Genomic DNA, 57,448 nt, shown 5'->3' on the forward strand with positions numbered 1-57,448 from the left:
TCTTTACTCCCTCCAAGCGGTGGACAGCACGCAAAAGTGCCCTTTGCTCGGGCATCCCCCCGCGCATACCGCAGGGTTCTGGGGGCACGCGTGCGCCCACATTGGGTTGAATCTCGCCAGGGCAGTGTCCCGCCGTGCTGGCACGCTACGCCGCGTTTCCGCTCGCCGCCGTCGCAAGGCCGTTCAGCCTGCGCCGGCTGGGCCGTGACTCCACGGCGTACCGAAGAGTTAGGGTACATGATTTGGCCTGGCCTGGCAAGGGGCGACCTGGCTAGGTGGTCAGACCGCCCCACAGCGAACCTGGCGTTACCGACTGGTGTACGCCACGACTTCGCGGTCAAAGGCGCCCACCAGCATCACCAGGCCTAGCAGGGTGCCCAGCGGAAAAATCAGCAGACTGACCACGCCGATTAGGAGGCTGGACACGCGGCCCCAGGCCCGGCCTTCAAGGACGGCGCGCCGGGTGAAATACAGCAGCAGAATCTCCAGACTGGTCAGGGCAAACGACAGCCACAGCACCGTGGGGATCAGGGCAGGAGGCAGCACTTCAGTGGGCAGGCCCAGTTGCGCCTGAATCTGGGGCAGCATCTCCTGAATCCGAGGGCCTAGAAAGGGCAGAGTGAGCAGAGAAAAGGCGGCGTACAACAGCGAAATCAACAGCGGCACCGTCAGGAAGCTCAGGCGCTTAGGCACCGGACCAGGCGTGGGAGCAGAAGCAGGGGCAGTCATGTGAGCAGAGTAGCGCGAGCTCAACAGGAGCCGCCCGCCACTCCAGACACCGCAACTGTCTGACACAGGCTTGAGCGCCCCCTTGCCTGCACAGCTACTGGAACAGCCATCAAAAAGAGCGCCCCCGAGGAGGCGCTCCTTTCTAGCCTAAGCGGCGTTTACTTCTTCATCAGTTGCTGGGCGATGTTGTTCGGCACCTGGCTGTAGTGGTCGAAGAACATGGAGTAGCTGGCGCGGCCCTGGGTCATGGAGCGCATGTCGGTGGCGTAGCCGAACATCTCGCTCAGGGGCACGAAGGCCTTGACGATCTGCGCGTTGCCACGGGCTTCCATGCCCTGAATCTGGCCACGGCGGCTGTTCAGGTCACCGATGATGTCGCCCATGAAGTCGTCGGGCACCGTGACTTCAACGCGCATCACGGGCTCCAGCAGAGCGGGGGCGCCCTTCTGCACGGCTTCTTTCAGCGCCATGCTGCCGGCGATCTTGAACGCCATTTCCGAGGAGTCCACTTCGTGGTAGCTGCCGTCGTAAATGGTGACCTTCATGTCCACCACGGGGAAGCCGAGCATGGGGCCCGACTGCATGGCTTCTTCGATGCCCTTCTGGGCAGGGCCGACGTATTCACGGGGTACGGTGCCGCCCACGATGGCGTTTTCGAACACGAAGCCGGCGCCGGGTTCCAGGGGCTCGGCCTTGATCTTCACGTGACCGAACTGGCCACGGCCGCCGGACTGACGCACGAACTTGCCTTCAACATCCACCGCGCGGGTGATGGTTTCACGGAAGGCCACCTGGGGGGCGCCCACGTTCGCTTCCACCTTGTACTCGCGCTTCAGTCGGTCCACCAGGATTTCCAGGTGGAGTTCGCCCATGCCGGCGATCGTGGTCTGACCGCTTTCCTGGTCGGTTTCGACCTTGAAGGTGGGGTCTTCTTCGGCCAGCTTCTGCAAGCCCACGCCCATCTTTTCCTGGTCGGCCTTGGTCTTGGGCTCAATGGCCAGCTTGATGACGGGCTCGGGCACGTCGATGCTTTCCAGCAGGACCTTGTCGTCGCCGTCGCCAATCAGGGTGTTGCCGGTGCCGGCGTCCTTGAGGCCGATCACGGCGCCCAGTTCGCCCGCTTTCAGCTCGGTGACTTCTTCGCGGCTGTTGGCGTGCATCTTCAGCAGACGGCCCACGCGCTCGCGCTTTTCCTTGCTCGCGTTATACACGTAGCTGCCGCTCTGCAGGGTACCCGAGTAGATGCGCACGAAGGTCAGGCGGCCCACGTAGGGGTCAGCCATGATCTTGAACGCCAGCGCGGCCAGCTTACCTTCGGGATCGGCAGGGAACTCGGTGGTGTCTTCCGTGTCCTCAATCTTGCCCTTGATGGCCGGCACTTCCAGGGGACTGGGCAGGTAGTCGATGACGGCGTCCAGCAGCAGCTGCACACCCTTGTTCTTCAGGGCGCTGCCGCACAGCACGGGGAAGATGCGCTTCTCGATGGTGCCCTTGCGGATGGCGGCCACGAGCTGCTCCACGCTGGGCTCTTCACCCTCGAGGTACATCATCATCAGGTCTTCGTCGACTTCGGCGGCGGCTTCGATCAGCTGCTGGCGCATCTCGGCGACTTTGGCCGCGAACTGCTCGGGGATGTCGCTCTCGACGATATCGGTGCCCAGGTCGTTGGTGTACGTGTGGGCGCGCTGACGCACGATGTCGATGATGCCCTTAAAGTCGCTTTCCTCGCCCATCGGGTACTGCACGGGCGCAGGAATGGCGCCGAGGCGCTCGCGGATGTCGTTCAGCACGAGTTCAAAGCTGGCGCCGGTCTTGTCCATCTTGTTCGAGAACGCGATGCGGGGCACGCCGTAGCGGTCGGCCTGGCGCCACACGGTCTCGGACTGGGGCTCTACGCCCTGGCTGGAGTCGAACACAGCCACAGCGCCGTCCAGCACACGCATGGAGCGCTCCACTTCAATGGTGAAGTCCACGTGACCAGGGGTGTCGATGATGTTCACGACGTATTCTTGGTCCGTGCCGCTGCGCTTCCACTTGGCGGTGGTGGCGGCGGCGGTGATGGTGATGCCGCGCTCGCGCTCCTGCTCCATCCAGTCCATGGTGGCGGCGCCGTCGTGCACTTCGCCGATGTTGTGGGTGCGCCCGGTGTAGTACAGGATGCGCTCGGTGGTGGTGGTTTTGCCAGCGTCAATGTGAGCGGCAATCCCGATGTTCCGGAAGTGATTCAGATAGCTCTGGGCTTTGGTGGTCATAAGACTCCCTGATTCTGTCGGGTGACGTGTCTCGTCACCGTCAGTTCGGCACCCTGTTGAGGGGTTGGGGCAGCGGGCTTCCTCGCCTCACGCGAGATGGACGGTAGGGGGCGCCTACCGTCCGGGGGAGTGGGCTGCCGGGCTGTCCCCGGGCAGCTTGTGCTCTGTTGCGCGGCCAGTGGAAAAGCGCCACTGGCCGCTTCACGCCGCACAAGCTGCTTGCTGTTCCCACTCGCTCCGCTTGAATTTCGGGGCCTTGCCCCGAAATCGGACTTACCAGCGGTAGTGCGCGTAGGCGCGGTTGGCTTCCGCCATGCGCTCCACGTCGTCTTTCTTCTTGATGGCGCCGCCACGGCCCTGCGCGGCGTCCATAATTTCGCCAGCCAGACGCTCGACGGCGGTGCGCTCGGGGCGGCCGTCCACGGCGCTGATCATCCAGCGCAGGGTCAGGCTCTGCTTGCGGCGCTCGGTGGGCTCGACGGGCACCTGGTAGGTGCTGCCGCCCACGCGGCGGCTGCGCACTTCCACGCGGGGTTTGATGTTGTCGTAAGCCTGCTTGAAGATCTTCAGGGACTCCTGGCCGGTGCGCTCCTGAACGACTTTCATGGCTCCGTAGAAAATGCGGCTGGCGAGGTTCTTCTTGCCATCACGCATGATGCGGTTAATCATCGCGCTGACCAGCACGTCCTGGTAAACCAGGTCCGGCTGAACAACACGCACTTCGGCTTGGCGGCGACGTGCCATGGTTGACTCCCTTGAGGCTCAGCCCGGACCGTTCCGGGCGAGCGCGCGCACTTCAGGCGCGAATAACGTGCTTCATTGGCATCACCCCTTGGGGTGAAGGCGGGCTGGGCCGGCAGGCGGCCCTAGACGCCTTACTTCTTCTTCGCGCCCGCAGCCGCAGCGCCGGCCTTGGGCTTCTTGGTGCCGTACTTGGAGCGGCTCTTGTTGCGGTCCTTCACGCCCTGGGTGTCCAGACTGCCGCGCACGATGTGGTAGCGCACACCGGGAAGATCTTTCACACGGCCGCCGCGAATCAGCACGACGCTGTGCTCCTGCAGGTTGTGGCCTTCACCGGGGATGTAGGCGGTAACTTCAAAGGCGCTGCTCAGGCGAACACGCGCAATCTTACGCAGCGCCGAGTTGGGCTTCTTGGGGGTGGTGGTCTTGACGACCGTGCAGACGCCGCGGCGGAAGGGGCTGCCCTTCAGGGCAGGAACCTTGCTCTTCTTCTGGATCGTCTTGCGACCCTTACGGAGCAGTTGCTGGGTGGTGGGCAGGGAAAATCACTCCTAACAAAAAGTATGAAGAGGGCGGGTGGCGGCCCACGCGGACGGGACCGTCAAGGGTTGACGAAACGGAACTCTGAGGTGATCGCGCACCCGCTCTTCTGGGGGTGGCCTGCCGAAACACGGACTGGTGCAACCCTGGAACCCAGAGCCGTGTTCAACCTTCCCAGCATACGCCTGCGGCCTCAAGCCGTGCAAGAGGGAGCGTGGGCCGTCAAAACCCCCGCCAGGACGGCGGGGGAAGCGTGAGCGTCCGCTTTTGCTTTATCGGCCTGTCACACCAGTCGAGCCCACGACCGTCATCCCCTGCAAGTCGCCGGAGTGACAGGTGCCGCAGCTGTCCTCGCTGACCAGGCGCTCGCTGCCGTTGACCAGCAGGGCCACGCGGGTGTCGCGGCGGGAGGTGCCGAAAAGACCGTAGGAATTGACGGTGCTGCGAATCCGCAGCCGGTTCAGGTCGCTGGCCATCAGGTTGGACACGTCGTAGTACTGGTCCGAGCCGTCTTGGGACTGCTGCACAATCGTCGTGTTGTTGCCGCTGGAATTGGTCAGGTAGACCTCGGTGTCGCCCTTGCGGTTGCTGACGCGCAGCTCGATCTTGGGCCCAAGGCGGCAGGTGCGCTTCAGGAACTTGGACGTGGTCTGGTAGATGGCGTTGCGGTTGTCCCAGCGCTTGAGGGTAAAGCCGATGGGCTTCAGGGTGGTCAGGGGGAAATCGGTCATCTTGAAGTAGTCGCGCCAGGCGTCGCCGCTGAACAGAGCCACCTGCGCGGCGTAAGGGCCGCCCATGGCCAGCACGTTCAGGCTGCTGTTTTTGACCAGTTCTTTCTGCTCGGTGCTCAGGCTGCCCGACTGCTCGCTGTACTTGACTTCCAGGGCGGCAGCCAGGGCGCTGGCCGAACGGTGGGTGTCGTAGCGCAGGACCATCAGGCGGCCGTACTGCACCTTGTTGATGTAGGTGGGCAGGTTGCTGGAGGACAGCTGCCCGATGGACTGAAGGTACGACAGGTCGCCGGTGGTCAGGCTGTTGTTGAACAGCATGTTGGCGGGCGTGCCGTTCTCGGTGACGCCAACGTTGGCCAGAGTCTGCACGAAGACCACGTAGACGCTGCTCTTTTCGACGCTGGAACTGGAGTCCATAGAGCCGGTCACACCCACCCCGTGAAACTTGAGGTTCAACTTGAGCTTGTGGCTGAGTTCGCGCAGGCTTGAGGCCTCCTGCACCTTCAGGAACACGTTGCTGGGCTGACCTAGTGACGACGCGCCGCTGAACATGTTGCCAATGGCGCCCAGCACCCCGGCCGAATCCGGCGCCACGTTGGGCGTGCTGGTAAAGCGGGTGTCGCTTTCAATAGTCAGGGGCACGCGCTTGTTCGTGGGCACGCTGATGGTGGCCATGGTCGAAGCGCCGCCGTACAGGCTGTCGCCCTGAATCAGCGCGCCGGGCCAGATGGTCGTGGGTGGCTCTTCCATCAGGACATGCCCACTGGCTGGGTCGTTGACATAGTCCACCAGCACGCTGGAGCACAGGTCGTAGGGGTCGGCACTGGGCGGCGGCAAGGTCTGCTGCCAGACGCTGGGGGCGCCCACAAACAGCCCGTCAATCTGCGCCTGGGTATCCGGCAGCACCTGAGCGCGGAAAGCCGCTGGCGCCTGCAGGTAGGGGTTAGCGGCTTCCAGCAGCGACACGCCGTACTGGGCCGCGCGGTTTTCCAGCTCGCTCCAGGGCCGCACCTGTGGGGCGGATGAGGTGGGTTCGCCCGGATCACCGGGCTCGCCGGGGTCACAGGGGTCAGGCACACGCTGGGCGTTCAGACCAGCGCTCTCGGTCACGGGGCACTCTGGAAAGCGCTGGCTGTCCAGCCGCTCAGGTGCGGGCGCCTGACCACAGGCCCCCAGGGCCAGCATGAGCGAAGTGACGAGCAACAGACGGGAAGCGGGGTGAGACATGGTGGACTCCTTGAACAGAGAGGGGAAGGCGGTGGGGGGCATTTCGCCGAAGTCCGCTTGGCCCGGACCTCTCTGGCGTGGAGTGAGTGTGCGCCCGCCCCCAGGAACGCCCAGGGAAACGCCGCCGGATTCCCTGCGCGTTCCCGCCTTCTCTCTGGCCCCAAGTCACAGCCCAGCCCCTTTACTGGTCGCTGGCACGTCGCCGGAGGCTGTGCTACACTCCGCTCTGCCCGTTCTTTCCCGTGCGGAGAGGTGCCAGAGTGGTTGAATGGGTCGGTCTCGAAAACCGAAGTAGTCGCAAGGCTACCGTGGGTTCGAATCCCACCCTCTTCGCCAAAGCCAAGCCCCCAGGTCAGCGCCTGGGGGTTTTGCGTTCAGGGTCACCGCGCCCTTGGGCGGGATGGACAGACACCCCTCGGGGCCACAGCAACAGCTGTTCGTAATGCGCTTACTTGTGGGCCGCTGGGCCAATCTGCTTCAGCGCGACGAAACACCGTTGTGATCTGCGTTCAGGACGCCCAGCACCGCCGCTTCCCGCGCCGCCAGCACCACCGCGCCGTGGGCCTCCCGCAGGGCCTCGGGTGGCAGTGGCAGATACAGCGCGTCGTACAGGGCCTGCCCAGCGCGGGCCAGCGCCACCAGTTCGGCGCGCCAGGCCGCCGCGTCGGTGGGCGTCCAGGTGGCCGGGTCGTTCGAGTCTTCCAGGAGGGCGTGGGGGTCACTCAGGCGTGCGGCAGTCAGCTCCAGGTGGTGCCGCAGCGCCAGCACCCGCCGGGCCAGGGCAGGCCGGGCCTGCACCGCGCCGAAAGTGAGGGTGTGGACAGTGTGCAGCAGCCCACGCTCGCCGGGGCCACTGAACAGGCCAGTCAGGCCGTCCGGGCCATACAGCACTTCTCGCAGGGTGTCGCGCAGCAGGTCGGGGGCAGCCATCGTGATGCACGGTACGCCACACAGCGGATGCCGGTTCCGCCGCTCCTGTCCTACCCTGAGGGCACGATGATCCTGAAGATCAAGATTTTCCTGTAATCGCACACGTTTGGCAGCGGCCCTCACGGTAAAATGAGGCCAATGCCGAACCCCTGTGCCGACCCCGGCCCCGCGAACCTTGTTCGGCTGGCCTGCGGTTGGCCCAGGCGTGACCCTCTGGGCTCTGAGCATCCGCTCGCCCCTCTTCACCTTCTCTGTCTGCCTGCGGCATACCGCCTGCAGCCGGGCGTCCCTCCAAGGAAGTGAACGACCATAGATAAAGTGCATGGCAATACCTCTGGCCTGCGTCCCGCACAACTCAAAACCCTGGGCAACCTCTACCGCCGCCGCATCGAGCCGGGCCGTGTGGGATCGCCGGAGCTGGCGCGCAACCTCGCGGAACTCTCGCACGACCTGCGCCGCGAGGTCGGTGTGCTGATTGACCGTCGGGGCCGCGTGATTTCCGTGAGTGTTGCGGACGCCCGCGCCACCGAATTTCCCGAGGTCCGGCTAGGCGAGACCCGCCTGGCGGGCTTTCACCTGCTGCACGCCCACCCGCGCGGCGGCGCCCTGAGCAAGAGTGACCTCTCGACCTTGTTCCTGAAGCGCCTGGACGCAGTGAGCGCCATTGAGGTGCAGCAGGAAGGTCAGCCGGGCCTGGTGCATACCGCGCACCTGACGCCGCCCGGCACTGTAGGTGAGGAAGAAGACTGGCGCATCTTGCCGCCTGTGCCGGCGTTTCAGATTGACGAGTTTGACCTGGGCGCCCAGGTGAGCGCACTGGAAGAAGAGATCGCCCGCGCAGCCCGCACCCGTGAGGCCAAGAAGGACCGGGAACGCGCCATTCTGGTGCAGATTGACCAGGGCGAATTTGACGCCGAAGAGCGCTTGGACGAACTGAGCGAGCTGGCCCGCACCGCCGGGGCTGAGGTCGTGCACCGGGAACTGGTGTACCGCCGCCACCTGAAAGCCGGCACGCTGGTCGGGGCCGGGAAGCTCGAAGAGCTGACCAGCAAGGCCTATCACCTGGACGCCGACCTGCTGATTTTTGGGCAGGAGCTGGGGGCCGCCCAGGCGCGCGAGATTGAGGCCGCCACTGGCCTGAAAATCATTGACCGCACGCAGCTGATTCTGGACATCTTCGCGCTGCACGCGCAGGGCGTGGAGTCGCGCCTTCAGGTCGAACTGGCGCAGCTGCGCTACATGAAGCCGCGTCTGCTGGGGGCCGGCGCCGCCCTCTCCCGCATTGGGGGCGGGGGCGGCAGCGCCGGGGGTGGGGCGATTGGCACGCGTGGCCCTGGTGAAACCAAGCTGGAGCTGGACCGCCGCCGCATCAACGACCGCCTGAGCCTTCTGGAAAAGCAGCTGGAAGGCGTCTCGCAGCGGCGCGAGGAGCGCCGTAAGCAGCGCGCCCGCAACGACGTGCCCGTGATTTCGATTGTGGGCTACACCAACGCGGGCAAGTCCACCTTGCTGAACGCCTTTACCCACGCGGCCGAAGAACCCCGCCGGGTGCTGGCCGAGAACAAACTGTTTGCCACCCTGCGCCCGACCAGCCGCCAGGGCTATCTGGAGGGCATTGGGCCGGTGGTGCTGACCGACACCGTGGGCTTTATCCGCGACCTGCCCAAAGACCTGACGCGCGCGTTCCGCTCTACGCTGGAAGAAATTGGCGACGCCGACGTGCTGCTGCACGTAGTGGACGCCGCCAGCCCCGGCGCCGACACCCGGCTGGACGCTGTGAACCGCATTCTGGAGGAGCTGGGCTTCCGCGACCTGCCCACGGTGGTCGCCCTGAACAAGGCCGACGCCGCCGACCCTGAGGCCCTGACCCGTGAGGTTGAGCGCACAGAGGGGATTCCGGTCAGTGCCCTGAGAAACCTCGGCCTGAGTGAGCTGAAAGAAGCCCTGAGCGACGCGGTGGCGCAGGTGCAACGTCAGCACCTGGCCGCCCAGGAAGAGGCGAGGCTGCTGGCCGCGCAGTACCGCTAGGCAGGACCACACCGCACAAGTCAGCATCCACAGGGACAGCCGGCGCGCTGTCCCTTTTGTCGGATGCCCCCGCCGCGCAACTCTGCCAGAGTCGGCGGATGCTGGCCTGGGTGTATCTGATTCTGGTGATGCTGGTCTGGGGGCTGGGGGAAACCCTGGGAGAACGGACGGTGCCCACGCTGCTGCTGGCGTATGCGCCGCCGGTGGTCTGGGCGCTGCCCGCGCCTCTGGTGATCGGCTGGGCACTCTGGCGCCGACGAGGCCGCCGGGCAGCCCTGGCGGCCACGGTTCTGGCACTGTGGGGCGCGGGCCTGCTGCACTGGTCGCCTCAGCAGAGCGGGGCCCTGCGCGTGGTGACCTACAACGTGCTGCGCGGTGACCGCGTGAGTCCAGGGCAGCTGGGCCAGGCGCTGCGGAGCCTGAACGCCGACGTGATTCTGCTGCAAGAGAGCAATTTTCGCCGGGCTGACTTTCGGGCAGCCCTGGAACAGGCATTGCCCGGCTACCACGCCGAACATGCCGCCGAGGTCAGCACCTTGACGCGGCTGCCCATTCTGGCCGCCCAGCGCCTGTCGCTCCCAGGCAACCGGCGCGAGGTACTGGTCACCCGCCTGCGCTGGCAGGGGCAGCCGCTGACAGTGGTCAATGCCCACCTGGGCACAGTGCAGGTGGTGGACGCCCTGGCGGGGGACTGGGCCTACTTGCAGCGCACGCGCAACAACCGTGAAGCCCAGGTGGCGCGGCTGGAGGCGCTGGCCGCGCAGACGGGGGGGCGCGTGTTGCTGGGTGGCGACCTGAATACACCGCCGCGCGGCCGGGTGTGGCGGCGGCTGCGGGTGGCCTACGGTCCCGACGCCCACGACCTCGCCGGACGCGGCCCTGGCTGGAGCTTTCCAGCGCTGCGGGTCCGCATTGACCATCTGCTGACCGACGACCTGAACCCCACCACCAGCCGGGTGCTGCCCTGGACCTTCAGCGACCACCGCCCCCTGCTGGCGGAGTTTGCAGGGCCACCCCGCTGACAGCGGTTGCCCGTTCCATTGAGGCGCCAACACCGCCTCTCTACTCCACTTTTGCTGCTGTCTGTGACGGATATTCTCTGTGTTCGCCTCAGCGTGGTTGAGGGTAATGATCCTCAATCACGCTAGGGCTGGGTTCCGCTGTAAGTGGGCGCTGCGCGGCCAGCCACGCCTGGGCCTGCGCCGGGGTCCGGAGCCGCACCAGGGTCAGGTGGGGAAACTGGGCCACCAGCGCCGGGGTTTCGCGGCGCCGGCGCCAGTGGGTGCGGAAAAACCAGCGCACCGGTCCCTCGGCACTGACCGCGCCGCGCAGATGCTCGCGGTTGCCGTTCCAGAGTTCCTGCTGGGTCAGCACCCGCCGCGCCGTGCGGGTCAGCGCCCGCCAGAACACCACGGGCCCCGGATAATCCAACCAGACCAGCGTGTCGGCCCGCGCCCAGCCTAGGTCACGGGCTTTGGCATAGTTGCCGTCCATGACCCAAGCGTCCTGCACCGTAAAAGTGGCCACCTGCGCACGAAACTGGGCCAGCGGAGCTTCCTGCCACCCCGCCTGATGGTTCCAGGCGTCCTGCTCGCCGTGGGGCACACCCAGCCGCCCGGCCAGAGCGCGCGCCAGGGTAGTCTTGCCGCTGCTAGTGGTGCCAATCACGAGAACGCGCTGCATCCTGCCCAGAAAACCAGACTAAGGGCTGACCGCGCATCCGCCAGTCAGCCCATACCGGCCCCTTTAAGGCCGCGCGGTCAGCTTCAGAATCCGGCCGCTGCTGTATTCGGCGACGTACAGCTCGCCGCGCTCGTCTTCACCGAAGGTGCTGGGGCCGCTGACCTTGCCCAGTGTGGCCTTACTCCAACTCTGGCCCGTGGTGGGCGCCCCCCAGACCGTGCCCGAGGCGAAGTCGGCAAACACATACTGACCCTTGAGCGCCGGGACTGCGCTGCCCCGGTAGACGTACCCGCCCGTGATGCTCTGGCCTTCCTGGCGGCCGTATACCAGCACCGGCTCGGTGTAGGGGCCAGACTTGCAGTTGGCTTCGTAGCACTGCCGGCCCTCGCGCACGCGCCAGCCGTAATTTTCGCCGCCCTTGCTGGCGCGCGGCTGCCGGTCCACTTCCTCAAAGGCGTTCTGGCCCACGTCGGCAATCACCAGGTCGCCCGTTTGCCGGTCAAAGGAAAAGCGCCACGGGTTGCGCAGGCCATACGCCCAGATGTTGGCGTTGGCGCCGCTGCGGCCTGCAAAGGGATTGCCCGGCGCGGGCTTGGCCTCGGCGCCGCGCACATCGAAGCGCAGAATCTTGCCCAGCGGCGACGCGAGGTTCTGGGCATTGTTCTGGGGGTCACCGCCCGAGCCGCCGTCCCCCAGACCCAGATACAGAAAACCGTCTGGCCCGAAAGCCAACTGGCCGCCGTTGTGGTTAGCGTAGGGCTGCTTGGCGGTAAAGAGGGTCTTGGCACTGGCGGGGTCGGCGCGGGTGCCGCCTGCCGCGGCTGTGTAACGGGCCAGCACGGTGTTGCCGTTCCGGTCCGTGTAATGCACGTACAGACGCCGGTTGGTCTTGTAGGCAGGGTCAAAGGCCAGCCCCAGCAGCCCGCGCTCGCCGCCCGCCCGGGTCAGGGCCCGCAGGTCCAGAAAGGTGCCGCTCTGGACCTGGCTGCCCTGAACCACCCGGATGCGCCCGTCCTGCTGCGCCACGTACAGCCGCCCCGAGCCGTCACCTGCATGCGTAATAGCCGTGACCTGCTCTAAGCCACTGACAAAGGGCGAGAAGGCCACGCTGGGGGCCTGGGCCGCAGCAGGACCAGACAGCGCGGCAGCCAGCAGGGCCGCAGACAGGGCAGACAGAGGGCGCACCATGCCCCAGTGTGCCGCGTGCTGGGGCGGCCTCTCCCTTGTGCGGCGTGAAGAGACCTTTACAGGTTTGGCACGCAGCACAGGGCAAAGCTGCCGGACACTAAGACCCTCAACTCTTTTCAGGAGGTTTTCCTATGACTGGTCCCTACGACCGACCCCCCTCCCCCGCCACCGAACCCACCGACACGCCCGCTCCCATGCCCGAGCAGATGCCGGGCCGCAGCGACACCGGCCCCATCAGCGACCCGCCGGCCAACCCGGACCTGCCCGGCATGCCCGAGCCAGATCCCACCCAGAACCCAGATACCCCTGGGCTCCCGGAGCCGATGCCTGCGATGTAACCCTAGGCGACCAGCCCCCGACTGGTTGTACGGCCAGCGCTAAGAGGGCTGGCCGCTGTGCTGTGCCCTCTTACCAAGTTTTCAAGTCGCAACACAGGGCCGCCTACTGACCCTTGCCCCACAGGCTGACAGCTATAGGGTGTGACCCTGTTCGCGCAGCCACGCCCTCTGGCGCGACCAGTCCGGCATGATGCGGGCCACATGCGCCCAGTAGCGCGCGGAATGATTCAGTTCCAGCAGATGCGCGGCCTCGTGGAGGGCGACGTAGTGAAAAACTTCCAGCGGCGCGCGGCTGAGTTTCCAGTGCAGGCGAATATCGCCCCTGGCGGTGCAGCTGCCCCAGCGTGACCGCGCGGCACTCACCGTCACGCGGCCCAGCCGGCCCTGGGCGTCCAGTTGACCTGCATACGCCTCGACCAGTGCGCGGTAAGGCCCAGCGCAGGCTGCACGGGTCCAGCGTTCCAGGGCGACCTTAGGCTGGTCGAGAGGCAGGAAGAGAGTCTCCCCCACCCGTCGCGCTGGCCCGGCCCCTTCCAGGCGTACAGTCAGGAACTGACCCAGAAACGGCAATGGCTGGCCATCCTGCAGTGCACCCTGGGCTGGTGGGCGGGCCGCATAGGCCGCCAGATGTCTGGCCACCCAGTCACGCCGCGTGTCGAGAATGGCTTCCAGTTGCGCCACTGGCACCCGCACAGGGGCGTAAAGAGTCACAGTTCCAGGCGCCACCTGAAGCGCCACTGTCCGCCGCCGCGCACTGCGCTTGATCGTGACAGGCACGCCCGCAACTTCCCACATGCTCATAGAAGACTGCAAAAGAAGGGCGGGCACGTGAGACCTGCCCACGTGCCCGCCTGCTGCTGACTTCCAGTTTCACCCTGGAGCCAGAAACGCCTCAGGGTTCCGTTGGCGCCGCTGTCTTGTGCAAATACTCTCTCGGTTTGCCCTGGGTTCCGCCCTCAAAGCTGGTTGTAATTGACGTTGAACGTGTCGCACTTGTTGGGGTCGCCGCTGTTCAGGCCCGTCATGAACCACTTCACCCGCTGTTGGCTGGACCCGTGGGTAAAAGCGTCCGGCACCACATAGCCCTGCGACTGACGCTGAAGGTTGTCGTCGCCAATCGCTTCGGCGGTGCGCACCGCCTCTTGCACGTCTGTCTGGGTAATCTTGGTGTCCTCGCGGGTGCGGTTGCCCCAGACCCCAGCAAAGCAGTCCGCCTGAAGTTCCAGGCGCACGCCGTAGCTGTTGGCCTCGGCCTCGGTGCGGGCGCTGCGCTGACGGCGCTCGACCTGATCGGCAATCCCCAGCTCGTTCTGGACGTGGTGCCCGACCTCGTGGGCCAGCACGTAGGCATACGCAAAGTTGCCGCCGCCGCCTAGCCGCTGCTGCATGGTGTTAAAGAAGCTGGTGTCCAGATAGACGTTGTTGTCTGCGGGGCAGTAAAACGGCCCCACGGCGCTGTTGGCCTGGCCACAGCCGCTGCGCGTGCCCCGCGTGTACAGCACCAGGGTCGGCTCGGTGTAGGTGCGGCCGGCCTGCTTGAAGATGCTGCTCCAGACGACATCGGTGCTGCCCAGGACCTCTTTGGTGAACTGAAATTCCTCGTCGTTGGCACCCGGGGCGCCCTGCGACTGGGCCGGTGCGCTCTCTTGATCGCCGCCCAGAATGGCGCCGGGATCGATCCCGAAAAACATGGCAATCAGGGCGATAATCAGGCCGCCAATCCCACCGACAGCAATGCCGCCGCCAGGCAGGCCACCGGCGCCCCGGCGGTCTTCGACATTGCCAGTGCCAGGAAGGTTTTTCCAGTCCATACAGTCTCTCCTTGACAGGTCGGGCTGGCCCTACGGGCGCCTCCTGGTCTCGAAGGTCATTGTAGGAACCCCTGCAAAGGGGCCGTCTGACGACACCTTTAGGCTTTGCAGGGAAGTTTTGAAGAAATCAGCGGGGCTTTCTTAACGCGGCAGCGGCGAAGGGCTCTGAACATCCAGGATTCAGGCCGAGCGGCGCAGCAACAGCACACCCACGGCCAGGCCCAGTAAGGTCCCTACCAGCAGGCCACCCGGCAGGCCGAACGACGCCTGCGCTTTTGGCACGTTAGGCAGCACTGCCGTCAGGAGCCGGTCCAGCCCCAGCCCAGCTAGCACCACCAGGAGCATCAGGGCCATGCCCAGCCCCCAGGCCGTCAGTTCACGCGCTGGGGAGGCGCCAGCTGCTGTCAAGGCGCGCGGCACGGCCACCAGCCCAGCAGCCGCCAGCCCCACCCCCACGTAGACCAGCCCAAACCCCCGGCTGAAGCTGTCGCCAGCCAGCGTCATCACCAGCGCCACTACCGCCGCTCCCGCGCCTAGACCCGCCAGCCCCAGGGCCAGTGGCCCGCGCACCAGCATGACCCCCAGCGCCAGGCCCAACCCCGCGCCTCCACCTAACAGCCACCCAAGCCACGCCATACCCCATTCTTAACAGGTTGGCAGGGCGCTGCGCGTCAACCGAACGAGGCATCCATAAAATACAGCGCGGCGGGCTGTCCAGCAGCGGAGGCCACGACCTACAGGCTCTCGCCGCGCCCGATGTTCTCCGTCGGCTCATTACTCTGTTCTCTCTGGGCCAGAGACGGCTGCCGGGCGTCACAGAGCGCCGTCAGTTCCTCACCAGTCAGGCGGCGCGTCCCTTAGTCCTCCGTTTCTTCTGGCAAGCCAGGCACATCCAGAATGGTCCCGGTGCCCCCGCTGGTGTGAGGCCCTAATACATGCGACTTGGCGGTGATGGGAAAGCGGGGAAACATGACGGGCGACTATCGGCCTGCCTCGAATTCTCTGACTTTAACACGCTCCAGGACAGCGGCGTCACCGGCTTCATAAGGCTCGGCGTCAAATCAAAAATGACCACCCATGATATCAATCAGGTTCATAGGCCAACATGTGCCGCAAAGCCCTGCTGGCAGGCAAAGAGGCAGAGCCGATCTGGCCCTGCCTCCTTTCGCTGCGCGCGTCTCAGGTAAACAGCGTGCTGACGCTGGCGCCAGTGTGGATGTTGGTAATCGCGTCGGCAAACAGCGGGGCCACGTCCAGCACCGCCAGTCGGCCATTGGAGCCGTCCAGTTTGCTCTGGGGCACCAGCACCGTGTTCGTGCTGGCCACCTGGGTCACGTCCAGGGCCGCGATGCGCTGAATGGCCGGGCCGGTATAGACGCCGTGCGTCACTGCCACGTACACGTCCTTGGCGCCCATGCTGCGCGCGATATTGACCGTTTCCACCAGGCTGCCGGCCGTGCTGATCTCATCGTCCACGATGAAGACGGTCTTGCCTTCCACGTCCCCGATCAGGGCGCGGGGACGCACTTCGGTGTCAGACAGGCGCTCTTTGTCAATCATGGCCAGCCCGGAGTCCAGGCGGCGGGCGATCTGCGAGGCGCGCTTGATGCTCCCGGCGTCGGGGGCCAACACCACGCCCGTGTGGGCGTCGGGCACCGACCTTTTGAAGTGGTCTGCCAGCACCACATCGGCCGACAGGTGGTCCACCGGCACCTTGAAAAACCCGTGCACCTGCGGGGCGTGCAGGGTCATGGTCAGGATGCGGTCGGCGCCGGCTTCCTGCAAAAGGTCGGCAATCAGGCGCCCGGCAATCGAGATGCGCGGGCTGTCTTTCTTGTCACTGCGGGCATACGAGTAATACGGAATTACAGCCGTGACGCGCCCGGCGCTGGCGCTCTTGGCCGCGTCGATCATCAGCATCAGTTCCATGATGGAGTCGCTGACAGGCGTGGAAAAGGTCTGCACGATAAACACGTCGCCTTCGCGCAGCGATTCCTCGTAGTGCACGATGATGTTGTCGTTGGAAAACTTCTCGGTGGTGCTGTGGCCCAGCGGCACCCCCAGGTGGTCGCAGATGGCCTGGGCCAGTGGGCGGTTACTCTGCCCGGCAAACACCAGCAGGGGCGAGCGGCGGCTGTTGAGCAGGGTGGACGGAGCGCGGTGGGGGACGGACAAGGGGAAATCCTCCAGAGAGAGGGGCGAAGAGAAAGGCTGCGGACGTGCGCGGCGCAGGAGGCCGGAAACCGCTCAGCAGCATACCCGGCGCACCGCCGGGGTGTCACCGCGCGCGGGCGTGCCCCGCCGGGGAACAGCGGGCGCGGCGTCTGCCTGACAGGGACGGTCCCGCCGCACCGGGGCCAGGGTAGGCTGAGCCCGTGAAACTGGACGCGGTGGTGGTGGGCGCGGGCCCCAACGGGCTCTCGGCGGCCGTGACCCTGGCCCGCGCGGGCCTGCGGGTGCAGGTGCTGGAAACGCATCATCAGGTGGGCGGCGGCCTCCAGAGCCGCGCCTTGACGCAGCCCGGATTTATCCACGACTACGGCTCTGCGATTCATCCGCTGGCAGCGGCCAGTCCGGCCTTTCGCACCTGGCCGCTGCACGCCTACGGCCTGCGCTGGGTACAGCCCCCAGTGCCCGCCGCGCATCCACTGGGGGCCGGCGCTGTCCTGCTGCACCGTGACCTGGAGGCCACAGCGGCCGGCCTGGGGCGTGACGGCCCGGCCTGGCAGCGTCTGCTGAAACCGCTGATGCACGACTGGGAAGGGCTACTGGACGACATCCTGCGGCCCTTGCCCCGCGTGCCGCGCCGGCCCCTGACGCTGGCCCGCTTTGGCCTGCGCGCCCTGCCCAGCGCCGACCTGCTGGGCCGCGCCCTGTTCCGCACCCCCGAGGCCCGCGCGCTGTGGGCGGGGCTGGCGGCCCACACGGCCCTGCCCCTGACGACCCCCGGCACCGCCGCGCAGACGCTGGTGCTGGCGCTGCTGGCCCACGCGGTCGGCTGGCCCTTCCCGGCAGGAGGGGCGCAGCGGCTGGCCGACGCCCTGCACGCTTACCTGACCTGGCTGGGCGGTGAGGTCCTGACCGGCGTGACGGTGCGCGGTCCGGCCGACCTGCCCCCCGCGCGGGTAACGCTGGTGGACAGCAGCCCCCGCGTGCTGCTGGACCTGCTGGGCGAGCGGGCGCCGGCGAGGTACCGCGCGGCCCTGGCGCGCTACCGCTACGGCCCCGGCCTGCAAAAATTTGACTACGCGCTGTCCGGCCCGGTGCCCTGGCAGGACGAGCGGGTCGCCCTGGCCGCCACCGTACATCTGGGCGGCCACGCCCCTGAGATTGCCGCAGCTGAGGCCGTCACCACCCGCCGCATCCCGGCGCGCCCCTATGTCCTGAGCGCCCAGCCCAGCCTCTTTGACCCCAGCCGCGCGCCCGCTGGCCACCACACGTTCTGGGCCTATACCCACGTTCCCAGCGGCAGCGCTGAGGACGCCCAGGCCCAGGTGGAGAGGCAGCTTGAGCGCTTTGCCCCCGGATTTGGGGCGCGGGTGCTGGCCCGGCACCGCACGACAGCCCGGCAACTGGAAAGCTTCAGCCCCGTTTTTCAAGGAGGGGACGTGAATGGCGGCGCGGGCGACCTGTGGGGCCTGCTGGCCCGCCCGGTGCCCACGCCGACGCCCTACCGCACCCCCGTGCGCGGCGTGTACCTGTGTTCCAGCGCGACCCCACCTGGCGGCGGCATTCACGGCATGGCCGGGCATCACGCCGCTCTGGCCGCCCTGAGGGACGAATTTGGGATTCAGGAGGTGCCGTGAGGGCCCGGTGGTCATGAAAACCCCCAGGGCAGACACCGCCGACCTGGGGCAACCTCACCTGCACTTAGCGCCGCGTCTTTTTCTTCTTGACCTTTTTGGTCTTGACCTTGGCGGTCTCGTTCAGGCCGACGCTGGTGATAGCCGTAGCGCGCCCGGCCACAAACGTCACGCTGGCGTAGCTGGCCGCCGAGTTCTTCCACTGGTACACGGCCTGGGTGGCGGTGCTGGACAGCTGCTCGCCAGGAGCGCCCACAATGCGCTGCACCTCAGGGAGGCTCAGGCCCGTGCGCAGGCGCTGGTATTCCCCCTTGGTAATCAGGTCTTCAGGACCGCAGGCACTCAGGGCGCCCAGCGAGAGCACCAGCCCCAGCACAGGTAAACGGATCATGCGACTCCTTTGCAGCCTCAGACAGATACCGTCTCTCTTCCATTCGCCCCACTCGGCTTGAATTGTTAGTACAGACCATTCAAGCCGGATGGGGCAACGGGCCTACTCGCCCCGGAAGATTTTGCCGACCTTACCCAGAAAGCCCTCGTGTTTCTCGTTCACCTCGTCGCCCACGGCGCGCGCATAGGCCAGCAGGGCCTCGCGGGCCTCGGGGGTCAGCTGGCCAGGCTTGGGCACCACCACGTCATATTCCACAATCAGGTCGCCGCTGCCCGAGCCCTGCAGGCGGGGCATCCCCTGACCGCGCAGGCGGTGCAGTTCGCCGTGCTGGGTACCGGCCTTGACCTCCACCGTCTGCGGCCCGTCCAGAGTGGGCACCGTCACCTGACCGCCCAGCGCCGCGCGGGCAAACCCGATCTTGGCCGTATGAATCAGGTGTTCCTGCTCCCGGCGCAGCTCTGGGTGGCGCTCCATCTCGATATGGACGTACAGGTCGCCGTTGCCGCCAGGCCCCTCGTTGCCCATGCCACTGACGCGAATGCGGTAGCCCTCGTCAATACCGCGCGGCAGCTTGACGCTCACCGTTTCGGCTTTCAGGGTGCGGCCCCGGCCTTTACACACCGTGCAGGGGTCCTGAATGATCTGGCCCTCGCCCCGGCAGGTGGGGCAGGCCTGCTGCGTTTCCACGACGCCAAAAATGGTCCGGGCCTGGGCCCGCACGGCGCCGGCCCCGCCACAGGTCGTGCAGGTGACAGGAGGCTTGCCGCCGGGTTCGGTCTTGCTGCCGTGGCAGTGGGTGCAACCCGTCAGGCGGTCGACATCAACCTGGATTTCTTCACCGGCGCGGGCCTGGGCCAGCGTGACGTGGGCCTCGGTTTCCAGGTCGTCGCCGCGCGCGGGGCCGCGCCGGCCCCCCCGGCCACCTGCGGCGCCGCCAAACAGCTGCTCGAAGATGTCCATCGGGTCAAACCCGGCCCCGCCCATGCCGCCAAAGGGGTCGCCCCCCGGCATGCCGGCGCTGGGCGCACTGCCAAAGCGGTCATAGTGCGCGCGTTTTTCAGCGTCACTCAGGACCGCGTAGGCCTCGTTGATCTGGGCAAACTTTTCGGCGGCCCCCGCCTCTTTGTTGCGGTCAGGGTGGTATTTCAGGGCCAGCTTGCGGTAGGCGGATTTAATCTCGTCGGCGCTTGCGGTTTTCGCCACGCCCAGCAGTTCGTAATAGTCCATAGGGTCGTTTCTCGCCGGGCACCTGCACGGGCGCCGGGCCTCCGGGATTCAGGTTAACACGACCGCACTCAGGAAAAGTGGGTGGGCTGTACCTAGAGCGGGTGGGCTGTGAGGGTCTATCTCCCACAGCCCACGCTTCACCAAGTCCCTTAGTTGTGCCGGGACGCCAGCCAGCCTTCGACGGCGGCGGCGGCGCCTGCTTGCTCCAGCACCACGGCCAGTTGACCGTTGCCAGAGGCCGTCAGCAGCACCGGCTGGCGGGCATAGGTCAGCGTGATGTGGCGCAGGTCGCCCTGGCCCACATGGGTGCCCCCCACGTTGGCCGCCGTCACCAGAAAGCGAGCGTACATGGCAAAAGCTTCGGGCAGGGCCGCGCCGGTCTGGGCGCTGACCTGACCACCTTCGCCGTACAGGGTGGCGCCCAGTACGCCGTCCAGGCGGCCCAGGCTGTCCAGCAGGCCACCATCGGTGCCGGTCTGGACAGAGGTTGCGGGAGGCTCGGCGGCAGCGGGGGCCGCCGGGGCGCGGGCGGCGAGGGCCGCGCGCAGATGCGGCTCGATGGCCGGCAGCAACTCGGCCGGGGTAAAGGGCTTGCGCAGGACGCCACAGGCGCCGGCCCCCTGGGCGTCGCGCTGGGTCACCTCATCCACGATGCCGCTCATGAGCATGATGGGGGCACTGATCCCCCGGTCGCCCAGAATGCGGGCCAGTTCCAGGCCGCTCATGCCGGGCATCAGGATGTCGGCCAGAATCATGTCGGGCATCGGCTCCAGCGATTCCAGGGCGGCCTCGGCGCTGTCGGCCATGCGCACGGCGAAGCCCTGCGGGGCCAGGATGCGCTCCAGGGCTTTACGGACGCTGACGCTGTCGTCCACCACCAGCACAGTGGTGGGGTTGGCGGGGTCGGTGAGGTCGGACGGATTCATGAAGCCTCCAGGGCAGAAGAGTGACTGTCAGCGGCGTGGGCATGGTCGACATGCACCGCCGCTTCCATCAGCAGCCGGGCGGTGGGCAGGGTAATTTGCTTGGGATACCCGCCCAGGGCGTCCGGGGAAAGAAGGTGAAAACGGAAGTCGCCCTCGGGCCGGGCACTGAGCAGGAGCGTCGCGGCCTGGGTGGGCGCGCGCCCCGCATATTCGGCGTCAATAATCTCGCCCCGGCGCAGCACCAGGTGGGCGGGCTGCGCCCCCAGATGCACGATCAGCAGGCCCGAGAGCTGCAGTTCCTGGGCGCAGAGCAGCACGTCGGTCAGGCCCAGGTCGCTCAGGTCGCCTTCCAGGGACGCCGCTTCGGGGTCGTCCCAGGTGGGCGCGGCGGGACCCGGCATGCGGGCCAGGGCGCGGGCCAGGCCCTCGGGGGCACTGGACCCAGCCGGCACCACGACATCGAATGGCCCGCCGTAGCGGCTGGGCAGCTGCGCGCCGGCAATCAGCACGATGGTCTGGGCGCTGGCCGGGTCGTCCCGCAGAATCTCGTGCAGGTCGGCAGGGCTGAGGTCGTCCAGCAGGGGGTCAATCACCACCAGCGGGGGCCGCTCACGCTCAATCTGGGTCAGGGCGTGCAGGCCACCCGCCGCCGTGGCCGCCGTCCAGCCCGCCACCTCAATCAGGGCGGCGTGGGACAGCGCCCGTGACAGCTGCGGCGAGACCACCAGGCAGCTGGCGGGCGTGTCCAGCAGGGGGCTGGTCATGCCTGGGCTCCTGGCTGAGCGGCGCCCGGCAGCAGGGCCGTGAGGCGGCGCAGCAGCAGCCGCTCCTCGGCGGGCTTGGCCAGGTAATCGTTGGCGCCCAGTTCCAGGGCGAGCTGCTGGTGCTTCTCGCCGGCGCGGGTGGTCATCATGACCACGGGCGTCTGCGTGTGGGCCGGGCTGGCCCGCAGCGCACGCAGCAGCTCGAAGCCGTTCATGCGCGGCATTTCCAGGTCGCTGAGAACCAGGTCGGCGCCCAGGCCCGCCAGCATCTTTTCCAGGGCGTCCTGGCCGTCGTGCGCGGTGGTCACGGTAAAGCCGGCGCGTTCCAGCGTGCGGCCTACGTGGCGGCGCACGCTGAGGCTGTCGTCCACCAGCAGGATGTGGGCCTGGGCCGGCGCGGCGGCCAGGGCAGCCCGGCGCGGCTGGGCCTGCATGCGGCTGAGCCCCACCGGGTCCAGCACCGGCACCGGGTAGGCGCGGCCGTCCGCGTCGCTGAGGGTGGTCATGCCGCTCAGGTAGCCCAGGCCGCTCAGCAGGTTCCCCGCCGGGCGCAACACGATTTCTTCAAGGCTCAGGAAGTCGTCCACGATAACCTGCAGGGTACCGCCCTCCGGCAGATTCAACCGTGCCACATACCGCGACGTGCCGGCAGCCTCGCCCCAGGCGGCGCCCAGGTCCAGGCTGCCGGCCGGGGCCTGACCGGTCAGGGCGCTCATGCCCTGCAGCTGGGTCGCCAGCACCGCCACCCGCACCGAGCCCACGCGCATGACCAGCACGTCGGTAATCTGTTGCGCCACCGGCACCGAGAGGTTCACGGCGGTGCCCTGGCCCGGCTGACTGGTCAGGCGAACGCGGCCCCCCATGCGGGCAATCGCGTCGCGCACGGCGTCCATGCCCACGCCGCGCCCGGCTTCCTGCGTGACCTGCTGGGCGGTGCTGAGGCCCGGCAGGAAGACCAGCGCGGCCGTCTGCTCGTCGGTGTAAGCGGCCAGCTCGCCGGCGCTGGCGTGGCCGGCTTGCAGGGCGCGGGCGCGCAGGGCGTCAAAGTTCAGGCCCTTGCCGTCGTCGCGCACCATGACCGTCAGCTGGCCGTCGGTCACGGCCGCCGCCACCTTGATGCTCAGCCGGGCCGGCTTGCCCAGGGCGGCGCGGGCATCTGCGCCCTCACCCCCGTGAACGGCGGCGTTGGTCAGCAGGTGCAGCAGCGCCTCGCCCAGCGGCCCGGCGTGCTGGGCGTCCAGCAGACTGTCCTCGCCCTCAATGGTCAGGGTGAGGTCGTCCCGGCGCCCGGCCCAGCGGTGCAGCGGGGCCGTCACGCGCGACAGCGGCACCAGGCGGGCGCGGCTGAGTTCCACGCGCAGCTGACGGGTCAGTTTTTCCAGCGCCGTGACCTCGTCGCCCAGCGCGCTGATACTCTGTGCCGTCTGGGCGCGGACCTCCACCAGGTCCGCGCTCAGCTCGGTCACCGCGCGCGCCAGGATGTTCAGGTCGTCGTAGGTGTCCAGCTCCAGCGCCCCGAAGTCAGCCATGCGGTCTTGCAGCTGCCCGTCCTGGGTGGGCGCCGCCGCCGCCCCCGCGCCCATTTGCAGGTGCGGGTTTAAGTAGCGTTCCTCGAAGTCGCGCACCGTGCGCTGCACCCGCTCGTGGGCAGCGTCCAGGCTGGCGGCCACCTGCTGCTGCCGCAGGAACAGGCCGTTGAGGCGCGCGCGGGCGGCCACCAGCCCCGCCACGTCGTCCAGCATGCCGTCCAGGCGGGCGCTGTCCACACGCACACTCAGGCGCTCGGGGGCGGCGGTGGGGGCCGCCGGTTCGGGTGCCGGCGCACTGAGGGTGACTTCCTGACCCGCCAGCAGCGCCGCCACCATGTTGCGGTAGGTCTGAATCCGCTCGCCGGGGTTCTCGGCGCGGCCCTCGGCGTGGGCCAGCACCGCCTCGGCCAGATTGAGGCCGTCGTCCAGCAGCGGCAGGGCGCGCTCCAGGGTCACGGCGTCCTCGCGGGCGGCGCCCAGCAGGTCCTCGACGGCGTGGCCCACCTCGGCCAGCGTGGAGAGCCCCACCATGGCGCTGGAGCCCTTCAGGGTGTGCCCAGCACGGAACAGAGCGGCCAGGTCCGGGCTTTCGGCGTGCAGACCCGCGCGCAGCAGGCCCATCAGCTCGGCGGCTTCCGGGCCAAAGTCCTCCCAGATTTCGGCGTTGACCACCGCAAACACGTCTTCACGGGCGTCACTCTGACTGACCCGGGCTTCCAGCCGGAACGGCTGGCTGCGCAGAAAGTCCGTCACGAAGGCCGGGCCGGCAAGTTCGGCAAAGTGCAGGCCCACCTCGCCCTCGCTCTGCCCGCTCTCGACGCGGTTCAGGGCCGCGCTGAGGCTGGTGATCATGCGCTCGATGATTTCGGTCAGGGGCTGCACCGCCGCCTCACCCAGTCCGGCGCGGCCTTCCATCAGGCGCTCCATCAGGGCGGCCAGGGCGGCGGTCTGGGGGTGGCTGTACAGCGCGGCGGTGCCGTGCAGGCGGTGGCTGAGCACCCACAGGCGCTCCATGGCGCCGGGGCGGGCGTCGGGCACCCACAGGTCAACGGTGGCGTCTTCCAGGCCCGCCACGACGCTGCGGGCATCCTGCAAATACGTGGCGGTCAGGTCCGCGTCCAGGGTGACCGGGGTCTGTGGCGAGTACGTCATGGCGGTATTCCTCTCTGGAAGTCAGGCAGGGCGAAGGAGGGAGGGGGGACAGACGGGGCGGAAGCTGGGCCGGGCGGCGCCCGCACAGGGCGCAGGTCACCTCGGCCCAGCCTCAGGCGCTTTAGTTCGTGGGCAGCTTGAAGCGCGACAAGCCCTGCAGCAGGTTCTGCGCCAGGTGCTGCAGACGCTGGGCGGCGTCACGGCCCTGCTGCACGCTCGCGTGCGAGGCCTCGGCGACCTGACCGATCTGCTCGACGGCCTGGCCCACCTGCTCCACGCTGCGCACCTGCTCAGCGGTGGCGGCGTTAATGCGCTCGGCAAACTGCGCGGATTCGGCGGCCAGCTTGCCCAGCTGCTCGATGCGCTCCCCGGCGGCCGAGGCCACGCGGTAACCCTGCTCCACCTCGCGGGTGCCGTCTTCCACCGAGCTGACCACTTCCGTGATTTCCAGCTGCACCGTGCGGATCAGGCTGGCGATGCGCGCGGTGGCCTGCGCCGAGGAATCGGCCAGCTTACGCACTTCGTCGGCCACGATCGCAAAGCGGCTGCCTGCGGCGCCTGCACCGGCGGCCTCAATGGAGGCGTTCAGTGCCAGCAGGTTGGTCTGGCTGGACAGACGCGAAATGGTGTCCACGATTTCCTGAATTTCCAGCGAGCGGTCGCCCAGCGTCTTGATGCGCTTGGAGACGCCCTGCACCTCGCGGCGGATGTTCTGCATGCCGTCCAGGGTGCCCAGCACGGCTTCGCGGCCCTGCTGCGAGGCTTCCAGCGCTTGACGGGCGGACTCGGCGCTTTGCTGCGCGGCCTCGGCCATCTCGCGGAAGCCCTCGGTCACCACGCGCACCTGATCGGCCACGCGGCGGGTTTCGGCGGTGGTGGTGTCGGCGCCCTGCACGATCTGGTCGGTGGTGCCCAGCATGTCGCGGCTGGCGGTCGTCACCGACTGCGAGGCCTTTTGCACTTCCCCCAGCACCGCGCCCAGCTCGTCAACCATCACGTTGATCGAGTCTACGACGTTCCCCAGCACGTCTTCGGACACCACGCCGCGCCGGGTCAGGTCGCCGCCCGCGATGTCCATGGTCACGTCGAGGAACGACCCGATGTTGCCCTGAAGCTTGAGGGCCTCCTCGCGCTCCAGAACGTTTTTCGCTTCGTTTTCACGCAGCTGCACGGCCGCGCCGTTGAAGGTGTGGGCCATGAAGCCCAGTTCGTCACGGGTTTGCACCGGCACCTGCACGTTCAGGTCCCCCTGCGACAGCGCGCGGTTGGCGCGGGTCAGGGCCGACAGCGGCTTCACGATAGAGCGGGACAGGCGAATCAGGAGGGTAAAGGCCAGAATCAGCGCGGCCACGATGACGGCCAGCGTGATCCACTGGGCGCGCTGGGTGCGGTCGGCGCGGTCCTGAATCTCACCGACCAGGCCCTTGACACCGCTGTTAAACGAGGAGGTGACCTGCAGCAGCGCCCCGCCTTCAATGCTGTTGACGTTCACGCCCTTCAGGCTGTTGGCTTCAATGGCGGCGCCCAGGTCGGCCACGGCCGGGGTCACGGCGTCACTGAGCTTCTGGGCCGATTCGCCCAGCGGCGCCAGCGTGGGGTCGTAGCGCACCGCGCGTTCCATGCTGGCGTTGTAGGCGGCCACGCTGTCGAGCAGCTGCACGTTCAGGTCGCGCAGCACGTTGATGTACGCGCTGTCGTCGCCCGCTTCACGGTTGCCGGCTTCGACGGTCAGGTAGGCCAGGTTCAGCAGCGTGGACATACGCGGCAGGTTGCGCAGGGTCGCTTCCATCACGAAGAAGGCGGCCGGCTCCGGGTCGAGCATCAGGCCCGACTGGGTCAGCAGGTCTTCGCTCAGGTCGCGCTGGTAGGTCGAGAGCAGCTGCCCGTAGGTTTGCAGCACGGCCAGGTCCGGCTGGGTGCCAATCGAGTCGGGGAGAATCTTCCAGTCGCGGCGCAGGGCCTGCACGCGCTCGCGGTATTCGGGGGCCACCTGGGCTTCAAGCTGGTCAATGGCGCGGTCCACCGCCGCCGCCGCCTTGTCGGCGCCGGCCGTGTCCTGCTCCAGCGCCGTGTCCACGAAGCTTGACAGGTTGCTGTTGATGTCGCGCAGAGGCGCGAACTGCTGAATCCCGACCAGCTCGCGCTGCGCGAAGGTGATGTCCTTTTGCTGCTCGGTCAGCAGGGCGCTCACCAGACCGGTCAGCGGCAGACCGAAGGCCAGCACGGCCAGCGAGAGCTTCTGGCCCACGCGGAGCTGCCCCAGCCAGCCGACGCGCTGGGCATCTTTGTTGCGGCGCATGGCGCGGGTGAGACGAACCGTATGGGATGGCAGGGAGTTTTGCATGGGTGGGCCTCCGGGGCGGGAGAGACGAAAGAGCCGTGCGGGGTCAGGAACCCAGGTGACCGCGCACTTCGCGGGCCAGGGTGGCGGCGTTGAGCAGCGGGCCGCCAGGCATATCAATCAGCAGCGAGGTGCTGGGTGGAGGACTGGGGAGGCTGGTCACGCCGTACACCTCGTGGACCAGCAGGGCCACGCGGTCACCTTCCAGGCTGGTCAGCACGACCAGGCGGGGGGCGCCTGCCCCTTCCTCGGCGGCCAGCAGGGGGCTCAGGTCCAGCAGCGGCACCGCGCGGCCCTGGATGGTGGTCAGGCCACGCAGCAGCGGCTCGCCGTGCGGCAGGGGCGTCACAGGCCCCAGTTCAGCAATCGCCTGCTCGCCCGACAGCGGCAGAGCAAAGCGCTCACCTTGCACGCGGACGAGCAGGGCGCTTTGCATCAGCCGACCAGCTTCTGCACGACCGTCATCAGCTGCTCGGGGGTGTATGGCTTGACCAGGTAGTCGTCAGCGCCCTGACGCAGGCCCCACTTCACATCGGTCTCGTTGCCCTTGCTGGACACGAAGACCACCTTCAGGGCTTCCATGCCGGGCTGCTTGCGCAGGCCGCGCACCACTTCGTAGCCGTTGCGACCGGGCATGACCACGTCCACCATCAGCAGTTCGGGGCGCACCTGGTCGGCCACGGCTTCGACCTGGGCAGGGTCATTCAGGGCCGTGACCTGGTGGCGCGCACCTTGCAGCGCCGTTTCGAGGAACTTGAGGTCGGCCGGGGAGTCATCAACAATCAGGATTCGTGCCATGAGCAAAGGGTCCTTTCAAAACTTCAGAGAGTGGAGGGCAAAGGGGGAAGAAAGCGGGGGTTAGTCGGCGGCGCTGGCGCCCAGGTCACCGAAGTCGAGTTCGTCGTCCCCGCTGCGGCCGGCGTCCATGAGGACACTGGTGACCGCCAGACCCAGCAGCAGGAAGGAGATCACGATGGTCACCAGAGTCAGCAGCTGAACATCGGCGCCGGCGGCGGCGTTGCCGACTTTCAGGACATCGGTGATCCGGTAACTCAGGGAGGCCATCCCGAGCAGCGCGGCCCCGAAGAACCCGGCGCTGATCAGCAGCGCGCCGCCGGTCTGAACAGCGACCTGACGAACGCGGTTAAGCTGCTGCATACCCCTGAAGGCCACGAGGCGCGACAGGTAGAGGGCGCCGCTGCTCACCAGGATAGAGACGAGCACGAACGCCGCCATCAGCCACCCGTTGACCTGAATTTCCGTTCCGGCGGCCGAATCACCAAAGCGGCCCACATAGTGCATCAGTGCCAGGCCGCCGCCAGCGACCGTACCGGCCAGACCCAGACGCCAGAACGAAAAGCGGCCGGTGTACACCACCAGAAACGCCGGAAACAGGGCCAGCAGCGTCAGCGCGCCGGTCAGGATCATAAAGCGGTAATCCACCGTCAGCGCCGTGTTCAGGCCAAAGGCCATCTTGGCCAGAAAATGGGTGGCCCACAGCACGTGGCCGAAGACCAGCACCTGCCCGACCAGCCAGAAGCGGTTCGCCACGTTGCGAATATTGCTTCCGGCCCGGCCTGCAAATTCCAGGGCCAGGTACGACCCCAGCGCCAGGATGAGGTAGCCCATCACGAGATACGAACTGTTCCAGGTGTGGGGCAAGATGCCACTGTCTTCCATGGGTATTCCTCCTGCAACGCGGCGGCGGCCAAGCGTTAACGTGGAGAAACCATAAACCGGACCTGCTCACATAAAACTTACTGACCTGGCGCGAGTATTCATGAGAAGGCGCACAGGTGCTCGGGGCGCCGGTTCACACAGCGCCCCCTCTGTGGACTGGATGAGGCCAGCGATATAGCAGACCATGCGGGAAGCCTGGCGACTCACAGTGGCGGCCAGTTCCACCCTGGGGCCCAGGCCACTTTTGCTTCACAACTACTCACTCTGTTCGCTTCAGAGCGGTTGAGTGGGTGGAACTCTCAGCCACTTTGGGTTCCGCCCTCAAACCAGGCTGACCAGAACCACGCCGCCCAGCAGCAGGCACAGCGGCGAATACGCCCAGGTGTTCAGCCGGGCAAACGGCTGGGTGCCGAACTGCGGCGCCAGCAGGGGCATGAAAAACCCACCTGCGCCGCGCAGCAACAGCACGCCTCCCACGGCCCCAGCCCCCAGACGCACCAGCGGCGCGCCCTCTGGGGCCAGCCACACCAGCGCCGCTGCCAAGAGCAGCGCGGCGGCCACCCCCAGACAGGCCACCGGCGGGGGCAGGTCGCGGGCGTCACGGCCTCCTATCACCATTCGGGCCAGGTGCCCGGCGTCGCGGGCTGGCCAGAAGAGGCCCAGGCCCCACAGCACATGCAGGCCAGCCACCAGCACCAGTACCCCCGCCACCACCCCACCTGGCTCTGCGTTCATGGCCCAACAGTGCGCTGGGCAGCATCCACAGCGAAAGGGCAGGTGCCCCGTGAAGCCCTGCTCGGCCACTTCAGCTTGTTCTCTCCTACTGCCCCAGCGCCGCGTTCACCACGTCGCGCGCCTCGGCCATCACCTGGGCCAGGTGGTCTGGTCCCTTGAAGCTCTCGGCGTAAATCTTGTACACGTCCTCGGTGCCGCTGGGCCGCGCCGCAAACCAGGCCGAATCGGTGGTGACCTTCAGCCCGCCGATGGCCGCCCCGTTGCCCGGCGCGCGGGTCAGGCGGGCGGTGATCGGGTCGCCGGCCAGCGTGGTGGCCGTGACCTGCTCGGGGCTGAGGCTGGCCAGCACCCTCTTCTGCTCTGGGGTAGCGGCGGCGTCCTGGCGGTCATAGGCGGTCTCACCGTAGCGGGCGCTCAGGTCGGCCAGGCGTTCGCTGGGGGTCTTGCCGGTGGTGGCGGTCATCTCGGCGGCCAGCAGGCCCGGAATGATGCCGTCCTTGTCGGTCGTCCAGGCGTGGCCGCCCCGGCGCAGGAAACTGGCCCCCGCCGACTCCTCGCCGCCAAAACCAAATGAGCCGTCCAGTAGCCCGCCCACAAAGTACTTGAAGCCCACCGGCACCTCCACCACGCGGCGGCCCACCCCGGCGCCCACCCGGTCAATCAGCGCGCTGCTCACCAGCGTCTTGCCGATGGCGGCGTCCGGGCGCCACTCCGGGCGGTGCGTGAACAGGTACTCGATCATGACGGCCAGGTAGTGGTTGGGGTTCATCAGGCCGGCGGCCGTCACGATGCCGTGGCGGTCTGCGTCGGGGTCGTTGCCCACGGCCACATTGAAGTCGTCTTTCAGGGCCAGCAGCCCCGCCATCGCGTAGGGGCTGGAGCAGTCCATGCGAATCTTGCCGTCACGGTCCACGCTCATGAAGGCAAAGCGCGGGTCCAGGTCGTGGTTGACGACCTGCAGGTTCAGGCTGTACTCAGCGGCGATGGCGTCCCAGATGGGCAGGCTGGCGCCGCCCAGCGGGTCCACCCCCAGCCGCACGCTGCTGGCCCGGATGGCGTCGATGTCAATCACCTCCGGCAACTGGCGCACATACGGCGTGATGAAATCGAAGTCTTCCAGCGCGCCCATCGCGTCTTCCAGGCTCAGGCGGTTCACCTCACGCAGTTCCCCTTCCAGAATGGCGTTGGCGCGGGCCTGCACGGCGCCCGTGACGTCGGTATCGGCCGGGCCGCCGCTGGGGGGGTTGTATTTGAAGCCGCCGTCCTGCGGCGGGTTATGGCTGGGCGTAATCACGATGCCGTCGGCCAGGCTGTGCCCAGCACTTCCCCCGCCGGCGCGGTTGTGTTCCAGAATCGCGTGACTGATCAGCGGGGTGGCTGTGAGCACGCCCGGCTGAGCGCGCACCCGCACGCCATTGGCGGCCAGCACCTGTAGGGCGCTGATCCAGGCAGGTTCGGACAGCGCGTGGCTGTCCAGCCCCATGTACAGCGGCCCCTCAATCCCCGCCGCCGCGCGGTGTTCGGCCACCGCCTGGGCCGTCGCCAGAATGTGCGCCTCATTGAAGGTGCCGTTCAGGCTGGTGCCCCGGTGGCCGCTGGTCCCAAAGGCCACGCGCTGCACCGGGTCGGCCGGGTCAGGCCGAGTCTCGTAATAGTGGGCCACCAGCCGGGGAATATTCGTCAGCAGGCGCTGCGGGGCGCGCTTGCCAGCCAGGTCGCTGATCGTCATAGGGGCCAGTCTAAGCAGCGGCTGCCGGGCGGGGGCGGCTGGGGTAAGACAGCGTGAAGGCGGCCCCCAATGTCCCGGCGGGCGCCTGCTACGCTGGAGGCATGCGGGAGTTCCTGAACGACTGGTGGCGCCTCCTGAAACTGATTGCTGGGTCGCTGGCCATTCCGGTCATCCTGTGGGGCCTGCTGGTGTGGGCCGGCGTGCTGCGGTAGGAGGTTAAAGCCCGGCCGTCAGCGGGTCCCCGCCCTGCACGTACTGGCCGATCTTCAGCGCGACGGCGATGCCCTGCCACGCGCTGTTCCCCTGCTCAAGCCGCGCCCTGTTGCCAGCAGCCACCCGCCGCAGCAACCGCAGCGCCTCCACATCATCCAGGGCCGACGTGTCCAGCGCCAGATGCTCGGCCAGCAGTTCGGTTCTGAAGGCGCGGGCGACGGCCGCATCACAGAAGGCGGCATTCAGTTCGCCGTTGCCGAACATGGAAAAGCGGTGCAGGTTGGCCGAGCCGACGGTGCCCCACTGGTCATCAATCAGCATGATTTTAGAGTGAATCCAGACCGCCCGACGCTGGCCAGTGTCATCCTGCCCGGCCAGCCCGACCAGAGAGAAGGTCGGAAATTCTCCCAGGGCCGCCCTGGCCTCAAACAAGGCCCGGCGCTCAGGAGTGACGTAGGCGCTCGCAGGAACATCCGGGGTTGCCGGCAGCACCACCGCCACCTCGACGCCCCGTTTAAGGGCGCCGCGCAGCGCCTCCACGAGTTCGGGCACCTCCAGGTACTGATGCTCCAGATAGATGGAGCGCCGCGCCTGCCGGATGGCCTGGAGGTACTGCACAAAGATGGTGCGCTCGCCAGCAGCGCCGTCCAGGGGCTGCCCGCCAATCGGGGCGGGGCCGCCGTCATACCGGTGCGGCGCGGTGGTCCGCCGAATCTGAACTGTGGCAGTTTCGGCCCTCGGGGGCAGCTGCACGGGAAAGGGCAGGTCGGCGCCGCGCCTCTCTCCCCCGTCGCGTTCACTGGCTCCGTTCCAGCGCTGGACAAAATTATGCTGCACGTCGGCCACCGCCGGCCCGCGCAGTTCGGCATAGAGGTCATGGTTTTGCCCCGCCCCCCGGTGCCCTGGCCGCGCCAGAGAATGAGGATTGAGGTTCAGGCCCCCCAGAAAGGCGCTGGACGAGGCTTCACCGGTATCCACCAGCCACAGCTTCTGGTGTTGACAGAACCCCGGCGCCGCGCGGTCCCAGCGCACGTGAAGTTTCGGGTGGAGGCTTTCAAGCTGCCCTAGATGTTCGGGCGCGCCCCAGAAAGCATTTTTTCTCAGGCTCGCCGTTTCTTCGTCGGGGCGCCAGAACAGCAGCCGAATCTCCACGCCACGCTCGGCGGCCCGGTGGAGGAAAGCGAGGGGATGACCCCGGCCCTGCGGAAATTCAAAGGCCGGCCACATGAACGTGATGGCCGCCCAGACGTAGTGCGTGGCGCCCTCTACCGTCTGACACAGTCGTTCGAATGCTGCTTCCCCGTCCAGCAGCAGCTCCAGCCGGTTGCCTTCCCGGACGGGATAGGGGCCGCCAGTCACAAAAGCAGTCTCGGACATGGCCTCCAGTCTGACAGCCTGTGCAGTGTGGGCCGCCTTCCCGGTGTTCTCAGGCACCGTCCGCCTGACCGAGACGCGGCCGACCGGCGCGCCGCCTGAACACCTCTGCTCTCGCCTATATGGAACCGCTCCCGGCGCGGTTTTTTGCTGCCCCGTGTTAGGTTCAGGCCATGACGGTCAAGCGGCACAAGGGCGCCGAGGCGCCCACCTCCTCCCACAACTTTGAACATGCGCTGGTGCTGGAAACGGCGCGGGTCACCGAGGGCGCGGCGCTGGCCGCCAGCCGCCGCATGGGCATGGGCGACAAGAACGCGGTGGACGGCGCCGGCACCGAGGCCATGCGCCAACTGCTCAATACTCTGGACATCCGGGGCACCGTGGTCATTGGGGAAGGCGAGATGGACGAGGCCCCCATGCTCTACATCGGGGAAAAGGTGGGCGCCGGGCAGTACGAGGTGGACATCGCCGTGGACCCCGTCGAGGGCACTTCGGTGACGGCCAAGGGCCTGCCCAACGGCCTGGCGGTCATTGCGCTGTCCGAACGCGGGGGCCTGATGCACGCGCCCGACTGCTACATGGACAAACTGGTGGTGCCGCCGCCGGCCGCCGGCAAGGTCAATCTGGAGTGGCCCGTAGAGGCCAACCTGAACGTCCTGGCCCAGAGCCTGGAACGCGACATCGAGGACCTGATGATCACCATCCTCGACCGCGAGCGCCACGCTGACCTGATTCGCCGGGTGCGGGCCGCCGGCGCCCGCGTGAAGCTGATTGGCGACGGCGATGTGGTGGCCAGCCTTCAGGTGGGCGTGCGCGGCACGGGCGTCCACGCCCTGATGGGGTCCGGCGGCGCCCCCGAGGGCGTGCTGTCCGCCGCCGCCATGAAATGCCTGGGCGCCGAGATTCAGGGCCGCTTTATCGCCGAGGATGACGCCATGCGAGAGCGCTTCAAGACGATGGGCGTAGACGAGACCCGCGTCTACAAGACCCACGAACTGGCGCCCGGCAAGCAGATTGTCTTCAGCGCCACCGGCATTACCTACGGCGAACTGCTCAGCGGCGTGCGGCGCTTTGGCGGCGGGGCCAGAACACACACCCTGGTGATGGGCTACGCCACCCGCGTGGTGCGCTTTATCGACACCGTGCATCTGGAAGACGACGGCGCGCGGGTCACCGTCAGGATTTAAAGGCGGGAGGGCGTGCGGAGGGGCCAGAAACATCCTGGCCCCTCCGCACGCCTCTCTTCAGTTCAGCCGCAGCCAGTAATAGTCGTACTTGCCCAGAATCATGGCGTAGGGGTCTTCAGCCACCGCCGGAAGATGGCTGCCTCCGGCCAGGGTCACAGGCATGCGTCCAGCGTAAGCCTGCAGGTCCAGCTTGACGGCCTGGGCGTTGGCGGCGAAGTTGCTGACAATCAGCAGCGTTTCGTCGGCGGTGGTGCGGGTAAACGCCAGAATGGCCGGGTTGTCGGTGTCGATGAACTGCAATTCGCCGTGGGCAAACGCGGGGTGGGCGCGGCGCAGTTCCAACTGGCGGGCCGTCCATTTCAGCAGGCTGCTGGGGTCGCGCTCCTGGCTCTGCACGTTCACGCGGCCGTACCCATACACCGGGTCGCCAATCGGCGGAAAGAAGCAGTGTTCGGGCGGGCAGGTCGAAAAGCCGCCGCTCATGCCGGCGTTCCACTGCATGGGGGTGCGGACTCCGTTGCGGTCGGCCAGCGAGAGGTCGTCGCCCATGCCAATCTCGTCGCCGTAGTACAGAATAGGACTGCCGGGCAGCGCCAGCAGCACCGTGGTCAGCAGTTCCACGCGGCGGCGGTCATTGTCGAGCAGCGGGGCCAGGCGGCGGCGAATGCCCACGTTGATCTTCATGCGGGTGTCCGGCGCGTAGGCGGCGTACATGAAGGCGCGCTCCTCGTCGGTCACCATTTCCAGCGTCAGTTCGTCGTGGTTGCGCAGAAAGGTGGCCCACTGCCCAAACTTCGGAATCTGCGGCAGGCGGTCCATGATCTCCCGAATCGAGGTGGTGTCCTCTTTTTTCAGACTCATGTATAGCCGGGGCATCACCGGAAAGTTAAAGCACATGTGGAATTCCGGCTCGGCGTCAGTGCCGAAGTACTCCACCACTTCCTCGGGCCACTGGTTGGCCTCGGCCAGCAGCAGGCGCCCCGGATACTCTTCATCCACCAGGCGGCGCATCTGTTTGAGGATGGCGTGGGTTTCGGGCAGGTTCTCGCAGTTGGTGCCTTCCCGCTCAATCAGGTAGGGCACGGCGTCCACCCGGAAGCCGTCCACGCCGAGGTCCAGCCAGAACCGGGCCGCGCTCAGCAGCTCGTCCACCACGCGCGGATTGTCGAAGTTCAGGTCCGGCTGGCTGGCAAAAAAGCGGTGCCAGTAAAAGCGCCCACTCACGTCATCCCGCGTCCAGTTGCTCGTCTCGGTGTCGGTGAAGATAATGCGCGCGTCGGCGTATTCGGTGCCGGTGTCGCTCCAGACGTAATAGTCGTGGTACTCGTTGGGACTGCCGTCGGGCAAGGTTGGGCCGCGCCGCGCCGCCTGAAACCACGGATGGTCCGAGGAGGTGTGGTTGGTCACGAGGTCGCCAATCACCCGTAGGCCACGCCCATGGGCCTCGCGCAAGAAGACCTTGAAATCCTCCAGGGTACCCAGGTCCGGGTGAATGCCGGTGTAGTCCGCCACGTCATAGCCGTCGTCTCGCAGGGGACTGGGGTAGAAGGGCAGCAGCCACAGGCAGTCCACGCCCAGATTCTTCAGGTAATCCAGCTTGCCGGTCAGGCCTGGAAAATCACCCTTGCCGTCACCGTTACCATCGGCAAAGGTCCGGACCGAGAGTTCATAAAAAACGGCGCTCTTGTACCATTCGGGCGCGGCAACCTGGGTCATGCCGTCCAGTGTAACGCCGAATGGAACCGCTGCCACAGGTACAACATAGGGCCATGCCCCAGCCTCTTGTGCGCCCGCTGACACCGCAGGACCGCGCTGCGTGCCTGCGCATTTTTCTGAGCAATGTGCCGGACTTTTTTCTGCCCACCGAGCGCGCCGATTTCGAGACCGACCTGAACGAGACCCCGCAGTACCTCGTCGTAGAGATAGAGGGCGAGGTGGTGGCCTGCGGCGGCGTGGCCCTGGACGACGACATGCAGACCGGCTTTTTTGTCTGGGGCATGGTGGCGCGCGAGCGGCAGGGTCAGGGCCTGGGGACTGTGCTGGTCGACGCCCGCCTGCGTCTGCTGCGCGACCTGGGCGCGCGCCGGGTCTGCCTGGACACCAGCCAGCTCACAGCGCCGTTCTATGAGCGGCTGGGCTTTGAAGTCCGGCAGCGCACGCCCGAGGGCTACGGGCGTGGCCTGGACCGCCTGGAGATGGAACGGGCCCTATAAGGGCACTTGATAAAAGCGCCAACAGAACGCCAATAGAACAAAGCAAAAACCCACCCGAACGGGTGGGTTCTGACTGGCTGGGGCACTAGGACTCGAACCTAGATTAACGGTGTCAGAGACCGTCGTCCTGCCATTAGACGATGCCCCAACGCAACTCTGACTGCTGCCAAAAGCAGCGTCAGGGAGTATAGATGCCCGGAGCGGCAGGCGTCAAGGCTCACCCCCAACACCGGGCCAGCGCGGCCCCGGACTGATTCCACGTTAAAACAGCGCTGGACCGCGTTCAGAGCGCAGTTGGCGCGCTTCGCCAAACTCTGATACACTGAGGTGTTGCCGCGCCCGTTGCCAGGTCATGACCGCAGAGTCAGCTTCGCAAGGAGAGCAGGTATCAGGCCAGTGCAGGGGCCGCAGTGCCCCCGCACTCAGGAGGACAGGAGTTCATGGAAGACAACACCCAGACCCCCGCCCAGCAAGGCGGGACTCAGCCCACGACGGGCACCACCCAGCCCAGCGCCCCCACCCCCGTGGAGGAGCGCGAGTACCCCGCGATGACCATGGAGGACATCCTCGCCAGTGAGGCGCAGGAGCCCCAGAGCGTCACGCGCGGTGACATCGTGGACGGCACCATCGTGTTCATTGGCCAGGAAGGCATCGCCGTGGACATTGGTGCAAAAGTTGAGGGCATCATTCCCCTCAACCAGCTCGGCGACGAGCCGGTCACGCTGGAGCAGGCCCAGGAGATGTACAAGGCCGGCGAACAGATTGAGGCCTACGTGGTGCGCGTTGACCTGCCCAACAGCCAGATTGTGCTGAGCAAGAAGCGTGCCGACCAGGACAAGGGCTGGCGCGTTCTTGAAAAGATGCAGGAACAGGGCGAGGCCTTTGAGGTCGAGGTGCTGGAAAAGGTGCGCGGCGGCCTGGTCGCGCAGGTTGAAGGCATTCGCGCGTTCCTCCCGGCCAGCCAGGTGGACACCCGCCGCGTCAACGACCTTGACCCCTACGTGGGCAAGCCGCTGATGGTCAAGCTCATCGAGCTAAACCGCAAGCGCAACCGCGTCATCATCAGCCACCGCGCCATTCTGGAAGCCCAGAAGGCCAAGGCCCGTGAAGAAACCGTGGGCCAGCTGGAAGCCGGCGCCCAGTTTGAAGGCGAAGTCGTGGAAATCACCGACTTCGGCGTGTTCGTGAACCTGGGCGGTATTGACGGCTTGGTTCACCGCAGCGAGCTGACCTACGGCCGCTTTAACCACCCCCGCGACGTGGTCAAGGTGGGCGACAAGGTGCAGGTACAGGTCATGGACGTCGACGGTGGGCGCGAGCGCATCAACCTGTCTATGAAGGCCCTCACCCAGGACCCCTGGGAAGGCGCCACCGAGCGCTACAGCATTGGCCAGAAGGTCAACGGTAAGGTCACCAACCTCACCAACTTCGGCGCCTTCGTGGAACTGGAGTCGGGCCTGGAAGGGCTGGTCCATGTCAGCGAAATGAGCTGGACCAAGCGCGTGCGTCACCCCAACGAAGTCATGAAGGAAGGCGACGAAGTTGAGGCCGTCATCCTGCGCATTGACCCCAAGGACCGCCGCATCAGCCTCGGGATTCGTCAGACCACGGATGATCCCTGGAGCGCGCTGCCTGACCGCTACCCACCCGGCACCCCCGTGAAGGGCAAGATCACCGGCATGACCGACTTCGGCGTCTTTATGGAAATCGAGGAAGGCATTGAGGGTCTGATTCACATCAGCGAACTGGACACCCAGCGCGTGAACAACCCCGCCGACCTGTTCAAGAAGGGTGACGAGATTGAAGCCGTCATTCTGAACATTGACCCTGTGGAACAGCGCGCCAGCCTGAGCCGTCGCCGCTTCCTGGGTGGCGGCAGCGTCCCCGCCCAGCGCGACTACGTGTCGCAGGGTGGCGGCGCCCGCAGCGACCGCTACAGCAGCGGTGGCGGGCAGGGTGGCCCACGCGGCGCCGGTGGCCGTGGCGGTCGCCGTGGCGACGCCGACTACGCTTACAACGCCAAGGACGCCCAGCAGGGCGGCAAGATCAGCACCAAGCTGGGCGACGTGTACGCCGACCTGTTTGCGCAGTTTGGTCTGGGCAGCGACAAGAAGGCCGACACTCCCGAAACCGAAGGCAAGGACGACACCCAGGGCTAAGCCCCAGGCAAGTCCAAGAACACCCTGAGCCAAAGCGGCCCGGGGTGTTCTTGCGTTTAGATGTGGAAGGTAGATAAGAGGGGCCGTGCCTCTTCGCAGTGAAGGTGAGAGCGTCTTTTGCAAGATCACTCCGTCCATTACGCCTACATGCCAGAAAAGAATCAGTCGGCCAACGCCAAGTAATTCAGGCCGCCGTCTCCCCTCCTCCGCAACGTTCTACCGCCGCTGAAATTTTCTGTGTAGAGGGCTGTGCCTCCAATGGGTTGCTTGTTGTCTCTAGGCACACCGAGGAGGCGTGACCGTCTCTCAGGAGGCGTCATCCTGTGCCCAACTTAGCTGTCTGCGCTTCCTGCAAGGTCGAAGGTCGTGTGCAAGAACCATCCAGCCTGTAAGACTCACGCTATCCCCTACCCCGGATGCCGCGCCGCAGCAAATGTCGCCTGGGCGCTGAAGTCGCCGGGCATCTTCTCGTACTCGCCTTCAGCGTTGAGTTCCCAGGAACCGCGTGTATCGGCCCACTCCGTGTCCAGAATGCTCAGAAAGGCCTCGCGGTGGCGGTCATCAAGCACGGGCGCGATCACCTCGACGCGGCGGTCCAGGTTGCGGCTCATCCAGTCGGCGCTGCCAAAGTACACTTCCGGGCTGCCGCCATTACCGAACGCAAAGACGCGGGCATGTTCCAGGTAGCGGCCCAGCAGGCTGCGCACCCGGATGGTCTGCGACTGTTCGGGCATGCCGGGGCGCAGGCAGCAGACCCCGCGAATAATCATCTCGATCCTCACACCGACACTGGCCGCGCGGTAAAGCGCCTCAATCAGGCCAGGGTCGGTAAGCTGATTGAGCTTGACGCGCACCCAGGCGTCCAGGCCATCGCGGGCGTGGGCGGCTTCCCGCTCCAGCAGCGCCTCAAAGCCGGTGCGGGCCGTGTCAGGGGCCACCAGCAGGTGCGTATACTCCGCCTCGGCGTAGCCGGTCAGGTGGTTAAACAGCTCGGCCACATCGGCGCCCAGATCGGGATCAGCCGAGAGCAGGCTCAGGTCGGTGTACAGGCGCGCGGTCTTGGCGTTGTAGTTGCCAGTGCCGATATGCACGTAGCGCCGCAGGCCGCCTTCCTCGCGCCGCACAATCATGGTGACCTTGGCGTGGGTTTTCAGGCCCGCCACGCCGTACACCACGTGCGCCCCGGCCCGTTCCAACTTTCTGGCCCAGGAAATATTGCGCTGCTCGTCAAAGCGGGCTTTGAGTTCAATCAGGGCCACCACCTGCTTGCCGTTTTCAGCGGCGGCGCGCAGGGCCGACAGCAGGCGCGGGTCGTCGCCTGTGCGGTAGAGCGTCTGCTTGATGGCCAGCACCTGCGGGTCGCGGCTGGCCTCTTCCAGAAAGTCCAGAATGTTGGCAAAGCCGTCGTAGGGATGGTGCAGCAGCACGTCCCCCTGACGAATGGTGTCAAAGATGCCGTCCTCTTCGTCACCGTCCAGGTCCGGCACGGCGGGCGAGTATGGGGCGAAGGTCAGCTCCGGGCGCTTGACGGGCAGCCCCATCAGATCGGCGGTGCCCAGCGGGCCTTCCAGGGTAAAGATGTCCTCGGAATCCAGGCGCAGGCGCTCTTGGAGGAAGGTAATCAGGGCGGGAGGCGTGTCGCGCATGACCTCCAGCCGCACCGCCGACCCAAAGCGGCGGCGGCGCAGGCCGTCTTCAATGGTAGCCAGCAGGTCCTCGGCTTCTTCTTCCTCGAACTCGTAATCGGTGTTGCGCGTCACGCGGAAGGCGTGGGCCGCCAGCACCTCACGGCCCTTGAACAGTTCTTCAATATGGGCGGCAATCACGTCTTCAAGCAGGAGGACCGTGTCGGCAATACAGACGGCGCGCGGCAGCACCCCCACCGGCACCTTTACACGGGCAAATTCCGGCTCCTCGTCCTCGCCGGAGGCCAGCAGCACCGCCAGATTCAGGCTGAGGTTGCTGAGGTACGGAAAGGGGTGGCTGGGGTCCACGACCAGCGGCGTCAGAACCGGCTGAATCTCGGCCAGGTAGTGCTCGCGCAGCTGCGCGCGGGCCCGGCGGCCCAGCTCTGAGGTCTTGGCCAGCTTGACGCCCTGCCGGTTCAGGTCGCGCAGGGTCCGGCGGGTCGCGGTCTCGATTTCGCGCAGCATGGCCTGGGTCCGTTCACGCACCAGGGCCAGCGTTTCGCGGGGCAGCAGGCCGTCGGGGCCGGGGGTGTTCACGCCCGCCGCAATCTGGCGGTGAACCCCCGCCACGCGCACCATGAAAAACTCGTCAAGGTTGCTGCCGCAGATGGCGGCGTATTTCAGGCGCTCCAGAGGCGGATTGCGCTCGTCGCGAGCCTCGGCCAGCACCCGCTCGTTAAACGCCAGCCAGGACAGCTCGCGGTTCAGAAACTCGCTCTGGGCATTGGCGACGGTGCTGTGGGTCCTGGGTGCCGCTGGCCTCTCCTGCGCGGGCGACGCACCGGCCGCCTTGGCCGTTCGCCGCCGACGGGCAGCAGGCACAGAGGCGGAGGGCGACGCGGGACGCTCGGTGTTCTTGGGGGGCACAGTGACAGACTCCTTGGGACAAACTCCACGGGGCAGTAGAGGGCAGGACGGTCAGGTGAACGTCAACGCCCAGGGTATACCAGCGCGGCGGCGGCGCCGCCCAGGGTCAAGGTTCGGCCTGAAGAGACGACAGGCCCTGCATGGTGGCGGAAAATGCCCGTGTACCTTCTTGCAGGGCCGCCAGCCAGCGGGGCAGCGCCGCGCAGAACGCTGCCGGAGTGTCATATAGCCCCTCAACGCTGGCCCAGACCTCGCCGTCAGCGGTGTGCAACTTGACCAGCTTGGCTGTGCGGTTAACCTCGTCGCAGGCGTACAGCGCCGCGCCGTGGTCCTCGTCGGTGGTCAGGGGCCATAGCCCAGGCCGCAGCAGGTGGTAGAACACCTCGTCCCCAGCCTGAGGCAGCAGAAAATACTGTTCCCCCTCAAACGCCAGGGACAGACCCCACTCGCCCTCGGCCTGCACCGTAAAGCCCTGGCCACGCAGCAGGTCAGCTACAGTCGGCGCTGGCAGGGTGGCCTGCTGACCAGTAGCCGCGCGGCGCGTCACGCCTTCACCCGGCGTCGGGCCCGGCGCCGCAGCGGTCGCCCGTCCAGCGAGGCGGCCTGGCCCTGGCCTGCACGCGCCGACAGGGCCGCCAGCGTCACCCGCCGGGGCCGCAGTGGCGTCAGGGGCGGTGGGTCGGGGGCCTTCGATTCCCGCAGCGTGGGCACGAGAGGCGCCGCCTGCTCTGGTTCGCCAGGTGCGGGCTTGCGTTTGGTCTTTTTCTGCGGGCATTCCAGCATGTGGCCCCCTGCGGCACGGTGAAGTGCCCCCAGTGTACGCCCTGGCCGTCAGGCACACGGCGGCCAGACTGGCTGAGGAGGCACTGGCCGGCTATGCCAGCTTTCGCAGGAGGGCGCTGTCTTTGGATTGTACGGCCGTTCCGGTGGAGATCAGAAAGGGCTCTGCTGATGGCACCGCCCTCTGAACACCGGCTTCCCATCAGCCCACTTCTTCCCCGACTCGGTCCTCGCCGCAGCGACCGGAGGCCGCACCTCCTCTCCGATTGACAACCTCTCTCAGGCTGATTCCAGCGGCGCCACATACACCTGACCGTCCTCCAATTCAGTGCGGTACAGGCGCACGGGCTTGACGGCGGGCAGCGTCTTGGCCTTGCCAGTGCTTAACTCGAACTTGGCGCCGTGCTTTTCGCAGGTGATGCGCCCCGCGCTGACCTCGCCGCCCAGCAGCGGGTAATCCTTGTGGGTGCAGTTGTTGCGCAGGGCGTAGTACTGACCTTCAAAGTTCACCACCACCACGCTGACCCCATTCACCAGGACCGCAACCTGACTTCCTTCGGGGAGGTCAGTCTGCTGGCCCACCAACACGCGCTCACTCATGAGGGCCGAGTCTAGCGCGCGAGGCAGCGCTACAGGCGCTATACCCCGCAGCCGCTCTCTAAAGGCGTCTGACGCAGGCCAGATGGCCTCCATTCAGTCACGCCGACCCCTACCCCTTCGTAATAGGCGGCCTGAACGGCAATCTCCATGCGGCCGTCGCCGTTCAGGTCAGCCAGCCCGGCCAGCCGGTAGAGATTGGCCATCGGCATGGGCACGTCGCTGCCAGGGTCCCAGGGCTTGAGCGGCGCCACATGCGCCCCCAGCGTGACGGTCTTGACCCCACTGCCCGCCACATGCCGCAGGAGCAGCAGGCTGTAGTCACCCGGCTGGCCCACGGGCGGCGGAGACTCACCGCTACGCTCGGCAAAGCGGCTGGCCTCAATGATGACCTCCTGGGTGCCGTTGCCATCCAGGTCGGCGCGCACCAGCCGGGTGATCTGAACATTCGGATTCTGAAGGCCCCGCCGCACCAGTTCGGCGCGGACGAGGCTGGCATAGACCGCATTCGTGTTGGGCAACACCGTGACGGGCCGGGGCTGCGCCCGCATGCCACCAGCGACAAACAAGGTGGACAGCGCCAGCTGCGCGGCGGGCCGCACGGCCACCTCTGAAGCCCATTCACAGGGGGAGTCCAGCGTGGCCGGCTTCTGGCCCCGCACTGTCTGCGGCGCCTGCCCCAGTGCCAGGCGGGTGTAGGTTTCCTGGCCCGTCAGCCGGGCGCGGGCGGCGTCAGGGTCCAGCCAACGGTCCCCCACCCACGCCCCCAGAAAATACGGCGTGGCCTGGCCCGGCAGGGCCGCCAGCACCGGATATACCTTGGTCACCGGCGCAGCAGTGGCCGGCAGCAACAGCAGCAAAGCAGGAATCAGCAGGCGCATGGCCCAGCCTACGGCCTGCGCGCCACCAGAAAGCTGAGGAGCAGCGGCAAGCTCCTTATCAATGGGCCGGGCGAGAGGCCAGAGACAGGCCGCGCAGGCAGCAGTGTCCCAGCCACCTCAGCAGAGTCTTCCCCGGCGGTTTCAACGGGATAGACGGTCCTCTGCTCCAGCCTGCTCAACAGTGATGCGGTTGCCCCAGGGGTCACGCAGCCGCAGCACATCGGTCTCTTCTTCCAGCTCTGCCCGGCCGCTCAGATGGGCCCGCAGGGCAGTCAGATCTGGCGTCTGGACCGTGAGGCCCGCTAGACCTGCGGCCTCGGCCGTCGGTCGGGGTTGCCCCGCTGTGTGCCACTCGTTGAGGCCGATGTGGTGGTGATACCCGCCCCACGACAAAAACGCCGCGCTGCCCATGTCGGCCACCAGGTCCAGGCCCAGCGTCTCGCCGTACCACGCCGCCGCCTGCGCTGCGTGGCCGACCTTCAGGTGAACATGCCCAATGGCGGTGCCGGCCGGCGCAGCGTAGGGGGCAGTCGTGAGGTGGCGGGGGTCTAGTCCTGCGGCCGCCAACACCGCTGCCGTGTCCACCGCCTGCGTGCCCATCTGCACCTGACCGCCTTGCCACACCCAGGTGTCGCGCGGCCGGTCTGCATAGACCTCAATGCCGTTGCCCTCGGGGTCCTGAAGATAAAACGCTTCACTGACGAGGTGGTCACCGCTGCCAATCCGCAGCCCCAGGCCCGCCGCGTGCGCCAACCAGCGGCCCAGGTCGGCGCGGGTGGGGAGCAAAAAGGCGGTGTGATAGAGCCCCGGCCGGCTGACCGGCGCAGACGGCCACTGCGGCGCCGCCTGGATGTGCAGCAGCGGCGTGCCCTGGGCACTGAGCACCGCGCGCTGGGCGCCCAGCCAGCTCACGCTGAGCCCCAACAGGCGCTGATAGAACGCGGCCAGGCCCTGAAGGTCACGCGCCGCCAGTTCCACTGGTCCCATGTGGGTCGAGGAAGCAAGAACGGAAGTCATAGCTAACAGCATGACAGCCTAGGTTTGAAAAATCAACTGATTTATTTTTTAAAAGACACTTTTGAGGCTTTGAATTGCTCTCGCAGCCTCTTCGGCTGCCAGCTTCACTCCACTTTTCGCCTCTCCCTCTAAAGAAGGATGCTCAGCAGCCCGGTGAAGTATTGACTCAGGTGAGTCACTTACACATCGAGAGAGTCTTGGAGGTTTTTCATGGTTCAGTCCACCTTTGCCGCCGTTCTGGATGCCCTGCATGACCTCGCCCGTCTGGCCCTGCCTGCGGGGCTGCTGCTGGGTGCGGGGCTGATTGCCCTGCTGCTGCTGAGCCTGCTGGACCGGCCCCGCGCCCGCGCCGCGCTGGGCTGGCTGACGGCCCAGGCGCCCCAAGTGGCCGCGTGGTGCCTGGTGGCCCTGGCCCTGGGCGCGGGGCTGCTGGCCGTGACGGTCACGCGCCGCGCCGTGGACACCCGCCTCAGCGCCCAGCAGAGCGCACGCTACGCCAACGCCGCCGACCCGGACGGCGGGCAAACCGCCCAGCAGGCCCCAAGCGCCGCACTGCTGGAAACCCGCACCTACACCCGCAGCCTGGCCCTGCCACGCGACGTGGTGACCCGCATAGGTGTGAATGACGGCTGGAGCCAGTTGCTGCCGTATCTGGGAGGCGCCGCAGGCAGCGTGCAGGACCTGCAAGAAGGTTTTACGCGCCAGGGCGAGACCCTGACCTACAGCCGGGCCGTCACGCTGCTGACCGAACGGCCCGTAGACCTGGACCGGGCGGCCATCCGGGCCAACCTGGCTTTTACCGACCCGGCCGGTGGGCGTGCCAGCTTTTACAACGCTGCCTTTGACGCGACCTACGCCTTCACCAATCCACTGGACGAGGCCGCCACCATGCGCTTTTTCTTTCCCCTGCCGCAGGGGAGCGGCACCCTGAGCGGCTTTCAGTTCGTGGTGAATGGCAAGCCGCTGCGGCCAGGCACCGCGCTGGAGGGCGCGGCCTGGGAAGGAGAGGTTCCGGCGCGGGGCACGGTCAGGGTGCAGGTGCGCTACGCCCACCAGGGCGCGCGGGCCTGGAGCTATGTCCTGAGCCGCCGCGAGGCCCTGCGCGACCTCGACCTGACCCTCACCACCAACCGGCCAGCCAAATTTCAGCGGTACGCGCTGTTCCCGACATCCCAGACCCGTACAGTGCTGGGCAGCCAGCACACCCTCCGCTGGCGACTAACCGATGTGATTACTGCGCAGGACGTGGCGGTTGTGTTTACTGGTGGCAACCTGCGGGAAACGCTACACAAGGTGCATCTGGGACAGGCGGCGGCCCTGGGTCTGGCCGCGCTACTTTGCGTGTTGTGGGCACTGACCCGGCGCCTCCCGCTGCGGCCCCTGACCCTGACAATGAGTCTGCTGGGGCTGGCACTGGGCTTTGTGCTGGGCGGCGTGCTGACGGCCTATCTGCCCCCGCTGCTGGCCGAGGGAGCAGGCAGCCTGACTGGCCTGGGGCTGGCCTGGCTGCTCCTCTCACCTGTGCAGCGACGGTACCTGCGAGTTCCCCTCGTCCTGTGCGCTGCGCTGCCGCTGACCTTCCTGAGTGGAGGGCACGCGGGCCTGCTGGTTACGGCACTGGCCACTCTGGCCCTGCTGACGCTGCAGTGGCCAGCAAGGGAGGTCAGAGCGGCATAAAAGAAGGGCCGGCCTGGGCAGTGTCCAGGCCGGCCCCTGCTTGCATTTTGTGCCTCGCCAATTGATTTGGCCAGACTGAGTCGAAGACCACAGCTGTTTTAGGGTGTGGCCAACTCAGTGCGTCCTCAGGTGTGCCAAGTGAGTTGGCCAAAAACAGACATCTTCATGAGCGCCAGGGTTCGTGCGGTGAACAAGCTAAGCTGAACACTCCGCGCAGCGTCACGGCCAGGTCGAGTGGACAGGGGCACCCACACCAGCGTCCGCCAACCGTCCTGGCACAGGACATCAGGGGACGTGCCGGTGCAGGGACTACTCAGTTCATTGGCAGAACTGCTCAAAGCAAATGGCGATGGACAATTATTTACTGCAATCAGGATTGAACATTATGTGCCTCGCCATTTGAGTTGGCTATACTGCTGCGAAGAACACAGTAAGTTTAGAAATTAGACAAACGTGCACTGGACATTGGTCTGCCAAGCTATTTGGCCCTAAAGAGGAATCTTCATAAGTGAGTTTATGGATGTGACGACTAGTTAGCGAACAATTGTTATTCAGTGGAACCATGCATCACCATTGAATTGGCAGAGAACAACTCTCATACACTCTCTCATATCTTCAGAACAGCTTCTCTTCCTCAGAGAGATACATCGACTTCGGTACTGTGAGACAGTATATATCTGTCTCAATCAAACGAAATTCCGTTCCTAGAAACTTCGATATTGACTTTGCTAGTGACATCATTAGAGGATATGGGACATGAGAAATATTCCCACTGCCACCAGCCTCCGCAGCGCGCAGAACATCATGTACAATTACTGGCAAAGCAGCGGAAAACCTCACTACATCGTGCTAGGTAATCACACTGAAGACCGCCAAACCTATTTCATCTGTACATTCAGTGAAGTTAAGATGCTGATAGCTGCCGGATATGAATTGTGGAACTCTTAAAGCTGCGTTATCTAATTCAAATAAACAACTCTAAAAACTTCCAAACCCTAACTAAGTATCTCATCTCAGCGATGTAATACAACTTATATGAGTAGATGTACAATTCAACTTCCAGATCTTAAATAGATTCATCGAGGCTTGAAAATAAAACAGAAATGAAGGAGATTTCATAAAACTAAATTCCCCAATCTACTAATATTTTAGGAACTAACAAATCTATTTCAAATCATACCTCTAAACTAGCAAGCTGAACCCAATCGATTAATTATCCGAATTGTATAAGCCACACATTGGTGAATCAACAAATGATTTAACAAAGTCAGTATGCTCCAGTCTCCGTTCTATAACGCTGTTCTGACCTTGAAGGATTACTTTGATAGATCCAGCACAGTATTCATTGGATTTTTGACTAGCACTTGGCAGCAAAGTTAAATGTTTTGAGTACTCATCTAATAAAACAGGATTAAATGAACTTTCTGGAGAGCATTGCTTTGAAAGTTGCGTGCAGAGAATCTTTATCTCCGGCTTCGATGAAATAACAGTATCAACAACCGCCCTCAAAGGATTAGAATATTTATTTCTACTTATAGAAAAAATAACGGATTTCGGGCGAACTACATCAATAAGAGATTGAGTAAACTCTTCCATATTTGTGCCGCTACCTGCTAGCCCCCCGTGATGCGGAAAAATAAGGATGTCCGAGTCTATAGCGACGTTATTAGCTTTTATAAAATCAAGAGACTGACCATCCATGTCTCCACCGAATAGAGCAATCCGATGGCCTGCATGATACACAGAGTACACAGCCGAAGCACTATTGCTAGTAATTGGTACCCCTGTCGTAGATCTGCCTCCATTTCCTAAAAAAGCCGTACTACCTGGAGGGGCTACGGTGTATATAGCAATGTCTGCAAATTCGCATGACGCATGGGAAGAAGCATACTGTAAATGCAGTTTTGTGTTATTTCTGCTAATAGAGTCGTCAACAGCTATCTGTAGCCTCCGCATATTCGCTCCATCTTTTTTCAAATCAGGGCATAGATGCAGATTTTTAACTATGAGGTTTCTACTGGATAAAATCGCTGTTAGACCTCCAATGTGATCTTCGTCAGCGTGTGAGATGAAAACGTGTTCGATGGAAGAAACACTCAACTTACTCAGCGTTTGGACAAGGCTTGCACCTGGAGCGGCGTCTATGACGGCAAACAAGCCCTGACTCTCTATAATAGAGGCATTTCCATGTCCAACATCAAGTATCAGCAGCTGATCCATAAGATTATTCTCTTACATCCATAGAGCTCAAGAAGGATCCCAGAGCAGATTCATTAGTGTTGTTCGGCCATTCAAAATTTTCGAAGTAGAATTCATCCGAAATATCTGCACCAATATTTACCTCTGCAAAAATGTGAATGATTCCATCTTCAGATTCTTGAAGCCCTTTACGGATCCTTTCCTCAGCCCCTAAACCCATAAGCTCAACAGGAAAACGCACTGCTGATGCCGATCGCCATGCAGGTATGAAAGCGTCCACCACAACGTCATCTCCGTCTTGATCGATGTAATTAATTTCTATTAGACAACGGTGTGGTTCCCTACCATCTGAAAAATCACCATTGAGTTCTTTTATACATTTTGATAACCCCTCAAGAATTGCATTATCATCAATCTCTGATCGAGCAATTAGAGATGGAATTTTTCTTCTATACTTGCGAATAGTGGTATCTACATCCTGCTCACTAAATTGAGTGAGGAGTAGCGCCGGTAACTTCAAATCATATAATGCGGCAACCAGTTGTGATCCATAAAATTCAGCCAAGCGGCCATGCTGAAGTCTATGATCACATAAAACTCCACAATCCCCCTTCTCAATCTCATCAAGAAGATTCGGAACAAATTTATAATGACCATCGATAATAAGTCTAGGATTAAAATCCATATCTACTATCCTGTCTCTCAGATCTTCAGCAAGCTCTCTATTATCGTCTATAATATAGATATTTCTAGGTATTTGAAGTATTTGAGGCGTCATTGGATTTTCCCTCCTTCTTGGTAGGGAGAGTGATATAGAATTCAGCGCCCCCAAGACTGCCATTGGCAACCACTGCTACGCTGCCACGAAGATCATTAACCGAATCTCGCACAATCGTCAAACCAAACCCAGTCCCTTGTCGGTTTGTTGTTACTCCGGGTAGCCATATCTTTTCTATGTCTACATTTTTGATGCCCATACCGTTATCTGAATGGATTACGCGGGCCATTCCACCCTGATCTTCTATTGAAATGCTGATCACACGATCAGAACTATCAATATTAGATTTTGTTAGTGCGTATATAGAATTAGTAATTAAATTAGTTGCAATAGATTCCAGCATGGCGATACTGCCTCGGACCATGGGGGAGGCACCTGTCGATGCAATATGCAAAGTTATTTTTGCTTCCTCCAACAAAGGCTTAAATAGTTTTGCAATATTATTCCAAATTTCCACTAAATCAAGATCATCTATATTCCTTTTCCTACGCATCAAATGGAAAATTGGAAACTGAGAATATGCATTTAATGATATCGACAATGACCTTATACGATCTATCGGTATTTTGAATTCCGTTTCAAACTTATCCGGTGCAAACTTTTTAGATCTTCTTTCCAAAGTGTCGGCTGAAGTTTTGATCGTAGTTAAAGGTTTTGAAGACTCATGAGCAAATACGGCAGATGTGGTTCCCGCAGTTGCAAGAGACCTGTATAACTGCAGCTCTTCTTGCAGATTATCAAGCTCAACTTCTTTGGCTTTAACAAAACTATCTAGAGCGTTTTGCAATCCCTTCTTTTCTGCAGGCGCGGATGTAGAATTAATTACCTGCCTCAGTTCATTGAGTGCAGCAGAGCTATTGTTAGGCGAGCTAAGTTTACTCGCCTCTCTACGAGCCTCCGCGATTCGCAAACGTTCCTTACCCATCCAGTCAATTACCTCTTTCGCAAATCTTCGTAACTCATCAAAGGTTTCGTTCTCAACGAATCCAATCCTATTAGTTGGTTGATCTAAAACTAAATTTGGATCATTGACCACAACTCTTCCAATAACATTGTTTGTAGAAGGTCTTTCCTCTGGTCTTCTTGCTCTTGACAAATTCATGTCCAACCAATCGAAGCCAGGATCCCCATATGGCCTAACACGAATGCCACGATGATAAATATGTACCCCTCCGACACTCCTTAGCCAATTTCTAACATCCTGCAATCTAGCAGTTGTCTCATTAAAATACTCATTACTTAAGATCCATACCCACATTTCAAGTTGAGCTGGTGGAATTTTATATTTTCGGCTTGATTTTATTGGGAGTAAAGTCTCAAATAATACCTCTCCGCTGCTATCATGCACAGCTGCTTTGCCGGTTCCATCTTTACCTACGCTAGCTATCAACTTGTAGTTTGAAAAGTCAAAATATGAATCCTTTACTCTATCTTGGTAAAATTTGAATTCCTTACTTGCTAAAACAACCTCAAAGTTACCTGATGCTTTAAACGGATCTTTCAACAAAATCAATTCTCTCGTTAGCCTCTCAACATCCTCTGATGTCATTTTCTGTCGCAAATTTATTATTTCAATTTCGACTCCGTGTGGTAAGGTACTAGATTCCCTAGTGATTGGTATCTTTATATCTTCGATAGCATCCGCATGGTCAATTTTGTGCCACTCAATCTTTGCTGTATATTGAATCCCAGGCTCTTTTCTTGGTCTACTTCTGATAATCACCTTTTCACCAAGTCTCAAGGCGGCCAAGCGGCCTAATCCCTTATCACCTACAGTAAGCCTTTTTCCAGCTGTTTTCTTCTTTGGAGATTTTCTAGATTTACCAATCATAAAAAATCCATTTAGAATATCCTCAGCGGTCATTCCAATTCCATTGTCTTCAATAAAGATAGTCCCACCACGATTTTTTACACGTTGAAGTCTGACTGTGCATCGCTTTGCGTCTGCGTCATACGAATTTTTTACAAGTTCAATTAAGCCTTGCTCCGGGTTAGGTATTAATTCTTCTCCAAGCCTTTGCAGGATATCCGGAGCGAATCTAAGATGTCCAAAATCTACAGAGTCATTCATTCAGACCACCAAGGTAAGTCTTGCAGAGCACTTACAGTCAAATGTCGACACCTAATTCGATCATTAAGCCAATTATTGGTCCGACTATCAGATAGACGACCCATTAATTCTTTGCAGTCTCTTAATCTTTTACTTTTAGGCTGTAAAATAATGAGGTGATTTTCTACTGCAACTTTTTTTCCAATACAACCAGCAGCGCGCACAATCGTTGCTACAGCCCGATTTGCATCCTTTGATCTAGATGTTCTACGGACCAAAACGAAAGGTGGTCGGAAGGTAACACCAGTGAATCTTCTTTCTATGCCACCAACCCTAATAATCTTCCAGGGCGGTAGATGTTTCGCGTGTATATACGAGACAAGTTCGCCAATTTCCGCGTCTCTATGTGGGACAACCCTCCCCACGCTCACATCAAAGAAATCCCTTACTTTTAAATTCTCCTGTGCACCCGCATCAGCAAGGCTCTGGGGCATCCAAGGTGCCGGGCTTGAAGTCACTTCACGCACTAAATTAAGACGCAATAGAAAAACATCAACTTTTGTGTCTGTATCAAACTGTCCTAAAATCTTGATTTGCTCAACATAGCTCTTTTTATTTAGTAATTCACGCCAAGACCGATAATTTGACCCTGCTCGTAATACATCAGGCAAAATTGCTCGTATCGATGCGCCCTCTATTGCACCATTGAGAGATAGTTCTATGAATTTCGCAGCTAGAGAGACTTTTCCCGAAGCCCATTCACAGTTATCATCGCTAGCCACACGGTTATAGGGTGGGTTCAAAAGCAAATACTGAACTTTTGGCCACTGTGTTCGAACAGCATCACAGGAGCGAATATTTGGGAATGCTCTTTCCAGTGAGCTTATAGGCTTATCACAGTATTTTGAGCCGTAAACCTCTGTTCCACGGTAAGAGGCCAGTAGCGCGAGTCTGGCACGGGTAGAGCGGACAAACGCCTCATGTAAATCAAAGCCATGAATTTTTTGACCCCATAACTCAAGCGTTTCACTAAGAGTCGCCTTTATCGGCAGTCGACGCGCGTAAGCTAGAAGTAAATTTCCTCCTCCGCATGTAGGATCAAATACGCTCCCGCTAGCAATTTCTTCGTCTGACAAATCAGCAACCAATTCATCTGACATAGTATCGCTGGTAAAAAATGCCCCATATTCCTGTAGAGTACTAATTGGGACAACATGCCTCAGAGTCTTAGATAATTGACCATTCAACGCATCTGCCACTGCGGCTCTGCTCGCGGGAGAGTCAACGTAGCGGTCTGGTCTAGAGGCGAGTAGTTCAATTCGGCTCACCAGTGGCTCAATATTTTTGAAAGAATTCAGCATTGACCCTCCAGATATGGCCTAGATTTTGGACGTTGGTTGGCACTTTTTGCGACAATAGAGTTTTTTAGGTCCGTGCACAAGCCGACATTCTGCACAGGATTGTCCAGAAGAATTCCGGCCGGTTTTTTTCTTCACCAGAGCGCGAAATTCCCTAACACACATCTGCTGCGACCATGCAGCAAAAAAGGACCTTGATTAGCACATTCGCAGCACGAGAGCAACAAGACTGCCAGGGACGGCACCTTCCAGAGCCGGAGACCTACGTCAGCGGTGACTGACATTCCTAAAACAGGCGCTCTCCTGCATGCAATATTTCGCCCTAGATGGCATTCGACCACATTCAGCTCACGAAGCCCGCTGGACACGTGAGTTGGAACACCAAGAACAGGGCGTGAGTCGGACGGTTTCCTCAATCAAGCCAGCTCGCATTCCATCTTAGTTCTTGACCAACTATGTCCCAGCCCCGTCGCCTCGCTAAGCTGATAGCTGCATCAAGAGCTGGGCGCAGAACGATTCCAGCATTCACAGCAGCCCAGAAGGTCCCCGTTTGCAAGGCCTCAAAGGAGCGCACAGGATCTTCGCGGTCCTCATCGTACATCGCGGCTGCCGCGATATGGGCCAGACCGTCATACCTCCCGGCAGCCTGGGCGTGGGCACTCAGGATCAGATGGGCGATGGGGTCCTGCCAGTACGGATGCGCTTCCGGAATCAACGTCTCGAAACCGAATGGGGTGACGAGCGCTTCCACAACAGACTTGAAGGAGGTTGGCGGTAGAGTCAGGAAATGCTTTGGGCGATACGAGAGCAGCATGCCCGCGTCGTACTGCGGCACATGCGCCAGCACGTTCAGCGCGAGGTCGCGCCGCGGTCCCTGGGCTTCAAGCTCCGATGGCGCCTGGAACTGAGCCTGGGCAAAGGCGTAATACTCGGCCAACGCCAGCCAACTGGCCCAAGGGCCGAAGCTTGACAGGTCACGTCGGTCCAGTCTGCCTTCCAGTAGGGCGCTCAAGGCATTTCGAAAACGGACGTGCAGGGGAGCCTGGTCCAAGAGCGCCAGATGCTGTCCGATTCGTAGGTCATCCAGCGTCTCGCCGTCTATAAGACGGCCTTCTGCTTCAGGAAGAATGACCTTCAAGTTGTAAGTCAGGCCTTGCTCAAACGTCTCTTGATCCTCCCCACCTGACAGCGCGTGGTGAAGCGCCGCCAGGCTCTCTTCAGGCAGATCGTGGAAGCCCTCCAGGGTGTTCTGCCGGGCCAGGAGATTCACGGTAAAGGTGCGCAACGAAGAAGCGTAGGTCAAGCCGCCCGGTTGCCCCTCGACCGAGCAGATCACCGGCCAGTCCCGTTGAGGGCGGGCTGGATCAATGCGAAGCGAGAACATCAGGTCATCCCCGAATCCCTGGTAACCTCTTAAAAAAGGCAACTCACCCCAGTGGGCCTGACGCAGGTGCTCCCGAATCTCGTCGGATGTCGGCACCTTTAGGCCGAGGGTGTCAAGGGCGTCGCTCTGGGCGGTCAGTTGGTCAAGCAGGGTTTGATGCATCGGGATCCTCAGGTGATGTCTGGCGTGATGCCAAGGGTGTCCCAGCTGGCCCGGGCCGCCACAGGATCGCTCAACAGCAGTAGAGCTTGCTCAATCTGCTGGGAGTTGCCATCGTACCGGCTCTTGCGCAGTGACTGACAGACGGCGGCATACCCATTGGCGAACGCGTCATCAAAGCTCTTCTTGACCAGCTGGTTGGTCCGTGAGGTGAGGTCACGGCGGTAGCGGGCGAGGGTGGCACGGTCCATCTGGGTCAATTCCTGCTGAGCCCTGCCTAGAGTTGCAATCTTGCTCCCGACCTCAGACGACTTGGCACTCTTCGCCTCGACCAGGAAATCCTTGGCCGGCGCGCGGCCCATCAGATGCTCGAAGCAGGTGTTCAGGAAGCCCTGCCAGTGATCCGTCTTGGGATTGACGGGCACCTGGAGTTTCTTCTTGACTGTGGTGAGGATGGTCACCCGGTCCTTCTGCTCCTTCTTGGCGTCCTGCCGGATGGCGTCTGTGATGGCTTCGGACATCCCCTGGGCGTGGACGGCGATGCCTGGGTCCAGCCGGTGGGCGTTGGCGTGCATCAGGACCGCGCGCATCCCGACCCCACGGTTGGCGGACGCGGCCTGGGCCCGCGTATGCCGCTGGGCAAATTGAGCCTGATACCGCTTGAGCAGCGCACTGCTCTGTGCATCCGGATTCAGGGTCACGACCTGGCTGAGGCCCTGTTCCAACTGTGCGTAGGCATTGCCATACACCTGAGACAGCTGATAGGCGGGAACGTGGTGAGACTCCCGCCGCCCCAGGTCCACCTGCACATACCCTGGGGGATTGGGCACCGGGTGCACCCCAATCACCGGCGCGGCAAATTCTGTTGAGCGCCCCAGCGCCGCAAACACTGGCGCTACTTCTTGTCGGAGTCGTTCATGGCACGCCAGGGTCGTCCCGCCCCCCAGCACCGAGTTCTTGAGGCGGGTGGCCCAATTGGGATCTGTGCGGTTCGGGTTGGCCTTCTGGAACTCGGCCGTCAGCCGCTTCATTTCCTCCCGGACGATCAGATGCCCCTGGGCCAGGTGGCCCCGCAGCTTGGCCCGCTCGGGCCGGCCAGCGTACTGCTGCTCCACTTCCCCTTTCAGGATGTCGAGTTGCGCGGTGGCTTCCCGAGGTGTCGAGGCGATCATGATCCGAGGCTTGTCGTTCTTGACGTCCAGCCAGATGCTGTGGTCCTCGTTCCCCGCTTTGAAGCGAATCCGAGCGAAGGTGCCGGTGATCGATTTCCAGGTGTTTCGGGCGGTTGTGGCTACGGCGCTGCCCGTCGCCTTGAGCTTCTGGAAGACGGTCTGAACCGGCTTGCTGCCCACGACCTTGTCGATGGCCGTATTGATGGGCTTCTGGACGGTGTTCAGGCCGCGGCGCAGGGCAGCGCCGATCTTATCCAAGCCCAGGAGTTTGGAGACAAACTTCAGCACCAGCCCCGTCACTCGGCCCAGGTTCTGCTCCACCGTTTTGGCAGCCCCAGCAACCTGCCCGTTGGCAATGTCCTGCAGACTGTCGAGCACCCCACCCGCGATCTGCCCGAAGGTTCGGGCGTTGTTGAGGAAGGTGCTGATCATGGCAAACGCGGCCCGGGCCACCGGGCCGAGGCCACCGGTCACGATGAAACTGCTCACCCAGGTGACGGCCTGCTGCACCACCGTCTGGATGGCGTAGCCCCGCGCAGCGGTGAGCATGCCGGCCTTGGCTTGGCTGTCCAGGGTGCGGAACTCGTTGAGTTGGTGCAGGCCTCCCTTCGCTTTCTGCAGCACCTCGAGCTGGCCCTGCGCTTTGGCGACGTTCTCGGCGCCGTACCGCTTACCCAAACGGGCGACCAGCGTGGCCGTATTCAGGCCCAGCAAGTCCATCCCAAAGCCCAAGAGCGCCTTGCCATCCAGACTCTTGGGGAAGGCGATCATGCCGCCGGTGGCCGCCATCGTGGTACCGGTGAGCCAGTCCAGCAGGGCCGTGCGCAGATGCCCAGCGATGTTGGTGCGGAACAGGGTAAAGCCGTTGACCGCCGCGCCAGTCAGGTTCTTGAAGAAGCTGCCTGGGTTGGCGACGATTTTGCTGAACACCGCTTTGCTGCGTTTAAAGGCCGCGACGATGGTCGGGCCATTGGGCACCCGCGCGGCCAGTTCTAGGGCGGTTTCAAGGGCCTTGTTCTGGAAGGTCGTCCACCAGTCCCCCCAGGGGCTGCGCTGGATGGCCTGCTGGCCTACAGCAAGGCGCTGAGCGGCATGCGATGGGGTCAGGGGAGCCAGAGTACGGGGGACCGCTGTCATAGGGCTGTGAGGCGCCTTCAGGAAGGACGCAGGCGAGAAGGTGCGGGCCAATCGCGCACCAGAGGTGCGGGCCTCGGCTTCAAGGCCGGCATCCGGGTCAATACCAGTTCCGACGCGGCCCTGACTCTGCTGCACGGTGTGGGTGACTTCGTGTGCCAAGAGTTCAAGGCCACTTCGGCTGTTTGGATTGAACTTGCCGCTCTGGAAGAAGACGTCCGTGCCGGTCGTAAAGGCAATCGCATTGACGCCCTTGGCGAGCTTGTCAGCTTCAGCGTCGTCGTGGATGCGCACCCGGCTGAGGTCATGGTTGAGGCCCTGCTCCAAGTGACGTTGGATGGCTTCGGGCAGGGGATTGCCGGCCCCGCGTCGGGCCTGGATGCGCTGTAAGACCGGTTGTGTCGCCTCCTGGTCAAGTTCAGCCAGTTGGCGCTGGAGGGCAACGAAGCGGAATGCCTGACTCTCCTGACTGGCCTGAGCCTCATACCGCTGCACCGCTGTGTCTGTCGCCCGCTGGAGAGCCAGCCGCTCCCCTGTGGGAACCAGACCCAGAACCACACGGGCCACTGGAGCACTGCTGGGGTGACGTTGGAGCGTAGCGAGATGCTCGCCGTAGGTGTCATACCGCGCCTGGGCCGGGCCTCGCTCTGTTCGAAAGCCCTGCGCCAATGTTTGAGCGACCTGCCGTTGAAGCGCCGTAAACTGCGCAAATTGCCGTGTATCTAACGCCTGTCCCTCAGCCTCTTCAGCGCGCGTCCGCATGACGGTGACCCATTCGCCAGGTGTCTGTGGCCGAGTCAACTGGGGCGCAGTTTGCACCCGCTGCTGAAGCGGAACTTCCGCAGTGCTCGTTGGACGGGCAAGGGTAGCCATCTGCGCTTCGAGCGTCTGACGCTGGCGCTGAACGCGGCCCACCTCCTGCCGCTCCAGGGCAGCTGCGCGAAGTGGGCTCTGAGCCACCTGCCGCTGCACCGTCACAGGACGGATGGTGTGGCGCTGAAGAGCCTGCTGGGCCTGCATGACCTCAGCGGCGGCCCCCTGCCGCTGAGCCGTTGGAGTCACGGCCTGCTGAGTCGGCGAGTGAGTGGATTTACGGCGCTGCACGAATGTCATGACGCTCCTCCCGAACAGCGCCCAGTCTACCGGGCGAACTCAGACTTTAAGGAGGCACATGCGGTCCGTTTCAATTAGCGGACGGGCGTCAGGGTTGCGGTGCAGAGATAACTGGCTCCTTGGGGACTACAGCGACTCAGGGTCACGTTAAAACCCGTTGGAACGCCTGTAGAGGCTGGCAATGGCGCAGGTGCGGGGACAGCGGCCGTTGATTTAAACGGCAGGTTCTGGAACGAGATGCCATCGAAGGCCAGGCCACGGAAGCCGGTCAATGTGCCTGGAAGTCCGGCAAATCGGTGCACCACCTGCACTGGAATGCCCTTCGGGAGATCAACCGGCAATTGATTGGCACTTTCTTCGCCCCCGCCTGTGCCGGACACACTGATGTAGGTCGCGCCCGCTGCGTCGTAGGCTTTCGTCTCCTGCGTCCAGACCACGATGCGACTCGCGGCTTCCTTGCCGGTATACGTCACCGTCAGACGACAATCTACGGTCCCCCGACTGACAAACGTGCAGCTTGGCGTGCTATAGCTCAAGTCGCCTTTTTTCACCGTCTGAGCGAGTGAGAAGGAAGGGACGATGAGAGCGAGACCCGCCAACGTCGAGCGCAACATAAAGTTCATACTCTTGTTATAGCAAGACTTGTTTCGGCAAGTCGCTCAGTGGTGGACAGGCAGGCAGCCTAAGACGCATGTCAGCGTCTACGGCGCACACTGAGCGACTTCGCGCCATTGGCCTTCGCCTCCAAGCTGCACGGCTCCGTCTGGGGCTGAATCAGGATGATTTCGCTGACCGCGCCGGCGTTCACCGCTCCTACGTCGGCATGCTGGAAAATGGAAAAAAGGACCTGAGGCTGAGCATGCTCTACCGCTTAGCAGAGGCGACCGAACTCACAGTGGCTGAGCTCCTCGGCTTCAACGCCGCAGAAGAAGCAGGCACCGAGGGAACTGACGGTCACTCCTCAAGACGACAG

Annotated in this window: 47 protein-coding genes and 2 tRNA genes (1 of these 49 cut by a window edge); 10 read left to right on the top strand and 39 right to left on the bottom strand. The window is 63.6% G+C overall.

The window, feature by feature from the left end:
* Positions 1 to 306: 306 nt before the first annotated feature.
* From K7W42_RS16475 to K7W42_RS16495, 5 genes are all read right to left on the bottom strand, one after another.
* Positions 307 to 729, bottom strand: coding sequence for a hypothetical protein (locus K7W42_RS16475; RefSeq protein ID WP_224575939.1), 423 nt, complete (start codon positions 727 to 729; stop codon positions 307 to 309).
* A 158-nt stretch (positions 730 to 887) separates the two neighbouring features.
* Complete coding sequence (gene fusA, locus K7W42_RS16480; RefSeq protein ID WP_224575940.1) at positions 888 to 2,981, bottom strand: elongation factor G; 2,094 nt, start codon at positions 2,979 to 2,981, stop codon at positions 888 to 890.
* A gap of 273 nt (positions 2,982 to 3,254) precedes the next feature.
* Positions 3,255 to 3,725 carry a 30S ribosomal protein S7 gene (gene rpsG, locus K7W42_RS16485; RefSeq protein ID WP_157461303.1) on the bottom strand — a complete coding sequence of 157 codons (471 nt, stop codon included), beginning with the start codon at positions 3,723 to 3,725 and terminating at the stop codon, positions 3,255 to 3,257.
* Positions 3,726 to 3,856: 131 nt separating this feature from the next.
* Positions 3,857 to 4,261 (bottom strand): 30S ribosomal protein S12, encoded by a 405-nt coding sequence (gene rpsL, locus K7W42_RS16490; protein WP_055363465.1) that lies wholly within the window; start codon positions 4,259 to 4,261, stop codon positions 3,857 to 3,859.
* 273 nt (positions 4,262 to 4,534) lie between these two features.
* On the bottom strand, positions 4,535 to 6,220 hold the full coding sequence (locus K7W42_RS16495) for a thiol-activated cytolysin family protein (RefSeq protein WP_224575941.1): 1,686 nt from the start codon (positions 6,218 to 6,220) through the stop codon (positions 4,535 to 4,537).
* Positions 6,221 to 6,466: 246 nt separating this feature from the next.
* On the opposite strand from K7W42_RS16495, the gene K7W42_RS16500 reads away from it, so the two are divergent.
* Positions 6,467 to 6,556, top strand: a tRNA-Ser gene (locus K7W42_RS16500).
* A 141-nt stretch (positions 6,557 to 6,697) separates the two neighbouring features.
* Here K7W42_RS16500 and K7W42_RS16505 read toward each other — a convergent pair.
* Entirely contained in the window at positions 6,698 to 7,150 is a 453-nt protein-coding gene (locus K7W42_RS16505) for a hypothetical protein (protein ID WP_224575942.1), read from the bottom strand.
* Positions 7,151 to 7,468: 318 nt separating this feature from the next.
* Between K7W42_RS16505 and hflX the strand changes: the two genes are divergently transcribed.
* Together hflX and K7W42_RS16515 are read left to right on the top strand one after the other, a co-directional pair.
* A complete protein-coding gene (gene hflX, locus K7W42_RS16510; protein WP_224575943.1) occupies positions 7,469 to 9,178 on the top strand; it encodes a GTPase HflX in 1,710 nt (569 codons plus the stop codon).
* 98 nt (positions 9,179 to 9,276) lie between these two features.
* On the top strand, positions 9,277 to 10,200 hold the full coding sequence (locus K7W42_RS16515) for an endonuclease/exonuclease/phosphatase family protein (RefSeq protein ID WP_224575944.1): 924 nt from the start codon (positions 9,277 to 9,279) through the stop codon (positions 10,198 to 10,200).
* A gap of 88 nt (positions 10,201 to 10,288) precedes the next feature.
* On the opposite strand, the gene K7W42_RS16520 is transcribed toward K7W42_RS16515, so the two are convergent.
* Positions 10,289 to 10,861, bottom strand: a complete 573-nt coding sequence (locus K7W42_RS16520; RefSeq protein WP_224575946.1) for a P-loop NTPase family protein — start codon at positions 10,859 to 10,861, stop codon at positions 10,289 to 10,291.
* Between the two features lie 63 nt (positions 10,862 to 10,924).
* Complete coding sequence (locus K7W42_RS16525; protein ID WP_224575948.1) at positions 10,925 to 12,049, bottom strand: PQQ-dependent sugar dehydrogenase; 1,125 nt, start codon at positions 12,047 to 12,049, stop codon at positions 10,925 to 10,927.
* Positions 12,050 to 12,180: 131 nt separating this feature from the next.
* Here K7W42_RS16525 and K7W42_RS16530 point away from each other — a divergent pair, with 131 nt between their 5' ends.
* Positions 12,181 to 12,387, top strand: a complete 207-nt coding sequence (locus K7W42_RS16530) for a hypothetical protein (RefSeq protein WP_157461309.1) — start codon at positions 12,181 to 12,183, stop codon at positions 12,385 to 12,387.
* A 132-nt stretch (positions 12,388 to 12,519) separates the two neighbouring features.
* Here the strand turns inward: K7W42_RS16530 and K7W42_RS16535 are convergent, their stop codons facing one another.
* The 4 genes from K7W42_RS16535 to K7W42_RS16550 all read right to left on the bottom strand — a co-directional run bounded on the left by K7W42_RS16535 (position 12,520) and on the right by K7W42_RS16550 (position 16,373).
* Positions 12,520 to 13,182 (bottom strand): M48 family metallopeptidase, encoded by a 663-nt coding sequence (locus tag K7W42_RS16535; protein ID WP_224575949.1) that lies wholly within the window; start codon positions 13,180 to 13,182, stop codon positions 12,520 to 12,522.
* A gap of 161 nt (positions 13,183 to 13,343) precedes the next feature.
* Positions 13,344 to 14,198, bottom strand: a complete 855-nt coding sequence (ypfJ, locus tag K7W42_RS16540; RefSeq protein ID WP_224575950.1) for a KPN_02809 family neutral zinc metallopeptidase — start codon at positions 14,196 to 14,198, stop codon at positions 13,344 to 13,346.
* A 180-nt stretch (positions 14,199 to 14,378) separates the two neighbouring features.
* The gene (locus tag K7W42_RS16545) at positions 14,379 to 14,834 is read right to left on the bottom strand and encodes a hypothetical protein (RefSeq protein WP_224575951.1); all 456 of its coding nucleotides are present in this window, start codon (positions 14,832 to 14,834) and stop codon (positions 14,379 to 14,381) included.
* 543 nt (positions 14,835 to 15,377) lie between these two features.
* Positions 15,378 to 16,373: a ribose-phosphate diphosphokinase gene (locus tag K7W42_RS16550; protein WP_157461313.1), complete on the bottom strand. Its 996-nt coding sequence runs from the start codon at positions 16,371 to 16,373 to the stop codon at positions 15,378 to 15,380.
* Between the two features lie 200 nt (positions 16,374 to 16,573).
* On the opposite strand from K7W42_RS16550, the gene K7W42_RS16555 reads away from it, so the two are divergent.
* Positions 16,574 to 18,004 (top strand): phytoene desaturase family protein, encoded by a 1,431-nt coding sequence (locus K7W42_RS16555; protein WP_224575952.1) that lies wholly within the window; start codon positions 16,574 to 16,576, stop codon positions 18,002 to 18,004.
* Between the two features lie 64 nt (positions 18,005 to 18,068).
* On the opposite strand, the gene K7W42_RS16560 is transcribed toward K7W42_RS16555, so the two are convergent.
* The 12 genes from K7W42_RS16560 to K7W42_RS16615 form a co-directional block, all read right to left on the bottom strand.
* Complete coding sequence (locus K7W42_RS16560) at positions 18,069 to 18,392, bottom strand: hypothetical protein (RefSeq protein WP_224575953.1); 324 nt, start codon at positions 18,390 to 18,392, stop codon at positions 18,069 to 18,071.
* Positions 18,393 to 18,494: 102 nt separating this feature from the next.
* Positions 18,495 to 19,619 (bottom strand): molecular chaperone DnaJ, encoded by a 1,125-nt coding sequence (dnaJ, locus tag K7W42_RS16565; protein ID WP_224575954.1) that lies wholly within the window; start codon positions 19,617 to 19,619, stop codon positions 18,495 to 18,497.
* A 149-nt stretch (positions 19,620 to 19,768) separates the two neighbouring features.
* The gene (locus tag K7W42_RS16570; RefSeq protein WP_224575955.1) at positions 19,769 to 20,545 is read right to left on the bottom strand and encodes a response regulator transcription factor; all 777 of its coding nucleotides are present in this window, start codon (positions 20,543 to 20,545) and stop codon (positions 19,769 to 19,771) included.
* On the bottom strand, positions 20,542 to 21,309 hold the full coding sequence (locus K7W42_RS16575) for a DUF4388 domain-containing protein (RefSeq protein WP_157461317.1): 768 nt from the start codon (positions 21,307 to 21,309) through the stop codon (positions 20,542 to 20,544). Before K7W42_RS16575 ends, K7W42_RS16570 begins: the two co-directional genes overlap by 4 nt.
* On the bottom strand, positions 21,306 to 23,990 hold the full coding sequence (locus K7W42_RS16580) for a hybrid sensor histidine kinase/response regulator (protein WP_224575956.1): 2,685 nt from the start codon (positions 23,988 to 23,990) through the stop codon (positions 21,306 to 21,308). The genes K7W42_RS16575 and K7W42_RS16580 overlap by 4 nt, the downstream gene beginning before the upstream one ends.
* A 121-nt stretch (positions 23,991 to 24,111) precedes the next feature.
* Complete coding sequence (locus tag K7W42_RS16585; protein WP_224575957.1) at positions 24,112 to 26,334, bottom strand: methyl-accepting chemotaxis protein; 2,223 nt, start codon at positions 26,332 to 26,334, stop codon at positions 24,112 to 24,114.
* Between the two features lie 43 nt (positions 26,335 to 26,377).
* Positions 26,378 to 26,767, bottom strand: coding sequence for a chemotaxis protein CheW (locus tag K7W42_RS16590; protein ID WP_224575958.1), 390 nt, complete (start codon positions 26,765 to 26,767; stop codon positions 26,378 to 26,380).
* On the bottom strand, positions 26,767 to 27,129 hold the full coding sequence (locus K7W42_RS16595; RefSeq protein ID WP_224575959.1) for a response regulator transcription factor: 363 nt from the start codon (positions 27,127 to 27,129) through the stop codon (positions 26,767 to 26,769). Before K7W42_RS16595 ends, K7W42_RS16590 begins: the two co-directional genes overlap by 1 nt.
* A 60-nt stretch (positions 27,130 to 27,189) precedes the next feature.
* Positions 27,190 to 28,011 (bottom strand): MHYT domain-containing protein, encoded by an 822-nt coding sequence (locus K7W42_RS16600; RefSeq protein ID WP_224575960.1) that lies wholly within the window; start codon positions 28,009 to 28,011, stop codon positions 27,190 to 27,192.
* A gap of 321 nt (positions 28,012 to 28,332) precedes the next feature.
* Positions 28,333 to 28,746 (bottom strand): DUF3995 domain-containing protein, encoded by a 414-nt coding sequence (locus tag K7W42_RS16605; protein WP_224575961.1) that lies wholly within the window; start codon positions 28,744 to 28,746, stop codon positions 28,333 to 28,335.
* An 85-nt stretch (positions 28,747 to 28,831) separates the two neighbouring features.
* Complete coding sequence (gene pgm, locus K7W42_RS16610; protein WP_224575962.1) at positions 28,832 to 30,475, bottom strand: phosphoglucomutase (alpha-D-glucose-1,6-bisphosphate-dependent); 1,644 nt, start codon at positions 30,473 to 30,475, stop codon at positions 28,832 to 28,834.
* Between the two features lie 216 nt (positions 30,476 to 30,691).
* On the bottom strand, positions 30,692 to 32,065 hold the full coding sequence (locus K7W42_RS16615) for a phospholipase D-like domain-containing protein (RefSeq protein WP_224575963.1): 1,374 nt from the start codon (positions 32,063 to 32,065) through the stop codon (positions 30,692 to 30,694).
* A 170-nt stretch (positions 32,066 to 32,235) separates the two neighbouring features.
* Here K7W42_RS16615 and glpX point away from each other — a divergent pair, with 170 nt between their 5' ends.
* Positions 32,236 to 33,249, top strand: coding sequence for a class II fructose-bisphosphatase (gene glpX, locus K7W42_RS16620; RefSeq protein ID WP_157460080.1), 1,014 nt, complete (start codon positions 32,236 to 32,238; stop codon positions 33,247 to 33,249).
* A 57-nt stretch (positions 33,250 to 33,306) separates the two neighbouring features.
* Here the strand turns inward: glpX and treS are convergent, their stop codons facing one another.
* A complete protein-coding gene (treS, locus tag K7W42_RS16625) occupies positions 33,307 to 34,965 on the bottom strand; it encodes a maltose alpha-D-glucosyltransferase (RefSeq protein WP_224575965.1) in 1,659 nt (552 codons plus the stop codon).
* A gap of 53 nt (positions 34,966 to 35,018) precedes the next feature.
* On the opposite strand from treS, the gene K7W42_RS16630 reads away from it, so the two are divergent.
* Positions 35,019 to 35,462 (top strand): GNAT family N-acetyltransferase, encoded by a 444-nt coding sequence (locus tag K7W42_RS16630; protein ID WP_224575966.1) that lies wholly within the window; start codon positions 35,019 to 35,021, stop codon positions 35,460 to 35,462.
* A gap of 74 nt (positions 35,463 to 35,536) precedes the next feature.
* On the opposite strand, the gene K7W42_RS16635 is transcribed toward K7W42_RS16630, so the two are convergent.
* Positions 35,537 to 35,610, bottom strand: a tRNA-Gln gene (locus K7W42_RS16635).
* A gap of 292 nt (positions 35,611 to 35,902) precedes the next feature.
* Here K7W42_RS16635 and K7W42_RS16640 point away from each other — a divergent pair.
* Positions 35,903 to 37,621 (top strand): 30S ribosomal protein S1, encoded by a 1,719-nt coding sequence (locus K7W42_RS16640; RefSeq protein WP_224575967.1) that lies wholly within the window; start codon positions 35,903 to 35,905, stop codon positions 37,619 to 37,621.
* Between the two features lie 407 nt (positions 37,622 to 38,028).
* Here K7W42_RS16640 and ppk1 read toward each other — a convergent pair whose 3' ends face one another.
* The 6 genes from ppk1 to K7W42_RS16670 form a co-directional block, all read right to left on the bottom strand.
* Positions 38,029 to 40,131: a polyphosphate kinase 1 gene (gene ppk1, locus K7W42_RS16645; protein ID WP_224575968.1), complete on the bottom strand. Its 2,103-nt coding sequence runs from the start codon at positions 40,129 to 40,131 to the stop codon at positions 38,029 to 38,031.
* Between the two features lie 151 nt (positions 40,132 to 40,282).
* Positions 40,283 to 40,723 carry a hypothetical protein gene (locus K7W42_RS16650; RefSeq protein WP_224575969.1) on the bottom strand — a complete coding sequence of 147 codons (441 nt, stop codon included), beginning with the start codon at positions 40,721 to 40,723 and terminating at the stop codon, positions 40,283 to 40,285.
* Positions 40,720 to 40,959: a hypothetical protein gene (locus K7W42_RS16655; RefSeq protein WP_224575970.1), complete on the bottom strand. Its 240-nt coding sequence runs from the start codon at positions 40,957 to 40,959 to the stop codon at positions 40,720 to 40,722. Before K7W42_RS16655 ends, K7W42_RS16650 begins: the two co-directional genes overlap by 4 nt.
* Positions 40,960 to 41,235: 276 nt before the next feature.
* Positions 41,236 to 41,556 (bottom strand): non-heme iron oxygenase ferredoxin subunit, encoded by a 321-nt coding sequence (locus tag K7W42_RS16660; protein ID WP_224575971.1) that lies wholly within the window; start codon positions 41,554 to 41,556, stop codon positions 41,236 to 41,238.
* Positions 41,557 to 41,594: 38 nt separating this feature from the next.
* A complete protein-coding gene (locus K7W42_RS16665) occupies positions 41,595 to 42,434 on the bottom strand; it encodes a hypothetical protein (protein WP_224575972.1) in 840 nt (279 codons plus the stop codon).
* Positions 42,435 to 42,575: 141 nt separating this feature from the next.
* Positions 42,576 to 43,451 carry a VOC family protein gene (locus K7W42_RS16670; RefSeq protein WP_224575973.1) on the bottom strand — a complete coding sequence of 292 codons (876 nt, stop codon included), beginning with the start codon at positions 43,449 to 43,451 and terminating at the stop codon, positions 42,576 to 42,578.
* A gap of 210 nt (positions 43,452 to 43,661) precedes the next feature.
* On the opposite strand from K7W42_RS16670, the gene K7W42_RS16675 reads away from it, so the two are divergent.
* Entirely contained in the window at positions 43,662 to 45,128 is a 1,467-nt protein-coding gene (locus tag K7W42_RS16675) for a hypothetical protein (protein WP_224575974.1), read from the top strand.
* A gap of 1,209 nt (positions 45,129 to 46,337) precedes the next feature.
* Here K7W42_RS16675 and K7W42_RS16680 read toward each other — a convergent pair.
* The 7 genes from K7W42_RS16680 to K7W42_RS16710 all read right to left on the bottom strand — a co-directional run bounded on the left by K7W42_RS16680 (position 46,338) and on the right by K7W42_RS16710 (position 57,098).
* Positions 46,338 to 47,348 carry a ComEC/Rec2 family competence protein gene (locus tag K7W42_RS16680; protein WP_224575975.1) on the bottom strand — a complete coding sequence of 337 codons (1,011 nt, stop codon included), beginning with the start codon at positions 47,346 to 47,348 and terminating at the stop codon, positions 46,338 to 46,340.
* A gap of 4 nt (positions 47,349 to 47,352) precedes the next feature.
* The gene (locus K7W42_RS16685) at positions 47,353 to 48,105 is read right to left on the bottom strand and encodes a hypothetical protein (protein ID WP_224575977.1); all 753 of its coding nucleotides are present in this window, start codon (positions 48,103 to 48,105) and stop codon (positions 47,353 to 47,355) included.
* Positions 48,077 to 50,176 carry an ATP-binding protein gene (locus tag K7W42_RS16690; protein ID WP_224575978.1) on the bottom strand — a complete coding sequence of 700 codons (2,100 nt, stop codon included), beginning with the start codon at positions 50,174 to 50,176 and terminating at the stop codon, positions 48,077 to 48,079. Before K7W42_RS16690 ends, K7W42_RS16685 begins: the two co-directional genes overlap by 29 nt.
* The gene (locus tag K7W42_RS16695; RefSeq protein WP_224575979.1) at positions 50,173 to 51,516 is read right to left on the bottom strand and encodes a DNA methyltransferase family protein; all 1,344 of its coding nucleotides are present in this window, start codon (positions 51,514 to 51,516) and stop codon (positions 50,173 to 50,175) included. The genes K7W42_RS16690 and K7W42_RS16695 overlap by 4 nt, the downstream gene beginning before the upstream one ends.
* Positions 51,517 to 51,925: 409 nt before the next feature.
* On the bottom strand, positions 51,926 to 53,059 hold the full coding sequence (locus K7W42_RS16700) for a hypothetical protein (RefSeq protein ID WP_224575980.1): 1,134 nt from the start codon (positions 53,057 to 53,059) through the stop codon (positions 51,926 to 51,928).
* An 8-nt stretch (positions 53,060 to 53,067) separates the two neighbouring features.
* Positions 53,068 to 56,475, bottom strand: coding sequence for an eCIS core domain-containing protein (locus K7W42_RS16705; protein ID WP_224575981.1), 3,408 nt, complete (start codon positions 56,473 to 56,475; stop codon positions 53,068 to 53,070).
* 74 nt (positions 56,476 to 56,549) lie between these two features.
* Positions 56,550 to 57,098, bottom strand: a complete 549-nt coding sequence (locus tag K7W42_RS16710; RefSeq protein WP_224575982.1) for a hypothetical protein — start codon at positions 57,096 to 57,098, stop codon at positions 56,550 to 56,552.
* 68 nt (positions 57,099 to 57,166) lie between these two features.
* Here K7W42_RS16710 and K7W42_RS23315 point away from each other — a divergent pair, with 68 nt between their 5' ends.
* A protein-coding gene (locus K7W42_RS23315; protein WP_224575983.1) for a helix-turn-helix domain-containing protein crosses the window boundary here: on the top strand, positions 57,167 to 57,448 show its 5' portion. 3 nt of this gene lie beyond the right edge of the window; 282 of the gene's 285 nt are visible here — the first part of the coding sequence; it begins with the start codon at positions 57,167 to 57,169; the stop codon falls past the right edge of the window.

The sequence above is a fragment of the Deinococcus betulae genome (assembly GCF_020166395.1).
In the GTDB taxonomy this organism is placed as follows: Bacteria; Deinococcota; Deinococci; order Deinococcales; family Deinococcaceae; genus Deinococcus; species Deinococcus betulae.

Coding starts and splice junctions, on each gene's coding strand:
- K7W42_RS16705 (WP_224575981.1), bottom strand. CDS start 56,475: ATGACATTCGTGCAGCGCCGTAAATCCACTCACTCGCCGACTCAGCAG.
- K7W42_RS16605 (WP_224575961.1), bottom strand. CDS start 28,746: ATGAACGCAGAGCCAGGTGGGGTGGTGGCGGGGGTACTGGTGCTGGTG.
- K7W42_RS16475 (WP_224575939.1), bottom strand. CDS start 729: ATGACTGCCCCTGCTTCTGCTCCCACGCCTGGTCCGGTGCCTAAGCGC.
- K7W42_RS16600 (WP_224575960.1), bottom strand. CDS start 28,011: ATGGAAGACAGTGGCATCTTGCCCCACACCTGGAACAGTTCGTATCTC.
- treS (WP_224575965.1), bottom strand. CDS start 34,965: ATGACCCAGGTTGCCGCGCCCGAATGGTACAAGAGCGCCGTTTTTTAT.
- K7W42_RS16535 (WP_224575949.1), bottom strand. CDS start 13,182: ATGTGGGAAGTTGCGGGCGTGCCTGTCACGATCAAGCGCAGTGCGCGG.
- K7W42_RS16670 (WP_224575973.1), bottom strand. CDS start 43,451: ATGACTTCCGTTCTTGCTTCCTCGACCCACATGGGACCAGTGGAACTG.
- K7W42_RS16710 (WP_224575982.1), bottom strand. CDS start 57,098: ATGAACTTTATGTTGCGCTCGACGTTGGCGGGTCTCGCTCTCATCGTC.
- ypfJ (WP_224575950.1), bottom strand. CDS start 14,198: ATGGACTGGAAAAACCTTCCTGGCACTGGCAATGTCGAAGACCGCCGG.
- K7W42_RS16695 (WP_224575979.1), bottom strand. CDS start 51,516: ATGCTGAATTCTTTCAAAAATATTGAGCCACTGGTGAGCCGAATTGAA.
- K7W42_RS16680 (WP_224575975.1), bottom strand. CDS start 47,348: ATGGATCAGCTGCTGATACTTGATGTTGGACATGGAAATGCCTCTATT.
- K7W42_RS16495 (WP_224575941.1), bottom strand. CDS start 6,220: ATGTCTCACCCCGCTTCCCGTCTGTTGCTCGTCACTTCGCTCATGCTG.
- K7W42_RS16515 (WP_224575944.1), top strand. CDS start 9,277: ATGCTGGCCTGGGTGTATCTGATTCTGGTGATGCTGGTCTGGGGGCTG.
- K7W42_RS16685 (WP_224575977.1), bottom strand. CDS start 48,105: ATGACGCCTCAAATACTTCAAATACCTAGAAATATCTATATTATAGAC.
- K7W42_RS16640 (WP_224575967.1), top strand. CDS start 35,903: ATGGAAGACAACACCCAGACCCCCGCCCAGCAAGGCGGGACTCAGCCC.
- K7W42_RS16675 (WP_224575974.1), top strand. CDS start 43,662: ATGGTTCAGTCCACCTTTGCCGCCGTTCTGGATGCCCTGCATGACCTC.
- K7W42_RS16545 (WP_224575951.1), bottom strand. CDS start 14,834: ATGGCGTGGCTTGGGTGGCTGTTAGGTGGAGGCGCGGGGTTGGGCCTG.
- K7W42_RS16580 (WP_224575956.1), bottom strand. CDS start 23,990: ATGACGTACTCGCCACAGACCCCGGTCACCCTGGACGCGGACCTGACC.
- K7W42_RS16660 (WP_224575971.1), bottom strand. CDS start 41,556: ATGAGTGAGCGCGTGTTGGTGGGCCAGCAGACTGACCTCCCCGAAGGA.
- K7W42_RS16590 (WP_224575958.1), bottom strand. CDS start 26,767: ATGCAAAGCGCCCTGCTCGTCCGCGTGCAAGGTGAGCGCTTTGCTCTG.
- K7W42_RS16700 (WP_224575980.1), bottom strand. CDS start 53,059: ATGCATCAAACCCTGCTTGACCAACTGACCGCCCAGAGCGACGCCCTT.
- K7W42_RS16575 (WP_157461317.1), bottom strand. CDS start 21,309: ATGACCAGCCCCCTGCTGGACACGCCCGCCAGCTGCCTGGTGGTCTCG.
- K7W42_RS16585 (WP_224575957.1), bottom strand. CDS start 26,334: ATGCAAAACTCCCTGCCATCCCATACGGTTCGTCTCACCCGCGCCATG.
- rpsG (WP_157461303.1), bottom strand. CDS start 3,725: ATGGCACGTCGCCGCCAAGCCGAAGTGCGTGTTGTTCAGCCGGACCTG.
- K7W42_RS16615 (WP_224575963.1), bottom strand. CDS start 32,065: ATGTCCGAGACTGCTTTTGTGACTGGCGGCCCCTATCCCGTCCGGGAA.
- K7W42_RS16560 (WP_224575953.1), bottom strand. CDS start 18,392: ATGATCCGTTTACCTGTGCTGGGGCTGGTGCTCTCGCTGGGCGCCCTG.
- dnaJ (WP_224575954.1), bottom strand. CDS start 19,619: ATGGACTATTACGAACTGCTGGGCGTGGCGAAAACCGCAAGCGCCGAC.
- K7W42_RS16520 (WP_224575946.1), bottom strand. CDS start 10,861: ATGCAGCGCGTTCTCGTGATTGGCACCACTAGCAGCGGCAAGACTACC.
- glpX (WP_157460080.1), top strand. CDS start 32,236: ATGACGGTCAAGCGGCACAAGGGCGCCGAGGCGCCCACCTCCTCCCAC.
- K7W42_RS16595 (WP_224575959.1), bottom strand. CDS start 27,129: ATGGCACGAATCCTGATTGTTGATGACTCCCCGGCCGACCTCAAGTTC.
- K7W42_RS16630 (WP_224575966.1), top strand. CDS start 35,019: ATGCCCCAGCCTCTTGTGCGCCCGCTGACACCGCAGGACCGCGCTGCG.
- K7W42_RS16570 (WP_224575955.1), bottom strand. CDS start 20,545: ATGAATCCGTCCGACCTCACCGACCCCGCCAACCCCACCACTGTGCTG.
- K7W42_RS16690 (WP_224575978.1), bottom strand. CDS start 50,176: ATGAATGACTCTGTAGATTTTGGACATCTTAGATTCGCTCCGGATATC.
- pgm (WP_224575962.1), bottom strand. CDS start 30,475: ATGACGATCAGCGACCTGGCTGGCAAGCGCGCCCCGCAGCGCCTGCTG.
- K7W42_RS16665 (WP_224575972.1), bottom strand. CDS start 42,434: ATGCGCCTGCTGATTCCTGCTTTGCTGCTGTTGCTGCCGGCCACTGCT.
- K7W42_RS16530 (WP_157461309.1), top strand. CDS start 12,181: ATGACTGGTCCCTACGACCGACCCCCCTCCCCCGCCACCGAACCCACC.
- fusA (WP_224575940.1), bottom strand. CDS start 2,981: ATGACCACCAAAGCCCAGAGCTATCTGAATCACTTCCGGAACATCGGG.
- K7W42_RS16525 (WP_224575948.1), bottom strand. CDS start 12,049: ATGGTGCGCCCTCTGTCTGCCCTGTCTGCGGCCCTGCTGGCTGCCGCG.
- K7W42_RS16655 (WP_224575970.1), bottom strand. CDS start 40,959: ATGCTGGAATGCCCGCAGAAAAAGACCAAACGCAAGCCCGCACCTGGC.
- K7W42_RS16505 (WP_224575942.1), bottom strand. CDS start 7,150: ATGGCTGCCCCCGACCTGCTGCGCGACACCCTGCGAGAAGTGCTGTAT.